The organism is Aquicoccus porphyridii, assembly GCF_008369105.1.
GTDB lineage: Bacteria > Pseudomonadota > Alphaproteobacteria > Rhodobacterales > Rhodobacteraceae > Aquicoccus > Aquicoccus porphyridii.
Genome location: NZ_VINQ01000001.1, coordinates 280,600 through 337,191, shown reverse-complemented (window position 1 = coordinate 337,191; position 56,592 = coordinate 280,600). Strand labels below are relative to the sequence as shown.

Below are 56,592 nucleotides of genomic sequence, written 5' to 3'. Positions count from 1 at the left end.
CCGCGGGATATGGATCGGGTCGATGCCCTGGCCCTTGTCGCGCACCGAAAGCACCACCGCCGGGGCGCGCAGCGCCGCATCGCGCGGCGACGCGGCCAGCGACAGCGTCACCACGCCCCCTGCCCCGCCATACTTGATCGCGTTCTCGACGAGGTTCGAGATCAGCTGCCTGAGCTGGTCCTCGTCTCCGGGGACGATATTGGCCTCTGGCGGGATCTCGGCCGTCAGCGTCACGTCGGTTTCGCGGGCCACGGGATCGAGGCCATGCAACACCGAGCGCGCCAGCGCGGCGAGATCGACCTCTTCGGCCGGGCGCACCCGTTCCTGCGCTTCGACGCGGCTGAGCGAGAGCAGGTCCTTGACCAGGCGCTCCATCCGCTCGGCCTCGGCCTGCATGATCCCGAGGAACCGGTCCTGTGCGGCGGGGTCGTTCTTGGCGGGGCCGCGCAGGGTTTCGATGAAGCCCATGAGCGCGGTAAGCGGCGTGCGCAGCTCGTGGCTGACATTGGCGACGAAATCGCGGCGCATCTGGCCGGCGGCCTCGAGATCGGAAACGTCGTGAAAGCTGACCAGGACGCCCCGGATATCGCCGCTGTCGATCCAGCCGCATTTGACCACGTAGGTGGTATCGCGCCCGCCGTCGCGCGACAGGAACCGGGTTTCGCGCCGGGTCTCGTTCTGCGCGCAGGTTTCGATCGCGTCGAGCAGGTCGGGCTGACGCAGGGCGGTGACGTAATGCCGCCCGATCGCGTGTTCGCCAAGGATTGAGAGTGCGCCCGCGTTCGCCCCCGCGATCCGATCCTGCGCATCGACCAGAAGCGCGGCCAGCGGCAGCGCATCGAGCAGGTTCCGGGTGGGCGTGTTTGTCATGATCTCACCACGGGCGGGCGGGGGCTCGGGTCAGCCAACCGGCGTCAGGCCCGCGCGAAACCGGCGCATGTTGTCCTGGTAATGCTGGGCGCTGGCCTTGAGCATGGCCTTGGCCGGGCCGTCGAGTTGCCGGATCACCCGGCCCGGCGCGCCCATGACAAGGCTGCCGTCGGGGATCTCCTTGTTCTCGGCGATGAGCGCCCCGGCCCCGATCAGGCAGCCGGAGCCGATCTTCGCCCCGTTGAGGATGGTTGCACCCATGCCGATCAGGCTGCCATCGCCGATGGTGCAGCCATGCAGCATGACCTTGTGCCCGATGGTGCAATCGGTCCCGATGGTCAGCGGATAGCCCATGTCGGTATGAAAGACGCAGTTTTCCTGCACGTTCGAGCCCGCGCCGACCACGATGGGTTCGTTGTCGCCCCTGAGCGTCGCGCCGAACCAGACCGATGCGCCCTCTTCGAGCGTGATCCGGCCGATGAGGTTGGCATCGGGGGCCACCCATGTATCTTGGTGGCATTGCGGCGCATGGCCATCGAGCGCGTAAAGGGTCATTCTTGCATCTCCTCGAATTCGGTCTGAAGCCGGCGCACATGATCGACCAGCATGGGCTGCTGGGTCCGGCGCAGGCGGGTGGCGGTGACGATGCCCTTGAGATCGGCGGCGGTGCGGTCGAGATCGTCGTTGATCAGCACGTAATCATAGCTGCCCCAGTGCGAAATCTCGTCCCAGCTTTTCTGCATCCGGCGGGCGATCACTTCGGGCGCGTCCTGGCCGCGGCCGACCAGGCGGCGGTGCAGTTCGCGGATCGACGGTGGAAGCAGAAAGATCGAGAGCGTGTTGGGCGCGAGGCTTGAATTGCGGATCTGCTGTGCGCCCTGCCAGTCGATGTCAAAGAGCACATCGCACCCCGCCTCGATCGCCGTTTCGACGGGTTTGCGCGGCGAGCCGTAGAAATTACCGAAGACATGGGCGTGTTCAAGCATGTTGTCCGCCGCCACGTCGCGTTTGAACGCCTCTTCGGACATGAAGTGGTAATCGGTGCCGTCCACCTCGCCCGCGCGGGGCTGTCGCGTGGTGGCCGAGACCGAGAAACGGATCGTCGTATCCCAGGCGCGCAGGCGTTTGGAGAGGGTGGATTTGCCCGCGCCCGAGGGCGAGGACAGGATGATGAGAAGGCCGCGTCGGTTGGTCATCGGGTCACTCCACGTTCTGAACCTGTTCGCGCAACTGGTCGATCACCGCCTTGAGTTCGAGCCCGACCGCGGTGAGCGCCTTGTGCTGGGACTTGGAACAGAGCGTGTTGGCCTCGCGGTTGAATTCCTGGGTCAGGAAATCGAGCTTGCGCCCGACCGCGCCCTCGGCGCTCAGAAGATCGCGCGCGGCGCCGACATGGGCCCGCAGGCGGTCAAGCTCTTCGGTGATGTCGGCCTTGACCGAGATCAGCGCCAGTTCCTGTGCGACGCGGTCGGCGTCGGCCCCGGCAGCATTGTCGAGCACGCGGGAGAGGTTGTGGCGCAGCGCCTCGGTCATGTCGGCGCGGCGGCTGTCGGCCAGCGCGGCGGCCTCGGCGGTCAGGGCCTCGATTCGGTCGATCTGGGCCATCAGCACCTCGTGCAGCGCGCGGCCTTCGGCGGCGCGCATGGCAAGGAAATCGGCCAGGAGCGGCTCGAACGCCTTGAGCAGGGTGTCGCGCAGGGCGGTGGTGTCTTCGTCGCCGCCCGATTGTTCGAGCACGCCGCGCTGGGCCAGCAGATCGGCGGCGCGCGACGGCGCGAGGTCGATCCCGCGGGCAAGCGCGCGGGCCTCGATCATGGCCAGCGCATCGAGCACCGCGTCGAGCTGGGCGGTATTGACCGAAAGCGTGGCGTGTTCGTCCTCGCGCATGAGGCGGAGCGAGAGCGAGACCGAGCCGCGCGTGATCGCCGCGCCCATCCGGGCGCGCAACCCCGCTTCGAGACCGGCGATCCAGTCGGGCACACGCAGGCGCAGGTCAAGTCCCTTGGCGTTGACGCTGCGCAGCTCCCATGCCCAGCCATGGGCGCCGGATTGGCCCTTGGCCGAGGCGAAGCCGGTCATCGAGTATATCACATGCGCTCCTTCGCGTTGTTTTTTGCCCCTGATGCCACCGCACCCGCCCGGGGGCAAGCCGTTGCGTGCCTTCGCGGCGGGATGCCGGGGCGGTTTCGGGGTTAACCAAATCCTTACATTGCGCACGCAATTTGCATCAATCCATGGCACATTAAGACATCGGTAATCATTCTGACCACAAGGTTGACACGGCTGGCGTGCCCCGGGTCAGGGCCATTTTGACGATTGGGGATGTGACATGCGAGTTCGTGAAAAGACAGGCGGGAACGTGATCGACATGACGGGGTTGGTGACAGATAACCGGTTCCGGTCGCTGACCGAGGTGGAAGCCTATTGGGAAGGGTTGCGCATGGGTGACGCGGTGCCACGGCGCGCGGATATCGACCCGCGGGGGATCGAGAACGCGCTGGAATATGCCTTTGTCCTCGAACGGATCGCACCCGGGCTGGCCCGTTTGCGGATCGCGGGGATGCATCTCAATGACCTGATGGGGATGGAGATGCGCGGCATGCCGATCAGCGCGATGGTGCAGCCGACGGGGCGGACCGGGTTCGCGCGAACGCTCGAAGCGGTGATGTCGCGGCCCGCGGTGGCGCGGATCACGCTGAGCGCGCAGACCGGTATCGGAAAACCGTCGCTCGACGGGCGGATGCTGCTCTTGCCGCTGCTCAGCGACATGGGCGAGATCACCCGGGTTCTGGGTTGTTTCGAGACCCATGGCCAGATCGGGCGCGCGCCGCGCCGGTTCAGCGTGACGCAAACCGATCTGCGCAACCTGCCGGGTCAGGGATCGCGAAAGGCTTTGCCGCCACAGCGCGCAGAGGCCGGTTTCGCCGAGGGGCAACGCCGGTTCGACCGACCCCGGCCCGGCTTGCGTCCGGGTTACCTGCGACTGGTGAAGAGCGACGGTTGAACGCGCGTTCAAGCCGTCCGGACCGGGAAAGCCGGGTCGTTTCGGGTTTCAACGGACTCGAAAATGCGGCGGGCGACCCGGGGCAGCGCGCCCCGGGCCGTGCATCCTGTCATCCGACCCGGGCCGTGGTTTGCCCGGCTTCGCGCAATGCGGTGAGTTCCTCGGCGACGAGAAAGGCCAGTTCGAGCGATTGCGACGCGTTGAGCCGCGGATCGCAGGCGGTGTGGTAGCGGTCGGCGAGCGTGTCGTCGGTCACCGCGCGCACCCCGCCGGTGCATTCGGTCACGTCCTGCCCGGTCATCTCGAAATGCACGCCGCCCGGCACCGTGCCTTCGGCCTTGTGAGCGGCGAAGAATTCGCGCACTTCGCGCAGCACCAGATCGAAGGGCCGGGTTTTCAGGCCGCTGGCCGATTTGATCGTGTTGCCATGCATCGGATCGCAAACCCAGGTGACATTGGCGCCCTCTTCCTCGACCGCCTTGATCAGGCGCGGCAGGTGTTCGCCCACCTTGCCCGCGCCAAAGCGCGTGATCAGGGTGAGGCGCCCGGCCTCGTTCGCGGGGTTGAGCTTGGCCATCAGGTGCTTGAGGTCGTCCACCTCCATCGTGGGGCCGCATTTGAGGCCGATGGGGTTGAGCACACCGCTCAGAAACTCGACATGCGCGCCATCGGGCTGGCGGGTGCGATCACCGATCCAGAGCATGTGACCCGACCCGGCCAGCCAGTTGCCGGAGGTCGAATCCACCCGGGTCAGCGCCTCTTCGTATTCCAGCAGAAGCGACTCGTGACTGGTGTAGAAGTTGACCGTGTGCAGCGCCGCGGAGCGGTTCGAGTCGACGCCCGCCGCCTTCATGAAATCGAGCGTGTCGGAGATGCGGTTGGCCATCTCGCGATAGCGCGCGGCATTCTCGGCCTCGGTGAAGCCCAGCGTCCAGCTATGAACCTGGTGGACATCGGCATAGCCGCCGGTCGAGAAGGCGCGCAGGAGGTTGAGCGTCGCGGCCGATTGGGTATAGGCCTGCAACATCTTCGCGGGATCGGGAATGCGCGCCTCGGGCGTGAAATCAAGCTCGTTGATGATATCGCCGCGATAGCTCGGGAGTTCGACGCCCTCGATCACCTCGGTGGGGGCGCTGCGCGGTTTGGCGAATTGCCCGGCCATGCGCCCGACCTTGATCACCGGCACCTTGGCGCCATAGGTCAGCACCATGGCCATTTGCAGCATGACCTTGAACGTGTCGCGGATCGCATCGGCCGAAAACTGTTCGAAGCTTTCGGCGCAATCGCCGCCCTGAAGCATGAACGCCTCGCCGCGCGAGGCGGCACCGAGCTGTTCCGTGAGGCGCCGCGCCTCGCCGGCGAAGACGAGTGGCGGATACTGGCCGAGCTGGGCTTCGACGGCCTGCAACTCGGCTTGATCCGTGTAATCCGGCATCTGGATGCGCGGCTTGCTGCGCCAGCCGGATTTTGTCCAGTCACTCATTGTCTCTCTCCGGGTGTCTTGCATTCTGGACCCCCCATATACAGAACCCGACAGGCGCTGACCATATCCGAATCGCCCCCTCTTGACGCGGCGTCCCCTGTCTGCCCATGTGAACATGAGCGACAGGATTTGCCGTTTCCCGAATGTGGCCCCGCGCGCAGGGTGGAGACAATGAAAGAGACACGTTGATGGACGACCCACGCCAGACGATAAAGGTCGAGAACGCACCTTCAAAACCGCGGCGCTTTATTTTCGTGCTGCTGGACCAGTTCACGCTTTTGTCCTTCGCCTCGGCGATCGAGGCGATCCGGATCGCCAACCGGATGTCGGGGCGGCAGCTTTACGAATGGAGGCTGGCCGGTGAAGGCGGTGAGATGGTGTCATGCTCGGCCGGGACCAGCTTTGCGCTCGACATGGATCTCACCGAAGTCACCCGCGACGACACGATCCTGATCTGTGGCGGGATGCGCATCCAGTCGGCGACGACCAAGAAGCTCCTGTCATGGCTCCGACGCGAGGCCCGCAAGGGGCCGGTGATCGGCGGGCTTTGCACCGCGGGCTATTCGCTGGCCAAGGCCGGGCTTCTGGACGGCAAGCGCGCGACGATCCACTGGGAGAACCAGGACAGCTTTACCGAGGAATTCGACGAGGTGAATCTGACCAAGTCGGTTTTCGTGGTCGATGGCAACCGGATGACCACCGCCGGGGGCACCTCGTCCATCGACCTCATGCTCAAGATCATTGCCGACGATCATGGCGAGGAACTGGCCAATGCGGTGGCTGACCAGTTGATCTATTCCTCGATCCGCACCGATCAGGACACGCAACGGCTTTCGGTGCCGACGCGGATCGGGGTCAGGCACCCGAAACTGAGCCAGGTCATCCAGAAGATGGAACAGAATATCGAAGAGCCGATCAGCCCGTCGATCCTCGCCCGGGAGGTGGGCATGAGCACGCGGCAATTGGAACGCCTGTTCCGCCGTTACCTCAACCGCTCGCCCAAGCGTTATTACATGGAACTGCGGCTGCAAAAGGCGCGCAACCTGTTGATGCAGACCGATATGAGCGTGATCAACGTGGCGCTGGCCTGTGGCTTTGCCTCGCCCAGCCATTTCTCGAAATGCTATCGCGCGCATTACGATACCACGCCCTATCGCGAGCGGGGCAGCCACGCGACGCGGCTGTCGATCTGACGGGTGCGGGTGTTTCCTATCAGACGCGACACGAAACTAGCGTGGTCGCAGCCGGTAGATCGTGCCATTACCTTCGGAGACGATCCAGAGCGCGCCGTCAGGCCCCTCGCGCAGGTCGCGCACGCGCCCGGTTTCGCGGCCCTTGATCTGCCCGGTCTGGCGCTTGGCCCCGGGGGTCAAAACCGCGATGTGATCGAATTTGAGTGACCCGATGAAGTGATGCCCGCGCGCGGGGGGCCAGCCCTTGCCGGAATGGACCACCATGCCCGAGGGGGGCGATCGACGGGTCCCAGTAGAAGGCGGGTTGTTCCATGCCCGGCTTGGCCGTGCCCTCGCCGATCTTGGCACCGGAATAGTGGCGGCCATAGGAAATGACCGGCCAGCCGTAATTGGCGCCACGTCGAATCAGGTTCACCTCGTCGCCGCCGCGCGCGCCATGTTCGTTGACCCAGAGCCGCCCGTCGGGAGCGAGCGCCGCGCCCTGCGGGTTGCGGTGGCCATAGGACCAGATTTCGGGCCGCGCGCCCGCCTGCCCCACGAAGGGGTTGTTGGATGGAATGCGCCCATCGCGCGTGACGCGGATCACGCTGCCATTATGGCGCGCGAGATCCTGTGCCGACGGCCGATCGCCCCGGTCGCCGATGGTGAGAAACACCGTGCCATCCGGCGCCTCGACGATCCGGCCGCCGAAATGCCGCCCGCCGGATGATCCGGGCGTCATTTCAAAGATCACCCGCAGATCGCGCAGCCGGGTTCCGTCAAGCCGCGCCACGGCGAGCGCCGTGCCCTGCCCGCCGCGCTGGCGTTTGGCGAAACTCAGGAACACCGTGCCGCTTCGGGCAAAATCGCGGGCGACGGCGATGTCGAGCAGACCGCCCTGCCCGCGCGCGGCAACGTCTGGCAGGCCGGTGACCTGGCGACGGCTGCCATCGGGGGCGAGCCGCCACAACCGCCCGGCCCGTTCGGTGACGAGCATGTGCCCGTCGGGCAGAAACCCGAGAGACCAGGGCACGCGGAATCCTTCGGCCACGGATTCGATCAGCGCAGGCCCGAGCGGCGTGTCGATGCGGCGTGGTTCGGCCCCCGCGGGAATCGCGCCTGCCAGCAGGGACATGACGCCAAGAACGGCAAACAGAAAACGCATGAGAACCTCCTTTGCCGGGGCGATCCTAGCACGCTCGTCGCTGGCGTCTGCCAACGTTCACGTGAGCGAAACAATCGACCGGGAATTGCCCTGCCTCAAGTCGGGTTAAAGCTTTTCTTTTGAGTTCACCCGGAATAGGGTTCGCATCGGACTTATCGTTCCAACATGGGAGAAAATCATGAAGAAACTGATTGCTACAACCGCAGCGACGGCGCTGCTTGCTGGTGTGGCGAATGCCGAAGAGATCAAGATCGGCGTGCTTCTGGGCTTTACCGGTCCGATTGAATCGACCGTCGCGCATATGGGCCCTGCGGCCCATCTGGCGATCAAGGAAGTCAGCGACAGCGGGCTTCTGCTGGACGGCTCGACCGTGGTCGGCGTGAACGGCGACACCACCTGTATCGATTCCGCGGCCGCGACGGCCGCTGCCGAACGCCTGATCACCTCGGACGGGGTCAAGGGCATCGTCGGTGGCGACTGCTCGGGCGTAACCGGCGCGGTGCTCAACAACGTGGCGCTGCCCAACGGGGTCGTGATGATCTCGCCTTCGGCCACCTCGCCGGCGCTGAGCCACCGCAACAACGAGGATAACGGGCTGTTCTTCCGCACCGCGCCTTCGGATGCGCGCCAGGGTGTCGTGATGGCCGAAATCCTGATGGAGGAAGGCATCGACGAAGTCGCCGTGACCTATACCAACAACGACTACGGCAAGGGTCTCGCCGACAGTTTCCAGGCCGCGTTCGAAGAGATCGGCGGCGCGGTGACGATGACCGCGGCGCATGAAGACGGCAAGGCCGACTATTCGGCCGAAGTCGGTGCGCTTGCCTCGGCTGGCGGTCAGCGCCTGGTGGTTGCGGGTTATGTCGACCAGGGCGGTGCCGGGATCGTGCGCGCGGCGCTCGACACGGGTGCGTTCGACACGTTCCACTTCCCCGACGGCATGATGTCGGATGCGCTGGTCGAGAATTTCGGTTCCGAGATCAACGGATCGACCGGGCAACACCCCAGCCCCACAGCCGAACTGGTCGAGCGGTTCAAGGAAGTCGCGGCTGCATCCGGCGGCGACTGGGAGCCGACCACGCCGTTCACGCCGGAAAGCTATGACGCAGCGGCGCTGATCCTGCTGGCCATGCAGGCGGCAGGAACCTCCGATCCGAACGTCTACAAGGATCACATCATGGACGTGGCCAACGCCCCGGGCGAGCCGATCCAGGCCGGTGAGCTTGCCAAGGCGCTGGAGATTCTCGCCGATGGCGGCGATGTCGACTATGTCGGCGGCACCGGTGTCGAGCTGATCGAACCCGGCGAGGCCGCGGGTCTCTACCGCCAGGTCCTGATCAAGGACGGTGAGAACACGACGGTTCAGTTCCGCTGAACGCGCCGCGATAACCAACAGCATGCGGCCCTGCCTTGGCGGGGCCGTATGCCACGATAAACCGGCGGCAAACGCCGGACACCTCCGGGGAGAGGTCATACATGATAACCGTTGACGACGTGCACAAGCATTTCGGCGGGTTCCATGCCGTGGATGGGGCGACGCTCGAAATTGTCGAAGGGTCAATTACCGGGCTGATCGGTCCGAACGGCGCAGGAAAAACCACTCTTTTCAACGTGATCGCGGGCGTTCTTGAACCAACGTCCGGGCGCGTGACCATGTCAGGCGAAGACATTACCGGCCTGCCGCCGCATACGCTTTTCCACAAGGGGCTGCTCAGAACCTTCCAGATTGCGCATGAGTTCAGGTCAATGACCTGTCGCGAGAACCTCATGATGGTGCCGGGCGACCAGTCGGGGGAGCGGCTCTGGAATACGTGGTTCGGGCGCAGGCGCATCGCCGAGGAAGAACGCGCGCTGCGCGCCAAGGCCGACGAGGTGCTGGAATTTCTCACCATCGAGCACCTGGCCGACCAACGCGCGGACGAGGTGTCGGGTGGGCAGAAGAAACTGCTCGAACTTGGCCGGACGATGATGGTCGGTGCGAAGATCGTCTTTCTCGACGAGGTTGGCGCCGGGGTGAACCGGACACTGCTCAACACCATCGGCGATGCGATCATCCGGTTGAACAAGGAACGCAATTATACGTTCGTGGTGATCGAGCATGACATGGATTTCATCGACAAGCTCTGTGATCCGGTGATCTGCATGGCCGAGGGCAAGGTTCTGGCCCAGGGGTCGCTGGCCGAGATCAAGGCCAATGAACAGGTGATCGAGGCCTATCTCGGCACCGGATTGAAGAACAAGGCAAAGGCGGGGGTCGAAGCATGAGCAATGGCAGCAACCCCTATCGCAGCGACCGCGGCAACAAGGATCGCAGCATCACCAATCCGCATGGCGTGGGTGAAATCCCGTTGCGCGACAGCGGCAAGACGTCCCGGGTCGAAGGCGAGAACCCGTTTCTGATCGGCGAAAAGATGACCGGCGGTTACGCCAAGAACGCGCCCGATATCCTGCATGAATGCACCATCGCGGTGAACCCCGGCGAGATCGCGGTGATCGTGGGGCCCAACGGGGCCGGGAAGTCCACCGCGATGAAGGCGGTTTTCGGGATGCTCGACCTGCGCGAGGGGCGGGTTCTGCTCGATGGCGAGGATATCTCGGCGCTTTCACCACAGGACCGGGTGGCAAAGGGCATGGGGTTCGTGCCCCAGACCAACAATATCTTCACCTCGCTCACGGTCGAGGAAAACCTTGAAATGGGGGCGTTCATCCGGCGCGACGATATTTCCGACACCATGGCGCAGGTCTATGACCTGTTTCCCATCCTCAAGGAAAAGCGCAACCAGGCGGCGGGCGAATTATCGGGGGGACAGCGTCAACAGGTTGCCGTGGGCCGGTCGCTGATGACCCGGCCCAAGGTCCTGATGCTGGACGAGCCGACCGCCGGGGTCAGCCCGATCGTGATGGACGAGCTGTTTGACCGGATCATCGAGGTCGCCCGCACCGGGTTGCCGGTGCTGATGGTCGAGCAGAACGCGCGCCAGGCGCTCGGGATCGCGGATCGCGGTTTCGTTCTGGTGCAGGGGCGCAACGGGCATACCGGAACCGGCAAGGAATTACTGGCCGATCCCGAAGTCCGGGCGAGTTTCCTCGGCGGATGAGATACATGACGGTCATATCTGTCGCATTCATCGCCACGCAGGCGCAGGGCTATCCTTGCGTCTTCGAGACCGAATGCTTCGAGGATGAGAGCTGCATTTCAGCCGATTTCCGTGTCGAGGTGGATATTGCCGACCAGGCGATCATGACCGAGTTCGGCGATCTGGTGATCGTCGCGGTCAAGGAAACCGGGCGCCTGACCACGATGTTCGCCACCGGCGAGGGGTCGGAATACATGCTGTCGCTCACGCCACGGGGCGCACGCATGACCAGCCATGCCAATGACGGGCCGCAGGTCATCTCGTATCTCGGGCGCTGCGAGGGGGCATTCTGATGCACATCCCGATGCCCGTTCGACAACGAGAAGGCGCGCGGCGCGCGCGCAACAACAAACCCAAGACCCGCACGGCCATGCCGCAAAGCGGGCAGACAAGGGAAGGAAGCCGATGGACATCCTGAACGCATTGATCGTGCTGGCCAATTTCGTTCTGGTTCCGGCCATAACCTATGGCAGCCAGCTGGCGCTTGGGGCGCTGGGGGTGACGATGATCTATGGAATCCTGCGGTTCTCGAATTTCGCCCATGGCGATTCGATGGCCATGGGCACCATGGTCGCGATCCTGCTGACCTGGTTGTTCCAGTCGATGGGGATCAGCGCCGGGCCACTGCCCACCGCCCTGCTCGCCCTGCCTTTTGCCATTGCCGCGACCATCGTGTTCCTGCTCGTCACGGACAGGTTGGTCTATCGGTTCTACCGGCGGCAAAAGGCCAAGCCGATCATATTCGTCATGGCATCCCTGGGGGTCATGTTCGTTTACAATGGCCTTGTGCGTTTTGTCCTCGGGCCGGATGACCACCGCTTTACCGATGGCGAACGCTTCATCATCTCGGTGCGAGATTTCAAGGCGCTGACCGGTATGAGCGAAGGGCTTGCCATCCGCACCACGCAGGGACTCACCGTGATCACCGCGGTGATCGTCGTCGCGGCGCTGTTCTGGTTCCTCGGGCGCACCCGCACGGGCAAGTCGATGCGGGCCTATTCCGACAACGAGGACCTTGCGCTTCTCTCGGGCATCAATCCCGAGCGGGTGGTGATGTATACTTGGATGATCGTGGCCGGGCTCATCACCATTGCCGGGGTGCTTTACGGGCTGGACAAGAGTTTCAAGCCGTTCACCTATTTCCAGCTTCTGCTGCCGATCTTTGCCAGCGCCATCGTCGGTGGCCTGGGCAGTCCGCTCGGCGCCATCGCGGGCGGGTTCATCATCGCGTTTTCCGAGGTGACGATCACCTATGCGTGGAAGCGCGTGCTGACCTATGCGTTACCGGATGACCTTGCGCCATCCGGGCTCGTCCAGTTGCTTTCGACGGATTACAAATTCGCGGTCAGCTTCATGATCCTGGTGATCGTGCTGCTGTTCCGGCCCACCGGTATCTTCAGGGGGAAATCGGTATGAGCGAGACAATGAAAAACACGCTTCTGTTCGCGGCCGTTGCGGGGCTCATCATTCTCACCGGCTTCATGCAAAGCTGGAACTCGGCCCTGTTCATCATCAACATGGGGCTGATCAGCGCGATCATGGCGCTCGGGGTCAACCTGCAATGGGGCTTTGCGGGGCTGTTCAATGTCGGGGTCATGGGGTTTGTCGCGCTGGGCGGTCTGGCCGTGGTCCTGGTGTCGATGCCACCGGTGGGCGACGCATGGGCCGCGGGGGGCGCGCAGGTGCTCATCGGTCTGGTCCTTGGCGGCGCGACCATCGCGGGTGGGGTCGTGATCTATCAGAAGATGGCGCCGGGACGGGCGCGCACGCTGGCCATGATTGCCACGCTCGGGGTGGGCTTTTTCGTCTATCGCTTTGTTTTCGACGCGGGTGTCGAAGCCATCGAGGCGGTCAACCCGGCGGGCACCGGCTATCTCGGGGGGCTGGGCCTTCCGGTGCTGCTGGCCTGGCCGGTGGGCGGGTTGCTGGCGGCCGGGGCGGCGTGGTTCATCGGCAAGACCGCGCTGGGCCTGCGCTCGGACTACCTTGCCATTGCCACGCTGGGGATCGCCGAGATCGTCATCGCGGTTCTCAAGAACGAGGACTGGCTGTCGCGCGGGGTCAAGAACGTGGCCGGCCTGCCCCGCCCGGTGCCCAATGAGATCGACCTGCAACAAGATCCCGGTTTCGTTGCGCGGGCCGAGGGGCTGGGCATTGATCCGGTGATCGCATCGTCGCTTTATGTCAAGCTCGGCTATGCATTCCTTTTCCTGGTCGTTCTGGTGATTGTCCTCTGGCTGGCACAGCGCGCGCTGCATTCCCCATGGGGCCGGATGATGCGCGCGATTCGCGATAACGAGATCGCGGCCGAAGCGATGGGCAAGGACGTCACCGCGCGGCATTTGCAGGTCTTCATCCTGGGCAGCGCGATCTGCGGCATGGCGGGGGCGATGATGACCACGCTGGACGGGCAGTTGACGCCGAGTTCCTACCAACCGCTGCGCTTTACCTTCCTGGTCTGGGTGATGGTGATCGTCGGCGGATCGGGCAACAACCTTGGCTCGGTCCTGGGCGGGTTCCTGATCTGGTTCCTATGGGTGCAGGTCGAGCCGATCGGCCATTGGTTGATGAGCGTGATGACCTATAGCCTGGCCGAGGACAACGCGCTGCGCCTTCACCTGCTTGAATCGGCGGCGCATATGCGGCTTTTGACCATGGGCCTCATCCTGCTTCTGGTGCTGAGGTTCAGCCCGCGCGGCCTGATACCCGAGAAATGACCGAGTGGGGCGCACCGCGCCCCCTTCGCCCGGCCCCGGCGTGTCACCGCCCCTTGAACAGCCCGCCGAGGATGCCGCGCACGATGCGGCGCCCGGTTGTGCCGGTCAGTTCCTTCATCACCGTCCGGGTGAGCTGTTCGCCGATGCTGTCATCCGCGCGTGATCGCCGCGATGACGAGCGAGCGACACGGGCACCGGAATAGCGCCGGGCCTGCCGGAATTCGCGGTCGCTTTCCTCGGCTTCCGCTTCTTTCGCCTCTGCCTCTTCGGCCGCGCGGGCCGCGGCGGCGGCGCGTTCGGCCAGGATTTCATGTGCGGACTGGCGGTCCTGTTCGGTCTCGTATTTCCCGGCCAGTGGCGAGGCGGCGATCAGGGCTGCCCGCTCGCCCGGTTCGATCGGTCCGAGCTGCGACGAGGGCGGGCGGATGAGCGTGCGCTGCGCCATGCCGGGCACGCCCTTTTTTTCGAGCATCGAGGTCACAGCCTCGCCGACGCCGACCTCGCGGATCGCCTGTTCGATGTCGAGCGCCGGGTTATCGCGATAGGTCTGCGCGGCAAGGCGCAGGGCCTTGCGGTCGCGCGCGGTAAAGGCGCGCAGCGCATGCTGGACCCGGTTGCCAAGCTGACCCAGCACCGTGTCGGGCACATCCGCCGGGTTCTGGGTGACGAAGTAGACGCCCACCCCCTTTGACCGGATCAGGCGGGCCACCTGTTCGACCTTGTCGATCAGAACCTTGGGCGCGTCGTCAAACAGCAGATGCGCCTCGTCGAAAAAGAAGACGAGCCTGGGTTTCTCGGGGTTGCCCACCTCGGGGAGTTCCTCGAACAGCTCGGAGAGGAGCCACAGCAGGAAGGTCGCATAGAGCCGGGGCGAGCGCATCAGTTCGTCGGCGGCAAGGATGTTGATGCGCCCGCGCCCCTGCGGATCGGTTTGCAGCATGTCGGACAGATCGAGCGCGGGTTCGCCAAAGAACCGCGCCCCGCCCTGGTTTTCGAGCACCAGAAGACGGCGCTGGATCGCGCCGATCGACTGGGTGGCGATGGTTCCGTAACGGGTCGAAAGCGTTGCGCGGTTTTCGGCGACCCAGACCAGAAGCGCCTGCAGATCCTTGAAATCGAGGATCGGCAGGCCCTCGTCGTCGGCCAGCCGGAAGGCGATGTTGAGCACCCCTTCCTGTGCCTCGCTCAGGCCGAGCAGCCGCGACAGCAGAAGCGGCCCCATCTCGGCGACGGTGGTGCGGATCGGATGCCCCTGCCGTGCGAAGAGATCCCAGAAGGTGACGGGGAAGCCTTCGTAGGTGTAGTCGTCAAATCCGATCGTGCGCGCGCGGTCTGTAAAGGCGCCGTGGTGTTTGAACGTCGCGCTGCCGGGTTTGGCGATCCCGGCCAGATCGCCTTTGACATCGGCCACGAAGACCGGCACACCCTGCGCCGAGAACCCCTCGGCCATGATCTGAAGCGTGACGGTCTTGCCGGTGCCGGTCGCGCCCGCAACCAGCCCGTGACGGTTGGCATAGCCCAGAAGAAGGCCCTGCTTTTCGGCATAGCCTGCGCCGCCTCCACCGATGAAAATTGCGTCCTCCACGTCACTTTTCCTTCTTCCGCACCCGATGCACCGGTTGAACATACAATCTTAATCATTCGGTGCCAGACTGAATTGGTCCCGGGGTCTCGTGTCCTCTTGTGACCCTTGGGTTTACTTCCTCCCTGTCAGACTGGCCGCGCCTTCGGGCGCGGCTTTTTTCAAGGGAAATTTTCCCGGTTTTACCTGTTGACGCAACGGCTTGAACGTCATAGCGTTCCGGTAATGACTAAGTCGGCCAGTCCGACGGGGAGCAAAGACGAGAAAGAGGCCGCTTGGCCTCTTTTTCATTGTGCGGCAATGTTTCGGGCCAGATGATCCGCCCGGGACGAGTAGCCCCCGGCTGTCCCATCCACGGCAAGAACCCGCCACTCCGCGTTTCAAAGAACGCTGTTTTGCGCTGACATGCGGGCCACATCATGCTAGAGCCTGCGGCAACAAACACACAGCAAGACAAGACGGAAAACAGATATGCACAAGCTTCTCTCCAGCCTCTCCCTTGCAGCAGTTTTGGCGCTGGCGCCCGCGCTGCATGCGCAGGACACGACCACGGAACCGACAAATGACGAACCGGCCGCCGAGGCCGAAGGCACCACGCCCCTGGCCGAGGGGCTTTCGATGGGTGAAGAGGATGGCCCGCTTCCGGCCGAGCCTTATGTGAAGGCCGAGCATGGCGATTGGAAACTGCAATGTTTCCCGGTCGATGAAGGCGAAGAGCCGTGCCAGCTTTATCAACTCCTCAAGGATGAGGTGGGCACCGATGTGGCCGAGGTGGCGATTTTCCGTCTGCCATCGGGGGGTCAGGCAGTCGCGGGTGCGACCGTGACGGTTCCGCTTGAAACCCTTCTGACGGCGCAGCTCACCATTGCGGTCGACGGGGGCAAGGGCAAACGCTATCCGTTTTCCTTCTGCTCGCCGGTGGGCTGTTATGCGCGGATCGGCTTTACCGCCGACGACATCGCGGCGTTCAAACGCGGCGCCAAGGCGACCGTGACATTGGTGCCCGCGCCCGCACCGGATCAGACGGTGGATCTGGAAATGTCGCTTCTGGGGTTTTCGGCGGCTTTCGACGCCTCCACGGTCATCGAGAACTGATACCCCGGTCAACCCGACCGATGCGAAGGCCGCCCGTCAAGGGGCGGCCTTTTTCATGATGTGACATCAGACCTTTTTCAGTGCCAGAACCGCGTTGAGCCCGCCAAAGGCAAAGGCATTCGAGAGCGCCGCATCGACCCGCGCCTCGCGCGCCACGTTGGGCACCACGTCAAGCGCGCATTCCGGGTCGGGTTCCTCGTAGCCGATGGTGGGGGCGATCACCCCGTCGCGCAGCGCCATGATACAGGCCAGAAGCTCGACCGCGCCGGTGCCGCCGATCAGGTGGCCATGCATCGACTTGGTGGACGAGATCATCAGGTGATCGGCATGGGCGCCGAACACATCGGCCACGGCGGCGCATTCGGTCTTGTCATTGGCGGCGGTGCCCGTGCCATGCGCATTGATATAGCACACGTCCGACGCGTTCAGCCCCGCATCCTGAAGCGCCCCGGCGATGGCCCGCGCCGCGCCCTGTTTCGACGGCATCACGATATCAGCCGCATCCGATGACATGGCGAATCCCGCGACCTCGGCCATGACCTCGGCCCCGCGTTTCTTGGCATGCTCGTAGTCCTCGAACACGAACACGCCCGCGCCCTCGCCCTGAACCATGCCGTTGCGATTGGCCGAGAACGGGCGGCAGGCGTCCCGGGACATCACGCGCAGCCCCTCCCACGCCTTGACCCCGCCAAAGCAGAGCATCGATTCCGAGCCACCCGTCACCATCACCGGCGCCATGCCATGGCGCACCATCTGGAACGCCTGTGCCATGGCGTGGTTGGACGAGGCGCAGGCCGAGGCCACGGTAAAGCTCGGCCCCTTGAGGTTGAATTCCATGCTGACATGGCTGGCGGCGGCGTTGTTCATCAACTTGGGCACGACAAAGGGATGCACCCGGTTCTTGCCCTCTTCGTAGACGGTGCGGTAATTGTCGTCGAGCGTGGTCATGCCGCCACCGGAATTGCCCAGCACCACGCCGGAGCGGGCCGCCAACTCGCCGTGAAACTCAAGCCCCGCCTGGGCGATCGCTTCGCGCGCGGCGACGAGGGTGAATTGCGTGAACCGATCATAAAGCGACATCTGCTGGCGGTTGAAGATGCCTTCGGCCTCGAAGCCCTTGACCTGCCCGCCGATCTTGATGGCCAGCCGGTCAACATCGCGAATGTCGATCGGGCCGATGCCGCAACGCCCCTCGCGCATCGACTCCAGGGTCTCGGCAACGTCATGGCCAAGGGCGTTGATCGTCCCGGCCCCGGTGATGACGACGCGTTTCATGTCCCGATCAGGTCTTCTGTTCGGCGATCAGCCGCTCGATTCCCGCCACGATCGACGCGACCGAGGAAATGTCGAAATCGCTCTCCTTCGGGGCGTTGGCGTTGAACGGCACGGAGATGTCGAATGACTCTTCGATGGCGAAAATCGATTCCACAAGACCCAGGCTGTCGATGCCCAGATCCTCAAGCGTGCTCTCCATCGTCACATCCGAGGGCTCAAGCACCGCCTGTTCGGCAATGATCGCGATCACCTTGTCCTTCACGCTCATCACTCACGACCTCTTCTGTCATTCCTGAGGTTCATTTAATGCCTTTGGGCCTGAACCGGAACAGGGGATTTGCGACAATTGCGTAACACTCCCCTGCCCCGTGATCACTCGCCCGGGTCCAGCTCTGCAAGGCGCGCCTTCATCGCGGCGAATTCATCCATCATGCGCGGCAGGCGGCGCAGAGCCTTGTAGATATCGACATGCTGGTCCATCCGAACCGCGGGATAACCCAGCACAACGCGCCCGGCGGGCACCTTGCTGAGGATCACCGAGGCGCCCCCCGCGACCACCCGATCGCCCACGATGGTGTTGTCGGTCACGCCAACCTGCCCGCCGAGAACGACATTATTTCCGATCACGCTCGACCCGGCGACACCCACCATGCCGGCAAAAAGGCAATCGTGACCGATCACCACATTGTGCCCGATATGACCGAGGTTGTCGATCTTGGTGCCGTTGCCGATCCGGGTGGCGCGGATCGTGCCCGCATCAATGCAGGTGTTGCAGCCAAGCTCGACATCATCGCCGATTTCCACCGCGCCAAGACTGTGAATTCGCGCCCATGATTGCCCCTCGTCTTCGACCTTGGAGCCAAGACTTTCACGGGCCTGTTCCACGCTGTTGACCTCGGGGGTGACAAAGGAGAACCCGTCCATCCCGATGGTCGCGCCCGGATGGGCGATCAGGCGCGCCCCGATCCGCACACGCGGCCCGATCTTGACCCCGACATGCAAGAGGGCGTTCTCGCCGATCTCGCTCTCTGGACCGACATAGACCTGCGGGCCAAGCGTCGAGCCCGCCCCGATCCGCGCCCCTGCCCCGATCACGCTGAACGGGCCGATGGCGACATCCGCGCCGATATCGGCCCCGTCGCCGATGATTGCGCTGGGATGAATACCCGGCGTATAGCCCGGCCCCTTGTCCAGCGCGGCGGTCAGGCCAGCCATGGCAAAGCGGGGTCTGGCGGGAATGATCGCCGCCTCGAGCCCGAGGGCCTGCCAGTCGGCCCCCTCCCACAGCATCGCGGCGCGGGCCCGCCCGGCGGACAGGCTTTCGGCATATTTGCGGCGCGTCGCCAAAGCCAGATCCGCAGGCCCCGCATCGGCGGGCTCGGCCACGCCAGTGATCTCGATCGAAACATCGCCGAACGCCTTGGCTCCGAGCGCCTCGGCAATCTCGCTGATCGTCTGTCCCATTTGCCGTTCCCCGTTTGCTGCGGGGCCAGACTTACCCCTGAACCGGGCGCAGTGTCACCCCCGCCTTGGCCAGCGCCGACCATATCGCGGCATCACGTCCATAGATGTCGCGACGATACTGGGTGTTGCCCTTGGCCTTGGTAAAGGCGGTGCGATAGATCAGGTGCACCGGCACCGGCGTTTCAAGAGAAACACGGGTCTGCCGACCCGATTTCAGGATCTTCTGGAAAAACGGCTCCGGGTCGGCCTCTTGCCGGGACAACAGTTCATAGGCGAAATCGTAAGGATCGTTGAGCCGGATGCACCCGCTTGAATAGGCCCGGGTCTCGCGCGCGAAAAGGTGCTTTTCCGGCGTGTCATGCAGATAGATCGCATAAGGATTGGGGAACATGAACTTGACCGTCCCCAGGGCGTTGTTGCGGCTGGGCGGCTGACGCAGGTTGAACGGAAAGTTGCCCGCCGTGTAGCGGGCGAAATTCACCTGCCCGCGCGGCACGACGCGCCCGCGCGAATCCACCACTTGCAGATGTCGCAAGGCATTCGGATTGTTCTTGAGCCGTGGCAGGTAATCACGCCGCAGGATACCGCGGGGCACGGTCCAGTCGGGGTTGATTTCGAGATATGTCATCTCGTCGGAAAACTCTGGTGTCTGCTTGCCGCTCTTGCTCGAGCCGATTACCGCGCGGGTTTCGAAAGTCACGCTGCCATTGTCAAAGATTCTCGCCGTGAAATCGGTGATGTTGACGAGGATATGCCGATTCCGATGGTCGATGTTGACCCAGCGTTCGCGCTCCATCGCCACGAGGATCGATTTCAGCCGGTCCTCGACCCCGCGATTGATCTCGGTGATGGTGCCGGGCCCGGCCACGCCGTCGGGGGTCAGCCCATGATCGTTCTGGAAGCGCTGCACTGCCTGCTGCATCTCCGCGTCATAGCTTTGCGACATCGACCGGCGCAGATATCCCATTGCCGTCAGACGATCGCGCAAATCCACGACCTCGGCGCCCGACTGGCCCGGCTCAAGCGACTTGACCGCCACCGTCCTGCCCCAGCCACCGCGCGCGGCGATACTTTCAAGCCGCAGCTTTTCCTTCATGAGGCGGGCATATTCATGGCTCGAGGGCGGCAGGTCGCGAAAGAATTCGGCAGGGTTCGCCTGCATGATGCCGGAGAGATACGCGGCCCGCTCACGCAGGGGAACCTCGCGCTTGATCCCCTCGTCGATACGCGCGGGCACGAGCATCCCGGTCTCCAGATCGCGCGCGAGGCGCAGGAACCGGCGCGACATCTCGACCTCGACAAGACCCCGGTCGCGCGGGCTTCGGACATTCGCAAGCTGCGTCATCAGGCCTTGCGGGTCATAGCGTCCGCGTGGCAGGCCATGAAGTTCGGCCGCGTCGATGGCGGCAAACAGGGCCTTGCGCCGCTCGGTATCGCGCGCCGACGCGCCGGTCCAGATCGGTCGATAGTCATTGCCGCGGTAAAACCCGGCCAGAGCGTCGTCGCGCGCCGCGGCCTCGGCCACGGCCTGTTTGAAGGCCGTCACCTCGGCGCGCGCTGCGCCCGTCGTCACCAAGGATGCGAAAAGAATTGCCAGACCGATCGCCAGATGAACACCGATCCGCCATTGCCACCGAAGCATCGCCATGAATGTCCCCGAATCTGTTGTTATCCCATGATATATTCCTTTTCTGCCCGGCCCGCTGCGCTCTGTCCATTCACAAACATGCCAGCCTGTGCGTCCGGCGCGGACTGATGCAATCCCACATCTCCCGCTTTCCGGGTTACGGCATCTTCACCACAATCGCCGATATTTCAGCAAAATTCTGCCGAAATTACTTGATGGAAAGGTTTGAGGTGCACAACGGGCTTGGTCGGCGATTCGATTTATGCCATAAAAAATCTGCATCTGGGGATGAAATGGCAGGATACGCGTAACATCGCGTTAAGTCACAGGTAAGCGACGGGACGGCGCTTTTTACATGAATGATCAAAGCTCGCTGGGCATTTCAAGACGAGGACTTCTTGGATTGTTTGCAGCATCCGCAATCGCGGCAGCACCAACCTATCCGAAGGCCGCGGGATTTCTTCGTGGTGGCGGAGACATAAGACGGCTCAAGATGTATTCACCGCGAACCGGTGAAAAGATCGACATGATCTACTGGATCGAGGGCGACTATATCAAGGATGCGGTGAAGGAACTGACCTGGTTCATGCGCGACTGGCGCACCAACGATGTCAAGCACATCGACCTGCGCACAATCGACATCATGGCCGCGTCGCACAACCTTCTCGAGGTGCACGAGCCTTATATGCTTCTGTCGGGCTATCGCAGCCCGAAAACCAATGCCATGCTGCGCTCACGCTCGGGCGGTGTGGCCAAGAACTCGCTTCATCTCAAGGGACAGGCCGCCGATCTGCGCCTTGCCTCACGCTCGGTCAGCCAGATGGCACGGGCCGCCGCGTCCTGTCGGGCGGGTGGTGTCGGGCGGTATTCGGGTTCGAATTTCGTGCATATGGATTGCGGCCCGGTCCGCAGCTGGGGTCGATAACCCCTCCCCACCAAACGGTTTTCCAGAAAAACGCCTGCGCCACCCGCGCGGGCGTTTTCATGTCTCGCATGGGCTTTCACCGGGCTGTGAAAGCGGTCATGATACGGCATCACCGTTCCGCCCTGACCTTGCGCAAAGGATGCCCCGATGACACGACAGAACGACCATGGCCAACCGATCGGCGATCCGGTGCCCGGCCCGTTCCCGCGCCCACGACCGCCGCGCAGCGAAATGCCGGGCCGCTACGGCAGGCTCGTTCCGCTTGACCCGGCACATGCGCCCGCGCTCCATGCCGCCTATGCCTCGGCGCCGGACGGGCGGGGCTGGACCTATCTTCCCAATGGCCCCTATGAGCGCGAAGAAGACTATACCGATTGGGTGGTCGGGGCCGCGCAGAGCGACGATCCGCTGCATTTCACCGTGCTCGACGCCGATAACCGCCCGCTCGGCACTGCCAGTTTCCTGCGCATAGACCCGGGCGCGGGCGTGATCGAGGTGGGCTTCATCAATTTCTCGCACCTGATGCAGCGCAGCCGTCTTTCGACCGAGGCTATGTTCCTGATGATGGCGCGCGCCTTCGACGAGCTCGGCTATCGCCGCTATGAATGGAAATGCGACGCGCTCAACGCGCCGTCAATCGCGGCGGCGAAACGGCTGGGCTTTACCTATGAGGGCACGTTCCGGCAGGCCACTCATTACAAGGGGCGCAACCGCGATACCGCGTGGTTTTCCATCATCGACAGCGAATGGCCCGCCATCCGGGCCGAGTTCACCCGCTGGCTCGACCCTGCCAATTTCAACGCCGAAGATCGGCAGGTTACCCCGCTCAGGACAAGGTAAACGCCCCGCCCCTGGATCATCCGTTGATCGAGTATCGGCATGGTGCTGCGTGCGTTCTGTGCGAACTGCCGCCGCGTCGCGCTTTACCATGGCCGCGCCATGCCTAACCTTCCCCGGGGGAAAGCCGAGGGAGGAAACCCGATGTCCATCTATACCGAGAACGACGCCACCGGCCTTGCCGCGCTCGTGGCCGGGGGCGAGGTCACGCCGGATGAGTTGCTCGATGCCGCGCTGGAGCAGGCGGCGGCGTGGAACCCGCATCTCAACGCCGTCGTGCACATGCAAGAGGACGTGGCGCGCGCGAAGATCCGCGAGGGCCTGCCCGAGGGTCCGTTTCGCGGGGTGCCTTTCCTGATCAAGGATCTGGGCTGCGAGGCGGTGGATTTCCCGACCAATAACGGCTCGAAACTCTGCGAAGGCATGCGCTGGGGGTATGATTCGACGCTCTTCACCCGGTTCCGTGCCACCGGGCTCAATACGTTCGGTCGCACCACCTCGCCCGAGTTCGGTGTCGGCCCGGTGACCGAATCGCAGGTCTATGGTGCGCCGACCCGCAACCCGTGGAACCTCGGCCATACCTCGGGCGGAAGTTCGGGCGGATCGGGGGCCGCCGTGGCCGCGGGGATCGTGCCCGCCGCGCATGGCTCGGACGGGGGCGGATCGGTGCGCATTCCTGCCGCGTCGAGCGGGCTCGTGGGCTTCAAGCCCACCCGCGCGCGCCTGCCGATGGGCCCGGGCACGGGCGAGGGCTGGGGTGGTATGGCGATCGACGGGGTTCTCACGCGCTCGCTGCGCGATACCGCCGCGCTGCTCGACGCTGTCGCCGGCCCCGAATCCGGCGCACCCTATGCCGCCCCACCGATGGAGGAGGGCTTTGCCGCCGCCATGGGGCATGATCCGGGCCGGTTGCGCGTCCGCATGGTCACCACCACCTTTACCGGTGACGCGGTGCATCCCGACTGCGTGGCGGGTGTCGAGAACGCAGCGCGACTCCTTGAAGATCTCGGTCATGTGGTCGAGCCTTGGGCGCCTGAAGATGCGCTCGACGTGCCCGCCATGATGTGGGCCTGGACCAGGATCGTGGCCTGCGGCACGGCGGGGCGGGCATTGAAAATCCTCGGCGACCGGCCGCTCGATCCGGCGATGGTCGAGGGCGTGACCCGTGGCGCCATCGCCTATGCAAAGACCGTGAGCGGCACGGATTACCTTGACGCCGTGGGCCAGATCCACGCCTTTGGCCGCCGCATGGCGCATGCGTTCGACGATTGCGACATCATCCTTTCGCCCACCCTGCGCGAACCGCCCTGCAATGTCGGATATCTCAAGCCCGACAATGACGACTGGGCCGATTACCGCAACGGCGCGCACAGCGTTTTTGCCTATTCGCCCTTCACCGCGATCTTCAATGCCTCGGGCCAGCCTGCTGTTTCTCTGCCCCTGCACTGGGCGGGTGATCTGCCCGTGGGGGTGCATTTCGCGGCACCCTTCGGGGCGGATGCAAGGCTCATGTCGCTCTGCGGCCAGATCGAGCGCGCCGCGCCCTGGGCCGAGAAGCAGATGGAGGTGATCCGCCGCGGCCCGCCCGCGTGAAATTTTCGCGACAGACGCAACATCTTGTTGCGGCGCGGCATCGGCTCCGCTAGAGAGCGGGCACAGATGCGAATAGACGCGGTTTGCATGACTGATGCGCGGGGCCGGTTGCCGAAAGGCGGCTGGCCCCGTTTCATTTCGCACCCACCCCGGACCCCGATCCGGGGCCTCCCGGGCTACGCGCAGAGATCCCGGGGCAAACCCGGGACGGGGATGCAGGGTCACGTTGCGGGCGAAAAAGAAGAAGGCGCCAGATGCTCAGACGCGGTCCTTGCATGATCTGACGCCTTCCCCTGAACAATCGCCCCTTGCGGAGCCCTGTTCGGATGCTTCGGCTCTTGCGAACTTCTGCAAGCGGGATCAGGGTTTGCACCCCGTCCCCCCAACCGATCCGGACCACGGGGTTTCCCCCTGCCCCAACCGGCCAACGCGATGGCTTTGTTCGCCGCCTTCGGACTGACCCCGAAGGGCCTTTCTTTCGGCCAGCGTCCCTTGGCTCTCAACACGGGCTACGGTTCGGTGTAACCTATCCCTCGCCCGCTCCAGCCCCGGAAGACCTCCGCGTCCCGCTCCGGGTCTTGCGACCCCTTGCGTTAAATACAGGCTGCGCCCGAGAGGGTGAGTCGGGCAACAGAAAAATGATGGCTGAATGAAATTTCTTGGGGATAAACCACTGGAATTGCTTGGGGATTTCCTGTGGATGGGCGGAAATTTCGATGTGATTTGGCTGGTTTGCGGGAAAAGCCCACAGCCACATTGGTCAACGCATTTCGCGCCGGTCAAACCGTCATGAAAGCCCTTCCGGCGCCTTGACGTAACGGCCGTCTTTCCAGTTCGGGTCCTCGCGCCGCAGCTTGCGGGCGTTCCAAATCCCCGCCGGGATGCCGAGCACAAGCCCGAGCGCGCCGGCGGTGGCAAAAGCCCATGGCGAATACCACCCCGAAACGAAAAAGACGATCAGGGCGGCGCCGGTCAGGCAAAACACCCAGATAATACCAAGAACTGCTTTCCAACCATATTTCATGGTGACCTCCTTTCGGCTCACGCCAGGGAGGCAACGCGCGCTTGCTATACGTGTTCCGGCTCACCCGTCCATCTTCAGGGCCGAAATGAATGCCTCCTGCGGGATCTCCACTTTCCCGAACTGGCGCATCTTCTTTTTACCAGCTTTTTGTTTTTCAAGCAATTTCTTCTTCCGCGTCGCGTCTCCGCCATAGCATTTGGCGGTCACGTCCTTGCGCATGGCCGAGAGCGTCTCGCGCGCGATGACCTTGGCACCGATGGCGGCCTGGATCGGGATCTTGAACATGTGGCGCGGGATCAGCTCCTTGAGCTTTTCGCACATCGCCCGGCCACGCATCTCGGCCCGGTCGCGGTGGACCATCATGGCCAGCGCGTCCACCGGTTCGTCGTTGACCAGGATCGACATTTTCACGAGGTTGTCCTCGCGGTAGCCGATCATCTCGTAGTCAAAGCTGGCATAGCCCTTGGTCACCGATTTCAGCCGGTCGTAGAAATCGAAGACGACCTCGTTGAGCGGCAGGTCATAGACCGTCATGGCGCGCCCGCCGACATAGGTCAGGTCGAGTTGGATGCCGCGGCGTTCCTGGCAGAGCTTGAGCACGTCACCGAGATACTCATCGGGCACCAGGATGGTCGCCTTGATGCGCGGCTCCTCGATGCGCTCGACGAGGCTCATGTCGGGCATGTCGGCGGGGTTGTGCAGATCCTGCCGCGTGCCGTCCCGGCGGTAGACGTGATAGATGACCGAGGGCGCGGTGGTGATCAGTTCGATGTTGTATTCGCGTTCCAGCCGGTCGCGCACGACCTCGAGGTGCAGAAGCCCGAGAAAACCGCAGCGGAAACCGAACCCGAGGGCGGCAGAGGTCTCCATCTCGTAGGTGAAGGAGGCGTCGTTGAGCGCCAGTTTCTCGATCGCGTCGCGCAGATCCTCGAAATCGTTGGCATCGACCGGGAAAAGGCCGCAGAAAACCACCGGCACCGAGGGTTTGAAGCCTGGCAGCGGTTGGGCGCAGGGGCGTTTCTCATGTGTGATCGTGTCCCCGACGCGGGTGTCGCGGACCTGCTTGATCGAGGCGTTGAGGTAACCGATCTCGCCCGGTCCGAGCGCCCTGACATGGGTCATTGCGGGGCGGTAGACGCCCACGTCGTCCACGTCGTAGGTGCCCCCCGTTTTCATCATGCGAATGCGGTCGCCCTTTTTCAGGGTGCCATCGATGATGCGCACGATGCAGATCACCCCGAGATACTGGTCATACTTGGAATCGACCAGCATGGCCTTCAGGGGCGCGTCCGGGTCACCGCCGTGGGGCGGGGGCAGGCGCGTGACGATGGCCTCGAGCACGTCGGGGATGCCGACGCCGGTCTTGGCCGAGATCAGGCAGGCGTCGGAGGCGTCGATGCCGATCACGTCCTCGATTTGTTCGGCCACGCGCGCGGGGTCGGCCGCGGGCAGGTCGACCTTGTTCAGCACGGGGACAATCTCGTGATCCGCCTCGATGGCGGTATAGACATTGGCCAGCGTCTGCGCCTCGACGCCCTGCGTGGCGTCGACCACCAGCAGCGATCCCTCGACCGCGCGCATCGAGCGGCTCACCTCGTAGGCGAAATCCACGTGGCCGGGCGTGTCGATGAGGTTCAGGACGTAGGTGTGGCCATCTTTCGCGGGGTATTCGATGCGAACGGTGTTGGCCTTGATGGTGATGCCACGCTCGCGCTCGATATCCATCGCGTCAAGAAGCTGCTCCTTCATGTCGCGTTCGGCGACCGTGCCGGTGAGCTGGATCAACCGGTCGGCCAGCGTCGATTTGCCGTGGTCAATATGCGCCACGATCGAGAAATTGCGGATATGGGAAAGCTCTGTCATGGCTTGCATATGAAAGGGTTTTGACCCGCGGTCAATAGCGCGCGCACGTGTGGCTGCACCGCCCGTCCAGCCCCTTCATCTGACTGAAAATACCTCGGGGAGCGCGAGGGGCTGGCCCCTCGCACCAATCCTGAGCAGTCACGCAACGCCGCGTTCCTCTTTCCCTCGCCCCGGTTCCGCGTCACCATCGCCGCGAAAAGGAGGCCCCGCATGATCCCTTACAACGTTCTCGACCTCTCGCCGATCCCCGAAGGCGGCACCGCGGCGGATGCGCTGCGCAATACCGGCGATCTCGCGGTTCACGCCGAGAGCCTCGGTTACAGCCGCTTCTGGCTGGCCGAACATCACAACATGCCCGGCATTGCCTCGTCCTCGACTGCCGTGCTGATCGGCCATGTCGCGGGACGCACGACACGCATCCGCGTGGGTTCGGGCGGAATCATGTTGCCCAACCACGCGCCACTTGTCGTGGCCGAACAGTTCGGCACGCTGGCCACGCTTTACAGCGACCGGATCGACCTTGGCCTCGGGCGCGCGCCGGGCACCGACGGGCGCACCGCCCATGCGCTGCGCCGTGGCCGGATGGAGGATAATTTCCCCGACGAGGTGATCGAGCTGATGGGCTTTCTGAACCCCTCGCAACCGGGCCAGCCGGTGCGCGCGATCCCGGGTGAAGGCACGCAGGTGCCGATCTGGATCCTGGGCTCGTCGCTTTATGGCGCGCAACTGGCCGCGCATCTTGGCCTGCCCTATGCCTTCGCCTCGCATTTCGCCCCTGATGCGCTCGAAGCGGCGTCGGAAACCTATCGCCGGACGTTCCGGCCCGGTATCACCGATGAACCCCGCTTCATGATGGCGATCAACGTCTTTGCCGCCGAAACCGAGGCCGAGGCCCGGCTTTTGCGCTCTTCCCAGCTTCAGGCTTTCCTCAACCTGCGCAGCGGGCGCCCCGGCCCCCTGCCCGCCCCCCGGAGCGAAATCATCGGCAGCCCCCAGGCCGTCGATAATGCGGAGGCCGCGTTGCGCATTGCCGCTATCGGCACGCCCGAACAGGTGCATGAGAAACTGCAAGCGCTGATCGACCACCACAAGCCCGACGAGGTGATCCTCTCGGGCCAGATCCACGACCCCGCCGCCCGCCTCCGTTCGTTCGAGATCGCGGCCGAGGCGATGCGCGGGATCTGATCATGCATCTTGCTAATCCGCCGCCTGCATGATCGCGCTGACCGGGGTCAAGGCGACGTCCCGCGCGCGGTCCTCCAGCCCCCAGAGGAGAAGCGCCGTCACCGTGTCGGGCCGAAGCCGCCCGACCATCACGACACCATCCCCTTCGCCCCCGGCCTTGAGTGCGGCATAGTTCAGGAATCGCCTGATAACGCTTGGTTTTTCATCCTTGGCGTCGAAATCCCGAAAGATTGACGCCGCCGGAACGCCCGCCTTGCTGGCCAGTTTTCGCCCGGTGTCGAGCCCCTTGGGATAAAGCAACAGGCCGTGACCGGAATTCCCGACGATTTCGGTGACCTGCGTGACGATTTCCCGGCTCGACTGGATGCCGTCCCCGGGGGCTTCCATGACGCCCACCGCCTCCGGCACCCGGTCAAGCAGGACCTGCATCGCCACTTCCACGTCCCCTGCCCCGGCCCCCTCGGGCAGGTCGACCAGAGCCAGAACCTCGAACCCGGCCGCCCGGTAGATCGCCATCCGGTCCGCCGCCCCCGGACGGCTCGTATCGACCGCGAAACTCAGCGTGTAGGGAAAGGTCGACAGGGCTTCTATGCCGACGCTGGCGCTCGGATCGTCAATGAGAACGATTGCCATTTTCGGCTTGTTCTCAGGGGCTTCAAAGGGTTCGCTATATCTGACAAACGGCGGCTCGGATGTCGGCGCGGCGATTTCCGGCTGGCGCGTCTCGGGCGATGTTGGCGGTAGTGCCGCCGTGCCGATCATCGGGCGGTTTCCGGTGGTGACACGGTCGCCCTGTTCGGTCAGCCGCGTGGCCGGTTTCCCGATCGTGACGGCAGGGGCGGCACCCTGTTCGCCGGGTTCCGATGTATCGGGGCGCGCGACGCTGTCTTGCGTCTCCGCCTCCTCGCGTTCGGACCCGGGCGCCCCGGGCGTGGTCTCGACCCTGTCATCGCGATCTTCTTCGGCCTCCGGCTCGGCGGTGGATGGAGGCTCTTCATCGGGTCTCGGCTCTGGCTCCGCGGTGGTGATACTCTCACGCGGGCGCGCAGGTGCAGGATCAACCCTGATCACCAACTCTTCGGATTCTTCCGATTGGGGCATGTTCCCGGCTGCGGGTGCCGCCATCGCGCTCGGCTTTTCCGGCTTCGTTTCAACGCCTTGAAGGTCTGTTGTGATCTCGCCCGTGGAATCGGGCAGCGCGGGTTCGACCGGTGCCTCGCTCAGAACCGAAGGGGCTGGCGCCTCGGGGTCTTCGGTCGATGCAAAGGCTGTCTCCTCGGTCGCGGCTTCGGGCGGTCTGGGCTGGGCCGGATCGGTCGAGATCGACATCGCGGGCTCCTGCGCAGGTGCCGCTGGCGCGTCACCCGCCCCGGCCTGGGCAACCGGCGTATCGCTTTCGATCGAAAGCCCCGATGCGCCAGACTCTCCCGGGGTCGTCAGCCCGGCCCTCGGCTGCCCGGTTTGCGGAGCCACAGTCGGTCGCGTGTCGCTTGACTCCAGCGAGGCAAGGTCATCCCGCGCGGGGGCCTCGACCTGTGGAACCCCGGACATCTGCGGCCCGGGCTCTCCGGCGGGAAGCTCGGCCTGCTCATCCTTGCGCGACTGGTTGAACTCGGACCCGACCGGCACCCCCAAAGGCACCGCATCCGGTTTGGGCGGCTCCGGTGGAGCAACAACAAACGACAGGCCCACCGCGACCACTGCCGCGACGACGGCCCCCGCCGCGATACCGCTCAAAAACCCCCTTGCCACTGCATCCACCCCTTTTTTCCTGCTCGACGGGACAGTGCGCCCCTTGACGGTGCGCCGCAAGCCTGAGCAAGTATATCGCGACCCGGGGCCGGGCCTCCAGCCCCAATGACAAGAAGTTGGGCAAGATGCTGCTGTTGATCGACAATTATGACAGTTTCACCTATAATCTGGTGCATTTCCTTGGGGAATTGGGCGCCGAAGTCCTTGTGAAACGCAACGATGCGCTGGATGTGCAAGCCGCCATGGCACTCGATCCGGCCGGAATCCTGCTCTCGCCCGGCCCATGCGATCCGGACCAGGCCGGGATCTGCCTCGACCTCGTGCTGGCTGCCGCCGAGACACAGACGCCGCTGCTTGGCGTGTGCCTGGGTCATCAGACCATAGGACAGGCATTTGGTGGCAAGGTGGTGCGCTGCCACGAGATTGTGCATGGCAAGATGGGCCAGATTCGGCACGGCGGCAAAGGGGTCTTCAAAGGATTGCCGAGCCCGTTCGAGGCGACACGCTATCATTCGCTGATCGTCGACCGCGAGAGCCTGCCCGACACGCTCGAAATCACCGCCGAGCTTGAGGACGGGACCATCATGGGCCTGCAACACAAGACATTGCCCATTCACGGCGTGCAGTTTCACCCCGAGTCCATCGCCTCGCAACATGGCCATGCACTTCTCGGGAATTTCCTCGACGCGTTGAAGGTGCCGGCATGAGCGACCGTCTGAAACCCCTGATCGGCGCCGCCGCTGAGCGCGCGCTGACGCGCGACGAGGCCGAAACCGCTTTTGGCATCCTGTTCGACGGCGACGCCACGCCCAGCCAGATCGGCGGTTTGTTGATGGCCCTGCGCACACGCGGTGAAACGGTCGAGGAATATACCGCCGCCGCATCGGTGATGCGCGCCAAGTGCCACCACGTCAACGCCCCGGCAGGTGCGATGGACATCGTCGGCACCGGGGGGGACGGCAAGGGCACGCTCAACATCTCGACCGCGACCGCCTTCGTGGTGGCCGGCGCGGGGGTGCCGGTGGCCAAGCATGGCAACCGCAACCTGAGCTCGAAATCCGGCGCCGCCGATGCCCTTTCGGCGATGGGAATCAACGTCATGATCGGCCCGAAACTCGTTGAAAAGGCACTTGAAGCCTGCGGTATTGCCTTCATGATGGCACCGATGCACCACCCCGCCATGGCGCATGTCGGCCCATCCCGGGCCGAGCTTGGAACACGCACCATCTTCAACATTCTCGGACCGTTGACCAACCCCGCAGGGGTCAAGCGGCAGCTCACCGGCGCGTTCTCTCGCGATCTGATCCGCCCGATGGCCGAAACCCTCGGCCAACTCGGGAGCGAACGCGCATGGCTCGTTCACGGTTCCGACGGCACCGATGAGATGACGATCACCGGGGTGACATGGGTTTCGGCGCTGGAAGAAGACGGTTCTGTCCGCGAAGTCGAACTTCACCCCGAGGATTTCGGCTTGCCGGTGCATCCGTTCGAGGCCATCATCGGCGGTAGCCCGGAGGCAAACGCGCATGCGCTGCGCGCCTTGCTTTCTGGCGAAGCGTCGGCCTATCGCGACGCGGTTCTGCTCAATTCCGCGGCGGCACTGAACGTGGCCGGTCGGGTCGGCAATCTGCGCGACGGTGTCGAGATGGCGCGCGAAAGCATCGACTCGGGCGCTGCCAAGGCAAAGATCGACGCGCTGGTAACGATCACGACGGAGGCAAGATGACCGCCACAATCCTCGACAAGATCAAGGCCTACAAGCTGGAAGAGATCGCTGCGGACAAGGCGGCAAAGCCACTTGATGTGCTCGAGATTGAAGCCCGCGAGGCCCCGACGGTGCGACCCTTCGCAAGCGCGCTCTTTGACGCATCGCGCGAAGGTTATGGTCTGATCGCCGAGATCAAGAAGGCGAGCCCGTCCAAAGGCCTCATTCGCGCCGATTTCGACCCGCCCGCCCTCGCCCAGGCGTATCAATCGGGTGGTGCGACCTGTCTCTCCATTCTGACCGATACCCCCAGTTTCCAGGGCGACAAGACATATCTGAGCGCGGCACGTGCCGCGGTCGATCTTCCGGTTTTGCGCAAGGATTTCATGTATGATCCCTACCAGGTGATCGAGGCGCGCGCGCTTGGCGCCGACTGTATCCTCATCATCATGGCCAGCGTGTCGGACGAACAGGCGCTCGAACTTGAATCCGCTGCCGCGGAATGGGGTATGGACGCCTTGATCGAGGTTCATGAGCAAAGCGAGCTTGAACGCGCCGAAAAGCTGTCATCGCGTATGATCGGCATCAACAATCGCGATCTCAATACGTTCGAAACGTCGCTCGAGACGACGCGCCGCCTGTCGCGCATGGTTCCGCCCGATCGTCTGATCGTGTCCGAAAGCGGTCTCGACACGCCCGAGGATCTGGCCGATATCGCGCGGTTCGGTGCGCGCTGTTTCCTCGTCGGCGAGAGCCTGATGCGGCAGGATAATGTCGAACTCGCAACGCGCAATCTTCTTGCCCGCCCGCTCACCCCGGGGGGCGTGTAAATCATGGCGGAACTCACCCATTTCGACGCCAAGGGTGACGCCCACATGGTCGATGTCTCTGACAAGGACGACACCCACCGTGTCGCCACCGCCCGGGGATCGGTGCGCATGGCGGGCGCGACGCTCGATCTCATTTCCGAAGGTCGGGCCAGCAAGGGCGATGTTCTGTCGGTGGCGCGCCTCGCCGGCATCATGGGCGCGAAAAAGACCGCCGATCTCATACCCCTCTGCCACCCTCTCCCGGTGACCAAGGTCGCGGTCGATCTGTCGCTCGATCCCGATCTGCCCGGCGTCCGGATCGAGGCGACGGTCAAGACCACGGGCAAGACCGGCGTCGAAATGGAGGCGCTGACGGCCGTTTCGACCGCGGCCCTCACCGTCTATGACATGGTGAAGGCGGTGGACAAGGCGATGGTGATCTCCGATATCCGCGTCGTGTTGAAAGACGGCGGGAAATCGGGCCGCTTCGTCGCACCATGATCAGCGTCGATAAAGCCCTCGCAGAGCTTTTTGCGCTGGTGCAGCCGACCGCACATGAAACCATTCCGCTGCTTGCAGCGTCGGGCCGTGTTCTGGCCTCGGATGTCACCGCTCGCCGGGATCAGCCGCCGTTCCCGGCCTCGGCGATGGACGGGTATGCCCTGATCGCAGAAGAGGCCGATCTGCACGCACAATTCAAGGTCATCGGCGAGAGTGCGGCAGGTCATGGTTTCGCGGGCAAGGTCAAACCCGGACAGGCCGTGCGCATCTTTACCGGGGCACCGCTTCCCCAGGGGGCGAGCCGCGTCGTCATTCAAGAGGATGTCGAGCGGCGCGGCGACCTGATCACGATCACCGACGCGCAAACGGGCGGCACGAACATCCGCCCGCAAGGCGATGATTTCAAGGCTGGCGATGGCATCCGCGCACCGCGCGTCATCGGCCCGGCCGACCTTGCGTTGATGGCTGCAATGAATATCGCGCATGTCCCGGTTCACCGGAAACCGGTCGTGGCGTTGATTTCAACCGGCGACGAGTTGGTCATGCCCGGTGAAATGCCCGGGCGCGATCAGATCATCGCCTCGAACAGCTTTGGCATTCACGCGATGCTCGCGGCGTGGGGGGCAGAACCCCGCCTACTCCCGATCGCGCGGGACAATCGGGCAAGCCTCGAAACCGCGTTCCGGCTTGCGAAAGGCGCGGACCTTGTCGTCACGATCGGCGGGGCATCGGTCGGCGACCACGACATCGTTGGCGATGTGGCCGAAACCATGGGTCTGGACCGGGCCTTCTACAAGATCGCGATACGTCCGGGCAAACCGCTCATGGCGGGCCGGATGGGCGACGCGGCGATGGTGGGGCTGCCGGGCAATCCGGTATCCGCAATGGTCTGCGCGCGCGTGTTTCTGGCGCCGATGATCAGGGCCATGTTGGGGATGGGCGCGGACAGGGCCGCCGAACGGATGGCCGTTCTGACTCATGATCTCGCGGCAAATGGCCCGCGAGAGCATTACCAGCGCGCCCGGGTCGAGAATGGCCGCATCACCGTGGCCGGTCGACAGGACAGCGCGCTTCTCTCGGTCCTGGCTGACGCCAATGCACTGGCTGTCTCCGCGCCGAATGCCGATGCGCAGCCGGCCGGCACCGAAATCCGCTACATATCGTTCTAGCCCGAATGCCAATAATCGCGCGAAGTCGGGCGGGATGGTTGACACAAAACGGGAACATGTCTAGAACAAAGTGAAATAGTCGCCCGGAACGGAGGCAGACCATGCTGACCCGCAAACAACTCGACCTGCTGGAATTCATTCACAAACGCGTTCAACGCGACGGGGTTCCGCCTTCATTCGACGAGATGAAAGAAGCGTTGGACCTACGCTCGAAATCCGGCATCCACCGCCTTATCACCGCCCTGGAAGAGCGCGGGTTCATTCGCCGCCTCGCCCACCGGGCACGGGCCATTGAAATCGTCAAGCTGCCGGACAGTCTTGGCGGTGACGGCTCCGGCTTTCATCCCCGCGTGATCGACGGCGATCGGCAGGATACGAGGAAACCCGCCAACGCGATCGGCATCGAAGCGGTCGAGGCGTGCGAACTGCCGGTCATGGGCCGGATTGCCGCCGGTGTGCCGATAGAAGCGCTTCAGCATGCAACGCGCAACGTGGCCGTGCCGCAAGCGATGATACGCGGTGGTCAGGATCACTATGCGCTCGAGGTCAAGGGCGACTCGATGATCGACGCCGGGATCAATGACGGGGACGTGGTGATCATCCAACAGACGTCAACCGCCGAGAACGGGGATATCGTCGTTGCCCTGGTCGAGGATCACGAGGCGACATTGAAACGGTTTTTCCGGCGCGGCAACGCCATCGCGCTGGAAGCGGCCAACCCGGCCTACGAAACCCGCGTGTTCCCCGATGACAAGGTCAAGGTTCAGGGGCGCCTCGTCGGTCTGATTCGCACCTACTGACGCGATCGGCGCGCATTCCAAGGCCGATCGCCGGTGAATGCCCGGGCGGTAGTCATGATCGGCCCCCCGCCCGCCCTGTCGAAATGCAATGCCACGGCCCCCGTGCCCCGCATTCGTTGCGGATCGAACGCGTCACACGTCAGATCATCCGGCAATTTCGCATTGCTTACAACGATCTCGCCGTCGGTACAGTGCACCTCGGCAGCCGCACGTTTGCCGGTGACATGGATGATGTGAACCGGGCTTGAAGCGGTGACGACATCCCACCTTTCCGCCGACGCGCTCTGACTTTCCGGGTTGCCATCGTTCTCGAGCCAGTTCGACGCGACAAAACCCGCCCCCCGTGCCTTGCTGAGGGCGCGACCATCCGCCCCCATGACGCCGACCAGCGCCCCGCCTTCGGCGATCAGGACATCCGGCCGCTCGACCATGGCCCATGCCACCACCGACAGCGCGACCGGACCAAGGCCGACAAACCGCAAACGGCCCTGCCACAGGAACAGGATCAGGAATCCGAAGGCCATCAATGGCAGGACAAACCAATCCGGGCTTGGCACCGCGCCACGCGACCCTTCGATACCGGTAACCGTATGGGCCACCCCGAGAATCCAGTCGAGCCCCGCACCGGCAAGCTTGAACGGCACGTCATCCAGCCCCAGCGGCAGCAGGAGCGCGGCACAAACCAGCGCCGGAATGACCAATGTCCCCATCAGAGGCACCGACATCAGGTTGGCAATCAGCCCGAAATGCGCCGTCTGGTTGAAATGCGCCGCTCCGATCGGCCCCGTCGCCGCCCCGGCTACAGACGAAGAAATGACGACGGCCACGACCGCCCGCATCCAGGCGGCCCGCCCAATGTTGATCTTCGCATCACGAAGCCAACCGAACACGACAACAAGCGCCGTGGTCGCGGCGAATGACATCTGGAACCCCGGGCCAAGCAACGCCTCGGGCCGCAGGACCAGGATGATCGTTGCCGCAAGGCCAACCGCGCGCAGGGAAATCGCGCGCCGGTCGGCCATGATAGCCAGCAACGCAACCGCCACCATGACAAAGGCACGCTCGGTCGCCACGTTTCCACCCGAAAGGGCCAGATAGACCGCCGCGAACACGAGCGCGATCACGGCCGCGATCTTTTTCCCGGGCAGGCGCAATCCGAGGGGCGGAATGGCTGCCAGTCCGACACGCACAACGGCAAAGACGAATCCTGCCAAAAGCCCCATGTGAAGGCCGGAAATCGCCAGAAGATGCGCGAGATTGGACGCCCTGAGCGCCTCGAGCGCCTCGGGCCCCATACCGGCGCGGTCGCCCGTCATGATCGCCGCGGCAAAGGCCCCGGGTTGCCCCGGAAGGCGGGACTGAACATGGCGCGATAACGCAAGCCGCGCGCGCAACAGCATTTGCCCGGACCCGCCTGGTTCCAGTAGCAAAAGCGGCGTGCGCGCATAGCCCACCGCGCCCAGCTTCTGAAACCATGCATGACGCTGAAAATCGAACCCGCCCGGTTCAACCGGCCCGCCGGGCGGGGAAAGATGCGCCGTCACGATGACCGTCGCACCCGCACGCGGCACCGATCCATCGCCCCCGTGAAGCGATATGCGCACACGTTCCGGGCGCCGCTCCGGCGAAACCCGGGTGAGAACGACCTGATCGAGCGTGATGCGCGTTGCACCGCTTCCCGAGCGGTCAATACCGATCACCCGGCCTTCGACAGGCCCATAATAGCGCCATCCCAGAACGGGCCGTTCCAGCATTTGCGCCCGCGTCATGGCCAACCCGAATCCGAGCGAAACAAGAACCACCGCCCAGATGAAAGGCGCCCAGAGCGCCCCCGCATGCCGCGTCAGAAACGCACCAATGAGCCCGCCCAGGGCGATGACCGGCAGGATGAAACCGGATGGTTCGGCCCGAAGGCTGAAATACAAGCCGATCCCGCAAGCCAGGCACACGGGAACCCATGGAAAGAAGTGCCCCCTTTGTGCGAGAACAGCAGCTTCCATACGCCCCCAAAGCTGCATAGCTTGTCCTTGTCTTGGCGGATCATTAGACAGACCCCAAGCCTATCCAGCCATGGTTACCGAAAGATTAACGCTTATGACCGAACATGTCGTCACTCGCTTTGCCCCCTCGCCGACCGGGTTCCTCCATATCGGCGGTGCGCGCACTGCCTTGTTCAACTGGCTTTTCGCGCGCGGGCGCAACGGCAAATTCCTGCTTCGGATCGAAGACACCGACCGGGCGCGCTCAACCGCCGAAGCGACCGAGGCGATCCTCAAGGGGATGTCGTGGCTCGGGCTCAAGCATGACGGCGATGTGGTGAGCCAGTTCTCTTGCGCAAAACGCCATGCCGAGGTCGCCAAGACGATGCTGGATACCGGGCAAGCCTACAAGTGCTTCGCAACCCAGCAAGAGATCGAACAGTTTCGCGAACAGGCCCGCGCCGAAAAGCGCTCGACCTTTTTCAAAAGCCCGTGGCGCGACGCAGACCCGGCCAGCCATCCCGATCTGCCCTATGTCATCCGGCTGCGGGCGCCGCGTGAAGGCGAGACCGTCATTCGCGACAAGGTCCAGGGCGATGTCACGATCCGGAACGATCAGCTCGACGACATGGTCCTCCTGCGATCCGATGGAACACCCGTTTACATGCTCGCCGTCGTCGTCGACGATCACGACATGGGCGTGACCCATGTCATCCGGGGTGACGATCACCTCAACAACGCCGCGCGCCAGCAACTGATTTATGAAGCCATGGGATGGCAGGTGCCGGTCTGGGCTCACATTCCGCTCATCCACGGCCCGGATGGCAAGAAACTGTCAAAACGGCATGGTGCATTGGGTGTCGAGGAATACCAGGCCATGGGGTATCCGGCAGCCGGTCTTCGCAACTATCTCGCCCGGCTGGGCTGGAGCCATGGCGATGACGAATTCTTTACGGATGCCCAAGCCATCGAATGGTTCGACCTCGACGGGATCGGGCGCGCGCCCGCACGGTTCGATTTCAAGAAGCTCGAGAATATCTGTGGCCTCCACATGGCCGCCTCCGATGATGCTGCGCTGCTGCATGAACTGAATGGCTTTCGCGCCGCCACCGGACAGCCGGCCTTCACCGAGCAGAAAAATGAATTGCTGCTCGCGGCCATGCCGTTTCTGAAGGAACGCGCCAAGACCTTTCCGGAACTTATTGAAAAGGCGGCATTTATTCTTGAGGATCGCCCAATTCGACCGGATGAGAAGGCGGCCAAGGCCCTGGATTCTGCATCCCGTGGTATACTGAGAGAATTGACGCCGCATTTGCAAAATGCTAGCTGGTCCCGTGCTGATCTGGAACACCTCATGAACCGGTTCGCAGAGGAAAAGGGCACGAAATTCGGCAAGCTCGCTGGCCCGCTCAGGGCCGCATTGGCGGGACGGGCGGCAACGCCCAGCGTTTTCGACATGATGCTGGTGCTGGGACGCGACGAGACATTGGCCCGCCTGTCAGACGCCGCCAAGACATGAATGGCTTTGACCGCGATGAAAGTCGGAAGCCATAGGACACCCCCAAGCGATCCGCGCCGGGGTTACTTGAGGAAGGAAAAAGCATGACTGACAGCAGCAAGACCGCGACACTTACCATCGACGGCACATCTTACGACCTGCCACTGCTTTCGCCAACGGCCGGGCCGAATGTTATCGACATCAGGAAGCTCTATGCTCAGGCCGGTGTTTTCACCTACGATCCGGGCTATACTTCCACGGCATCCTGCGACAGCACCATCACCTATATCGACGGTGCCAAGGGCGAGCTTTTGCATCGCGGCTATCCGATTGATCAGCTTGCCGAGAAATCGCATTACCTCGAAGTCTGCTATCTGCTGCTCTACGACAACCTTCCCACTGCGGCGGAACTCGAAGCGTTCGAGGCCACGATCACGCGCCACACCATGATCCACGAGCAGATGCACAATTTCTTCCGTGGGTTCCGGCGCGATGCGCACCCGATGGCGACCATGGTCGGCGTCGTGGGCGCGATGTCGGCCTTCTATCATGACTCGACCGATATCTCCGATCCGCGCCAGCGCGAAATCGCATCGCATCGCATGATTGCCAAGATGCCGACCATTGCGGCGATGGCCTACAAGTATTCGATCGGGCAACCCTTCGTCTATCCGCGCAACGATCTCGATTACGCATCGAACTTCCTGCACATGTGCTTCGCCGTTCCGGCCGAACAATACGAGGTCGATCCGATCCTGTCGCGCGCGATGGACCGCATCTTCATCCTTCACGCCGATCACGAACAGAACGCGTCAACCTCCACTGTTCGCCTCGCCTCCTCCTCCGGGGCAAATCCTTTCGCGTGCATCGCCGCGGGCATTGCATGTCTCTGGGGCCCGGCCCATGGTGGTGCAAACCAGGCCTGCCTTGAAATGCTCAAGGAAATCGGATCGGTCGATCGCATTCCCGAATTCATCGCCCGGGCCAAGGACAAGGACGATCCGTTCCGCCTGATGGGCTTTGGCCATCGGGTCTACAAGAATTTCGATCCGCGCGCGAAGGTGATGAAGCAATCCGCGGACGAGGTTCTCGACCTGCTCGGCATCGAGAACAACCCGGTGCTCCAGGTCGCCAAGGAACTCGAGAAGCAGGCGCTGGACGATCCCTATTTCGCCGAGAAGAAGCTGTTTCCGAATGTCGATTTCTATTCCGGCATCATTCTCGAAGCGATGGGCTTCCCGACATCCATGTTCACGCCCATCTTCGCCCTGTCGCGCACCGTCGGCTGGATATCGCAGTGGAAAGAGCAATTGTCCGACCCGGCGCACAAGATCGGCCGCCCGCGTCAGCTCTATCTCGGGGAAACGGCGCGCGAATATGTCGACGTCGAGGACCGTTAAAACCTCCCGCCCACACCAATGAAAAAAGCCTCGGAGATGTCTCCGAGGCTTTTTTCTTGACCGGCACAAGGTTTTCAACGGCCTTCGAAATGCGCCTTTCGCTTTTCGAGAAACGCAACGACGCCTTCCATGAAATCCCGGCTCTTGCCGGCCTCGCCCTGAAGCTTGGCCTCGTTGTTCAACTGGGCCTCGAAATCATTGGCCCAGGTGCCGCGAATGGCCTGCTTGGTCAACTCATAGGCGCGCGTCGGCCCATCGGCCAGGTGCGCGGCCCGCGCGCGCCAATGCTCTTCGAACTGCGCATCCGGCACGGCCTCCCAGATCATGCCCCAGTCATCCGCCTGCCGGGCGCTGATCTTCTCGGCGAAAAGCGCCGCGCCCATCGCCTTGGCCATGCCCATGGTCCGCGGCAATACATACGTCCCTCCCGCATCGGGCATGAGGCCGATCCGCGTAAACGCCTGAAGGAAATAGGCACTCTCGGTCGCAATCACCACGTCCGCCGCCAGGGCGAGATTTGCACCGGCGCCAGCGGCCGCCCCGTTCACCGCCGAGATGACCGGCAGCGGCGAGTCGACAATGGCCTTGAGCATGGGATTGTATTCATCGCGCAAGCCCCTCTCGAGATCGAGCGCCCCGGCATTGGCGTCCCCCAGATCCTGACCTGAACAGAACGCTCCGCCCGCCCCCGTGATGACGATCACGCGCGCCCCGTCGTTCTCGGCGTGATGAATGGCGTCCGGTATCTCCGCACGCATCTGCGATGTCAGAGCATTCATTTTCTCCGGGCGGTTGAGCGTGATAACGGCAATCCGCTCAACCGTCTCGTAAGTGATCGCCTTGTAAACAACCATGCCTGTTCCTCGCTTGTGCAGTCGGGGTTCAATCAACCCTATCCGTACAGCCCGGAAAAGCGAAACCTCGCGTCAGCGGTTCATGATTTCCTCAAGCCGCTTGGCCTCGTCATCGCTCAGCGACGCCTCACCCGGGGCCTTGGCCCTCGACCGGCTGCGCAGGTAGAGCATGCCGCCGATCCCCGCGAAAAGCAGCATTCCGGGCCCTGCCCCCCAAAGAATCCAGTTGCTCCCGCCAAAGCGCGGTTTCAGCAGGACATACTCGCCATAGCGGCTGACAAGGAACTCCTTGACCTCCTCGTTGCTGTCGCCTTCGACGATCCGTTCGCGCACCAGAAGGCGCATGTCCCGGGCAAGCTCCGCGTTGCTGTCGTCGATGCTCTCGTTGCGACAGACAAGACAGCGCAGATCCTTGGAGACCTCCCGCGCCCGCGCTTCGAGCGCCGGATCGTCCAGCATTTCGTCCGGCTGAACCGCGTATACGGGTTGGGCCAGTAGCACCAAGATCAGGAGAATGTTCCTCATTCGGCAGGAACCCCTTGCAAGCGTGATGATTTCCTGGACCCGGCGGCAACCCGGTAGCGCCGGTCCGAAAGGCTCAGAAACCCGCCAAGCGCCATCAGGATCGAGCCACCCCAGATCCAGTTGGCCAGCGGCTTGATGTAGACACGCATCGCCCAGCCCCCGGCCTGTTGCGGATCGCCGATCACGACATAGATATCGCGCAGGAACCCGTTGTCGATCGCGGCCTCGGTCGTGGGCTGCCCGGCAACCGGATAGACCCGTTTTTCGGGTCGCAGGGTGGTTATGAGGTTCCCACCGCGCGCCACGTCGACAAGGGCCATCGTCGACACGTAGTTCGGCCCCTGCACCTGTTCCACGTTCCGCAAGGTGATCTCGTACCGACCGACGTCAAAACTCTCGTCGGTCTGGACGACACGGATATCTTCCATTTCCCACGCCAGAAGCCCGGCAACGCCCGCCATCGTGACGCCAAGGCCGGAATGCGCGACGGCCTTGCCCCAATCCGATCTTGGAAGCCGCGCCAAACGCGCCAGCCGATTGCGGCCATTTCCGCCACGCCCGGCGCGCGACAGGACATCAATAACGGCCCCGACCACCAGCCATGTGCCCAGCATCATGCCCACCGGCCCGAGCGCACTACGCCCGGATTGAATCGCCCAGACCAGGGCGAGCACCGCCAGGGCCAGCGCCAGGGCTGGCCAAAGCGCCCGCACCGTTCGCCCGATGCGTGCCCGTTTCCACGGCAACATCGACCCGATCGGCAATATGAGGCCCAGGATGACCATGAACGGCGTGAAGGCCTGGTTGAAGAACGGCTCACCAACCGACAGCTTGCGGTCAAAGAGCATCTCGCTGATCAGCGGCCAAATGGTCCCGATGAACACCACGAACGTGGCAACGACCAGCAGGACATTATTGGCCACCAGCGCCGATTCCCGGCTGACCAACCCGAAAACCCCCTTGGCTTCCATGACGCTCGCGCGCGCCGCAAAGAGTGTCAGCCCGCCACCGACGAACACCCCCATGATCAAGAGCAGGAACACCCCGCGCTCGGGGTCGGTTGCAAAGGCATGAACACTCGTGATGATCCCCGACCGGGTGATAAATGCCCCCAGCAGCGAGAACCCGAACGCGATGATGGCAAGCAGCACCGTCCAGCTTTTCAGGCTTTCACGCTTTTCCACGACGACGGATGAATGCAGCAGGGCGACCGCGATCAACCAGGGCATGAAGCTGGCATTCTCAACCGGGTCCCAGAACCAGAACCCGCCCCAGCCGAGTTCATAATAGGCCCACCAACTGCCAAGCCCGATTCCGATGGTCAGGAACATCCACGCCGCAAGCGTCCATGGCCGCACCCACCGCCCCCATGCTGCGTCGACCCGCCCTTCGATCAACGCGGCAATGGCAAAGGAAAACGCCATCGAAAGCCCGACATACCCGAGATAAAGGAACGGCGGATGAAAGGCCAAACCGGGGTCTTGCAACAGCGGGTTGAGATCGCGCCCGTCAAACGGCGCGACATCCATCCGCAGGAACGGGTTGGACGTGAACAGGATAAAGGCGAAAAAGGCCGCACCGATCGACCCCTGAACCGCGAGGATGCGGGCACGCAAGGTCGGCGGCAAATTGCCCCCGAACCATTGCGCCATGGCCCCGAACAACGTGACGATCAGCACCCAGAGCAGCATCGAGCCCTCGTGATTGCCCCAGACGCCAGTCACCTTGTAGAGCAACGGCTTGTCGGTATGGCTGTTGGAGACCACCAGTTGCAGCGAGAAATCCGACGTCACGAAGGCATAGGTCAGCGCGGCAAACGCAACGACCGTAAGGAAAAACTGCACATTCGCGGCCGGTTCGGCAAAGGCCATCCACCCGGGCCAACGCCGATCCGCCCCAACGAGCGGCACAACGGTTTGCAGACAGGCCGTCACGAAGGCCAGGATGAGGGCGAAATGTCCAAGCTCTGCTATCATAGGGCGTGTTATAGACGCCTCGCAGGCCACGTCCAATGACAAACACTCGAAATGCCTGTTCACTTTGTCGCGCCCCCGGACCGGTCGCGCTCAACGGCCGATATCTGCCCCCCTCCGCCACCCGCTCAACGCCGGATTCGCCTCCGGCTCGATGATCGCCAGGTCGAGCCTCGCATCCGTGCCCGCCCCCGCCATTCCGATTCCACCCGGGGCGGTTTTCGAATGCTCAAGCCGCTCCAGATTGCCGAGAACCTTCGGAACGGCCGCGAGGGACTGGCCGATCTGGCGTTGAAACTCCTGTCCCTTGGCCTGGTGCCGCGCCCCGAAATAAAAGCTCACGATTGCGCCCAGAAGCCACCACAACGGCTCGGGAACGAGGGCAATCCCCTGCATGCGCGAGGCAAACCAGATTGGATCGACCATCGCCGCGATGAAAAGACCAAGCGTTCCAAACGCAAGCGCCGGTCGCGGCAATCGGTTGAGCCCGTCAATCATCCTGTCGAACAGGCCCTTTCGGGGTTGCGCGAACTCGCTGCCGAACTGCGCCATCGCCTTGGCGCGCATTTCGCCTTCGCGTATCCCGGCGGCTTCGGCATTCTCGCGAAACACCTCCACCGTGTTTTTCACCCCGCGCCCGCCATCGCCAAAGACCAGCGACACGATCCGTTCGATCAACCCCATGATGCGACCCTCTCGCGAAACTGTTCGTGGCTGAGATGATAGCGCGGGTCGATGAACTCTTCCGCGCGGGTGATCCAGCCGCCCTTGCCCCCGGCGCGTGTGCGTGCGAACTTGCGCGATGCTGGGCGGTGATCGGCAAGCCGGAAATAGTAGTTGCGCCGGGCGATGCCATACGCATCGACGATATGCTCCGGGGCAGCCCCCGCCGCGTCATGCGCAGCCAACGCGGTCACCGGGCCGATCGCCCCGTCCACCCCGACCTCGTGACCCATCTGGCGCAACAGCCGTTGCAGGATCTTCACGGCATTCGCACCGGCATTGACATACATGTCGAACACGCTCGGCCAAAGCGCCTCGGGCAGCATGTCGATGCGGGGTCGCTCGAAATAGTGGGTGATGAAGATGTCGACCGCCTCGGAACGGCTCAGAAGGTGGACATCGGCAACACCCACCACGCCATCCCGGTCGAGATCCAGCCCCAACCGACGCATGGTATGGATGGTGACGCCATGGTTTGTCGCGCCCCCGGGATCGTCGGGATCATTGACGAACCCGCCTTCACGGGCGACGATCTCTTCGGCAATATCGCGGACAGTTCGCATCTCGGACCTTTCACCGGTATCGGTGAAAAGCCTGATCGCAACAGGTTAACGGCGCCTTCAGCTACCGTCCGGCTCCTGGTAGACGCCTTGTTCCTTCAAGGCATCGACCACCTCGCGCGGCATGTAGGTCTCGTCATGTTTGGCAAGGATTTCAGAGGCTTCAAAGACGCCGTTCACGTAACGCCCGGTGCCGATCATGCCCTGGTTCTCGGCAAAGAGATCGGGCAACACGCCGGCATAGGTCACCCTGACCGTTTCCCCGCCATCGGTGACGTTGAAGCTCACCACCTCGCCTTGTCCACGCACGATGCTGCCCTCTTCGACCAGACCGCCAAGGCGGAAGGTCTCGGTTTCCGCAGGGGGTTCCGCCACGATCTGCGTGGGCGAGCGAAAGAAATTGATGCCATCGCGCATCGCGTAACCGATCAACCCGGTGGATATGACCAGCGCGACAGCGGCCAACAGGATGACCTGCACGCGGCGTTTCTTCTTCAGCCCCTTCATGATGCAACCTCGCTCGTGATCCCCCTCAGGGGAAACAGGGCGCCAACATGAGCCCCTGTGTCTCTTCAAGACCTAGCATCAGATTGGCATTCTGCAAGGCCTGCCCGCTGCTACCTTTTGTCAGGTTATCCAAGGCGGCAACGACGATCGCCCGCCCCGCGATACGATCCCCAGTCACCCCGATATGGCAGAAATTGCTGCCCCGCACATGATGCGTGCTCGGCGTCTCGCCGAACGGCAAGACCTCGATAAACGGCTCGCTGGCATAGGCCTTGGCCAGCGTCTCATGCACCTGCCGCGCATCGCCACTCACATATCCCGTCGCCAGGATTCCGCGGTTGGCCGGAACCAGATGCGGCGTGAACTGGATTTTCACATCCCGCCCGGCCAGTTTCGACAGCTCCTGGTCGAACTCGCCCAGGTGACGATGCGTGCCCCCCACGGCATAGGCGTTGTAGCCCTCGGACATCTCCGCATGCAGCAGGTTTTCCTTGAGACTGCGCCCCGCACCCGACACCGCACATTTGAGGTCGAGAATGATATCGTCAAGCCCGATCACATCCGCCGCGATCAACGGGTGAAGCATATATTGCCCGGTGGCCGCGTTGCACCCCGTGCCCGCCACCAGCCGGGCCTCGCGGATTTCGTCGCGGTAGAACTCGGTCAGGCCGTAAACCGCTTCCTTCTGCATCTCGATTGCCGAATGCGGATTGCCATACCACTTTTCATAGGCGTCCGGATCGCGCAGCCGAAAATCCGCGCTCAGATCGACGATCCGAAGGTTTTTCGGCAGCCCGGAAATCACTTCCTGGCTGGTCTTGTGCGGCAAGGCGCAGAAACACAGATCAACGCCGTCAAAGTCGATCTCGTCAAAGCCGACCATATCGGGCAGCGCGAGATGGCGCAGATGCGGAAACACCTGCGCGAGGCTCTGCCCGGCCTTGGAATGCGCCCCAAGTGCTGCAATTTCAATGCCGCCATGCGTTGCAATAAGGCGGATCAGCTCGGCACCGGTATAGCCCGAGGCACCCAGAATGGCGATTCTATGGGTCATGACAAACCCCTTTTCATGTTGTTCGATGATGTTGTGACGAAAAACCGGATGAGGCTCAAGCGGCCTCGAACTCGATTCGTCGTCGCAGGAATTGCGTGGCGCGGCTGCTCACGGTTTTCGGATCACCCGTGGTCAGGAACCGCGCACCCTCGCCCCGGCCCAGCATCTTGGGGTGCCGTGCGAGGTAATCGGCAAGGCTCTCGGCCACCAGGTTGGCCTGGCTGAACACCTTGACCCCGGGGCCAAGCGCCGCCTCGAACTCTTTTTCCATCAGCGGATAATGCGTGCAGCCCAGAACCGCGGCCTGCGGTATCGGCATCTTGCGCCTCAACGCATCGACATGGGATCTGACCAGCGCCTCGGCCAGGATCATGTCACCCTCTTCGATCGCATCCACCACACCGCCACAGGCCTGCGCCTCGACATCCACCCCGATGGCGCGAAAGGCCAATTCGCGCTGAAAGGCACGGCTCGCCACGGTGGTCGGCGTGGCAAACAGCGCCACGTTCTTCACCTCGACCTCGCGCGGCGGGGAATTGTCGCCCCATTGCCGCTCGGTCAGCGCCTCGATCAACGGCACGAAAACCCCAAGCACCCGCTTGTCGGTCGGAACCCAGCTTTCCTGCATCCGCCGCAAGGCCGCAGCGCTGGCGGTGTTACAGGCCAGAATGACAAGATCGCACCCCTCGGCCCAAAGCCGCTCGACCGCCTGGCAGGTCAGTTGATAGATGTCATCGGCGTCGCGCACGCCATAGGGCGCATGGGCATTGTCGGCCATATACACGAAAGGCACATCCGGCAGACGCTTTGTCACCGCATCCCAGACCGTCAGGCCACCCAGCCCACTGTCGAAAATCCCTACTGCCATCTGCCCTGCCCGGGTTACGCGCGATACTTGTCTTCGAATTCGAAACCGCATTCGGACGAATCCATCGGCCTCGGAGACAGGTCATAGGTTGATTTGCGCAGGAAATCCATCATTGCTTTGGCGTCTTTCGCCCGCGCGTCCAGGGCGGTTCGGCAAATCGGTTTGCCGATCACCACATCGACATCCGTATCCACCCGCGCGCGAAACTCCTTGATCAGAAGCCCCATCCGAAGCGAGGAATGCAGGTGGCTGGCCAGTTGGAAAAGACGGCTGGTCGATCCATCAAAGAAAACCGGAACAACCGTGGCGTCGGATTTGGCAACCATGCGCGCGGTAAAGGCCCGCCAACCGGGGTCGAGCGGTTGCGAAAACGGCCGCGCGGCCGTGCTCACCGTGCCGCCCGGGAAAATCCCGATCGCCCCGCCCTGCCCCAGGTAACGCAGCGCTTCCTTGCGGGTTTCAAGATTGAGAGCAACCGCCTCCCTCGTCCCGTCAAACGAAATCGGCAGGATAACCCGGTTGAGATCCTCGGCCTTGCGAAAGACCTGGTGCGCCAGGATTCGGAAATTGCCCCGCGCCCGGTTCAGGATATGCCCCATCATGAGCCCGTCGAGAATGCCATAGGGATGATTGGCAATCAGGATCAGCGGCCCGTTCGCCGGGATATTCGCAAGGCTCCCGTCCAGCACGTTGAGCCGCAGATTGTAGCGCTCGACGATCACGTCCCAGAAATCCCGCCCCGACGCGATCTCGTGCTCATAGCCCTGCGCGCGCCGGATGAGACCGATCCGCCCGGTGACGTTCTCCATGAACCGGATCAGGGCGCGTCCCGCGCGGGTCTCGGCGGAATGCGCATAGGAAATATCACGGGCAATGTCGCGCTGTCGCATCACTCGGCTCTGCTGATCGGGCCTGACCTTGGCCGCTTCCCGCACGGAATCCGGCCAGGGTCATGTTATGACATCACCATGACAGTTTCATGTCATCGGCCCCGCGCGCATGACCCGCGGATGCCGGTCTTGCTATTCTGCCGCCTCAACAACCCGCTCGGGCGCGCCGGTCAGTTCTGCGAGGATCTCCGCGCGCCGCTGCGCCGCCTTGTCGGCATTGGCCGCCTTCACCGGCCCGAACCCGCGCACCTTCAGAGGCAATTCCGCCAGTTCCGCGATCAATTCACGGTTGGACGCATCCACCTTCGGCAGCCATTCGGCCATGTCGGCCTCGTATTGCGCGATCAGCGCGCGTTCCGCCTTGCGCTCCTCGCTGCGCCCGAACGGGTCGAGCGCGGTGCCGCGCAGGCGCTTCATCCCCGCCAGAAGCCTGAACCATTTCACCATGCCGGGTCCGAATTCGCGCTTGATCGGGCGCCCGTCCGATCCCTCTTTCGACAGGATCGGCGGCGCGAGGTGAAACAACATGCGGAAATCGCCGTCAAACTCGGCCTTGGCTTTCTCAAGCGTGCTCAGGTGCAACCGCGCCACCTCGTATTCGTCCTTGTAGGCGAGAACCTTGTGATAGCCCTTCGCCACGGCTTCCTTGAGGCGCGCATCCTCCACAGCATCAACCAGTTTGCGATAACGGTTGGCCAACCGCTTGCCCTGGTACGCCTTCAGATGCTCGGCACGAAACGCGATCCGATCCTCCAGCGTCTTGGGTTTTTCAACACCCCCCGGGCTCAGGATTCCCTGAACCTCCTCGGGGTGCAGCACGGCCCAACGCCCGATATCGAACGCCCGAAGATTGCCCTCGATCGCCGTCCCGTTGAGGCGGATCGCATCGGCGATCGCATCATGGCTCACCGGGATGAGGCCCATCTGCCATGCCCCGCCGAATACCATCATGTTCGAAAAGATGCTGTCGCCCAACGTGATCCGGGCAAGGTCCGAGGCATCGAACAGGCTCAGCCGCTCGCGCAACCGCGCCTGCAACTGCAATTCCAGCCGATCGACCGGGATACGGAACTCGGTGTCACGGGCAAAATCGCCGGTGATGATCTCGTGGCTGTTGATCACCGCACCGGTGCGCCCCGCACTGGTCAGGCCCAGCGTCTTGGCCCCGGCGCTCACCACCAGGTCACCACCGATCAGCGCATGCGCCTCGCCGGTGGCGACGCGCACCGCGTTGATGTCCCCGGGCGCGTTGGCGATGCGCACATGGATATGCACCGCGCCGCCTTTCTGCGCCAGCCCGGCCATTTCCATCATGCCCGCGCCCAACCCGTCGATCTGGGCCGCCTGTGCGAGAACCGCGCCGATGGTGACGACCCCGGTGCCACCGACCCCGGTGATCACCACGTTATGCGTGCCGTCGATCTTCGGCAGCTCGGGCTGGGGCAGGTCCGGCAGGTCAAGATCGGTCGTCGCCTCTTTCCTGACCTTCGCCCCCTCAAGTGTCACGAAACTCGGGCAGAACCCGTTGAGGCACGAGAAATCCTTGTTGCAGGATGACTGGTCGATCGCCCGCTTGCGGCCCAGCTCGGTCTCGACCGGCACGATCGAGACACAGTTCGACTGCACCCCGCAATCACCACAGCCCTCGCAGACATCCGTGTTGATGAACACCCGCTTGTCGATATCGGGAAACGTCCCGCGCTTGCGCCGGCGGCGCTTCTCGGCGGCACAGGTCTGGATGTAAAGAATCGCCGATACGCCCTTGTATTCACGGAATTTCTTCTGCACCGCTTCGAAATCCGCGCGTTCGTGCTTTTCGATCCCGGCCGGGAATTCCGAGAAATCCACATCCTCTTTCTGGTCATGGACCACCGCGACATGCTCGATCCCGAAGGCCTTCAATTCCTGCGCGATCTGGTGCGCCGAAAGCCCCCCTTCATGGGTCTGCCCGCCGGTCATGGCCACGGCATCGTTGTAGAGGATCTTGTAGGTGATGTTCACACCCGCGGCGATGGCCGCAACGATGGCGAGGCGCCCCGAGTGGTTATAGGTGCCGTCGCCGAGGTTCTGGAACACGTGATCGCGGTTCGAAAACGGCGCCTCGCCGATCCAGTTGGCCCCTTCCCCGCCCATATGGGTAAAGCCGAGGGTTTCACGATCCATCCATTGCACCATGTAGTGACAGCCGATCCCGGCATAGGCGCGGCTGCCCTCGGGCACCTTGGTCGACGTGTTGTGCGGACAGCCCGAGCAGTAATAGGCCAGCCGCGTGGCAATCTCTTCGGCATTGTCGCCGGCCCGCGCCTGTGACAGCTCGGCCAGCCCGGCCTTGATCCGTTCGGTGCCGCGCCCCTCTTCGATGAAGATCTGGCCGAGCTTCTCCGCGATCCCGATCGGGTCGAGCGCGCCGCGCGTCGGGAACAGTTCCTCGCGGTGCATGCCACCCGCACCGCCCTTGTACCAACCATAGACCCGCCTGCCACGGCGGTCGTCGAAAATCGCCTCCTTGATCTGCACCTCGATCAACTTGCGCTTTTCTTCCACCACCACGATCAGGTCGAGCCCCTCGGCCCAATCGTGAAACCCCTTCATGTCGAGCGGAAAGGTCTGGCCGACCTTGTAGGTGGTAATGCCAAGGCGCTCGGCCTCATCGGCGTCCACGCCCAAAAGCGCGAGCGCATGTTCCAGGTCGAGCCAGTTCTTGCCCGCCGCGACAAGCCCGATCTTGGCCCCTGCCTTGCCCAGGACACGCCGGTCCATGCGGTTGGCATGGCTGAACGCCTCGGCCGCAAAGCGCTTGTAGTCGATCATCCGCGCCTCCTGGTCAGGCGGTGTATCGACAAGACGTATGTTCAGCCCGCCCTCCGGCATCGGAAAGTCGGGGGTCAGCAGTTGCACACGGTCAGGGCGGCCATCCACCACCGCCGTCGCTTCGATCGTGTCCTTCATCGTCTTGAGACCGACCCACAGCCCCGAGAACCGGCTCAGAGCATAGCCGTAAATGCCGTAATCCAGAATTTCCTGCACACCCGCCGGGCTCACCACCGGCATATAGGCATCGACCAGCGCCCATTCGCTCTGATGCAACACGGTCGAGGATTCGCCGGTATGGTCATCGCCCATCGCCATCAGAACCCCGCCATTCGCGCTGGTTCCGGCCATGTTGGCATGGCGCATCACATCGCCGGTGCGATCCACGCCCGGGCCTTTCCCGTACCAAAGGCCGAAAACGCCGTCGAACTTGCCCTCGCCGCGCAACTCGGCCTGCTGGCTGCCCCACAACGCCGTCGCGGCCAGGTCCTCGTTCAGCCCCGGTTCGAACTTGATGTCCTGCTGCGTGAGGATGGATCGCGCCCGCGCCATCGTAAGATCCACCGCACCGAGCGGCGATCCGCGATAGCCCGTGACATATCCCGCCGTGTTCAGACCCGCCTGCATGTCGCGCTGTTTCTGGGTCAGCATCAGCCGGACAAGCGCCTGCGTCCCGTTCAAGAGCACCTGTGACTTTTCAAGGTCGTATCGGTCCTGCAATGTCACCTGTTGCTTGCTCATCGCGCGTCTCCCATCGCTTTCGTGCCGAATTTCACGTCAACACTGCCCCGTTCCGAAGCATAGACTAATATTAGGTCACAGTATATGACCTAACAAAAGGAAAATTTTCCCTCGGCCCCACGATTCTGTGAGGATTGAACTGCCATTGCGCGTCGTTTCGTGCGAATAGGGATCAGCGGACAGAAAGTTGCGATCATGGATTGGGATAAACTCAGAATCTTTCACGCGGTGGCCGATGCCGGCTCGCTCACCCATGCTGGTGACTCGCTCCATCTGAGCCAGTCTGCGGTTTCCCGGCAGATTCGGGCGCTCGAGGAATCCTTGAACACGACCCTGTTTCACCGCCATGCGCGCGGGCTGATTCTCACGGAACAGGGCGAGCTTCTGTTCGATGCGACCCGGGCGATGCTCAAACGTCTCGACGCCGCCACGGCGCGCATTCGCGACAGCGAGGACGAGGTTTTCGGCGAATTGCGCGTGACCACGACCACCGGGTTCGGTACGCTCTGGCTCGCGCCGCGGCTCACAGCACTTTACGAGAAGTATCCGGAACTCAAGATCGACCTGATGCTTGAAGAGCGCGTGCTCGACCTGCCCATGCGCGAGGCCGACGTCGCCATCCGGATGAAAGAACCCTCACAGGCCGACCTGATCCGCAAACGCCTCATGAGCGTGCGCATGCGGCTTTACGCATCGCCCGAATATCTCGCCCGCGCGGGCACGCCGCAAACCCTGACCGATCTCAACAAGCACCGGCTCATCTGTCAGAATGTCAGCGCCACGCAGGTCGGGGCCGGCGCCACCCTGGTTCAGGAACTGCTCAGTCACGAGATTTCCTCGCTGCTGACCGTGAACAACTATTACGGCGTGCTCCAGGGGGTTCTGCACAATCTCGGAATCGGTGTCTTGCCGGATTACGTGATCCAGGAATTTCCGAATCTTCAACAGGTTCTGCCCGAGGTCGACTCGGGCGAAATCCCCGTATTTCTCGCCTATCCAGAGGAGTTGCGCCAATCCAAGAGGATCGCCGCGTTCCGCGATTTCGTGCAGGAAGAGATCACGGCCTATCGTAAACGGGTTAAAAATCAGGCGGTTAAGTAACAGGTTAAGCAGACATGCACATACTGCATATCGGCCATGATGCAGTTGCGGCATTATTGTGCTTGATCGTGCAGGGCACGCCACTTATTTCAGCTTCTGACGGTGATGTTCGATGGTTATCGCATCACTTTCATACCTCCCTGTTGGACTTAGGCCGAGCTTAGTGCTCGGCCTTTTTTTTGGCGCAACGCACAGCGCCAGAAATCCCGCGCTTGCGCCATTCCCCGACCGCTATCTGCCAAAACACTGTGCAGAAAATGAAAAGGGCCACCCGAAGGCGGCCCTTTCCGAAACAATGTCGAAACACTCAGCGTTTCGAGAACTGGAAGCTCCGGCGCGCCTTGCGCTTGCCGTATTTCTTCCGTTCCACAACCCGGCTGTCGCGGGTCAGGAAACCGGCGGCCTTGAGCGCGCTGCGCAGGGCCGGGTCATAAAGCTGAAGCGCTTTCGAGATGCCGTGCTTGACCGCACCGGCCTGCCCCGAAAGACCACCGCCCTTGACCGTCGCCAGCACGTCGAACTGGTCTTCCACACCGGCAACCGAGAACGGCTGGCGCAGGATCATCTGCAACACCGGACGGGCGAAATACTTGCCCATTTCCTTGCCGTTCACGACGACCTTGCCCGACCCGGGCTTGATCCAGACGCGGGCAACCGCATCCTTGCGCTTGCCGGTGGCATAGGACCGGCCCAATGCGTCACGCACGGGCTCACGCGGGGTTTCTGCTTCCACAACGGGGGCTGCGGCGCCTTCGGCCACCTGACCCAGTTCTTCGAGCGAGTTCACTTGATCGGTCATCTCTCTCAGCTCCGCGTGTTTTTCTTGTTCATGGATTTCACATCCAGCACATCGGGATTTTGTGCTTCATGCGGATGCTCAGCCCCGGCATAGACGCGCAGGTTGGTCATCTGCTTGCGCGACAGGCGGTTACCCGGCAGCATGCGTTTGACCGCCTGCATCACCAACCGCTCGGGATGCGCACCTTCGAGGATCTGACCGGCGCTGCGGCTCTTGATCCCGCCGGGATACCCGGTGTGCCAGTAATGCAGCTTGTCGGTGCGTTTCTTTCCCGTCATCTGCACCTTGTCGGCGTTGATGACGATCACGTTGTCGCCCATGTCCATATGCGGCGTGAAGCTGGCTTTGTGCTTGCCGCGCAAACGCATGGCAACGATCGAGGCAAGGCGGCCCAGAACAACGCCTTCGGCGTCGATCAGGATCCATTTCTTGTCGATATCTGCCGGCGTCGCAGAAAAGGTTTTCATGTTTGAAACCCCATTATCGTGTTTCGGTTTGATCGTGTTTGGCTGTCCGCCCCTGTGTCGACCTCGGGGCCGACAGGCGTGATGGGCGGGTTATATAGATGCAGCGCGCACAGTCAAGCGGGTTTGGGCAGGATAAATCGCCTGAAAACAACAGCTTGTAAATATGGTATCAATATACCCCATCATCCACGCCGGTTTTCTCGCCACATGATCAGCGCCCCTGCCCCGACGATCAGCACCACCCCCGGGAACAGCGTGTCAATCGGCGCTTCGCCAAAGACCAGCCAGCCGAGGCAGAAGGCGCTCAATATCCCGAAATACCCGAACGGCGCCAGGATTGACGGCGCCGCGCTGCGATAGGCCAGCATCATGAACAACACCCCGACCCCGCCGAGGATACCCATCCCGAAGATCAGCCCGGCATCGGCCAGGCTGTGCAACGGGCTGAACTCGGTGGTGAACGCGGCGAGGATGATCGCCCCCACCGCCGCCGCCGCCGAGGAATAGAGATAAAGCAGCCCGTTCGACACTTCGGGGCCGAAGAACCGCACCGTCACCATCGAAATCGCATAGCAAAGTGCCGCCGCGACCGGCAGCAACCCGGCCAGCGAAAACGCCTCCGACCCCGGCTTGAGGATCAGAACCACCCCCACGAAACCCACCAGAAGCGCCGCAACCCGCCACGGCCCGACCCGTTCCCCCAGCAGGACAACGGACAAGAGCACGACAAAGAGCGCGTTGGTCTGCCCCAGCGTCGCCACCGTCGCCAGTTCCAGCCGCGCCAACGCCGAGTAGAAGAAGAGCTGCGCCAGCGCCACGGCAAACCCGCGCCCGATCGCCAGCGGCCAGTTCGCGATCCTGAGCGACGAGCCGCGCAACCGCAACTCCCCGGTCCAGATCAACAGCGCCAGCGACGGCACGATCCCCAGCACGTTGCGATAGGCCGAAAGCTCCGGCGCCGCATAGCGCGCCGACAGGATGCGCACCAGGAGGCTCATGATGTCAAAGCAAAGGATCGCCAGCAACAACAACCCGATCGCCTTGAGCGCCCGGCGAAATTCGGTCTGACCTGCGGATTCGATGGATTCTGCGGACACGGTCTCGCCTCCCCGCCCCATCAAAACCCATTGTCCCGCCGCGACAAGGCAGGCCCGGGTATTTCCGCCTTTTGCGACGCAACGGAACCTCAGCGCGCGAAAAAATCGCGCATCACCCCATTTCTCCCTTGATCGACTCGAACACACCGCCTAGATGCGCCTCACTTTCGGGACCGATCCCAACTTCGATGGCATCGGGGGGGCGCTAAGGGACCGACTGGATTCAATCTGCTGGAAAGAAGGGGAGCGCCATGAAAGACGCCAACCTCTTCCAACTGGGGATCGGTCTGGAAACAGGCGCCCATGAGGAAGACACCGCCCGCGGTCTCAAAGCCGCGAACGATCACGGGCCATTCGCCCGCGACATTTTCGACAACAGCCGCGATGACCATTTCATCCGCCGCGACGGGGCCGTGTTCGCCGGCACCCATCTCATCATCGAGGTGGTGAACGGCACCGGTCTCGACGACGAGGCGCGCATCGCGCAGGCGTTCCGCGATTGCGTGGACACCTGCGGCGCGACGCTGCTGCACATCCACACGCACAAATTCTCGCCCCAGGGCGTTTCGGGCGTGGCCGTGCTCGCCGAAAGCCACATCTCGGTGCATACATGGCCGGAAATCGGCTATGGCGCCTTCGATGTCTTCATGTGCGGCGACGCCCGGCCCTGGCTCGCGGTGGACGTTCTGAAACGGGCGTTCGACACCGGCGATGTGCGCGTGAAAGAGCTCAAGCGCGGCGAAGGCGTGGTCTCCGAGGCGGGGGTGGCGGCATGAGCGACTGGTCGACCGAAACGCTCCATGCCGATTACGCGCAATCGCTGCGCATCGACCGGCTGCTTTACGACAGCGAGACCGAACACCAGCGCCTGCGCGTGTTCGAGAACCCCACCTTCGGGCGCGTTCTGACCCTCGACGGCGTGGTGCAGACCACCGAGGGCGACAACGCGATCTATCACGAGATGCTGACCCATGTGCCGATCCTCGCGCATGGCGCGGCGCGGCGCGTGCTGATCGTGGGCGGCGGCGATGGCGGCATGGCGCGCGAGGTTCTCAGACATGCCAACGTCGAACACGTCACCATGGTCGAGATCGACGCCGGCGTGGTGGAGTTCTCGAAAGAATACCTCCCCGCCCTCAGCCAGGGCGCGTTCGACGATCCCCGGCTCGATCTCGTCATCGCGGATGGGGCCGATTTCATGAAAACCACGTCCGGCGGGTTCGACGTGATCATCGTCGATTCCACCGACCCGATCGGCCCGGGCGAGGTGCTCTTTACCGACACCTTCTATGGCCATGCCAAGCGCGCGCTCGCCCCGAACGGCATTCTCGTCACCCAAAACGGCGTGCCCTTCATGCAACCCGAAGAGCTCACCAACACGATGCGCGCCTTCCGCGCGCTCTTCGCCGATGCCACCTGCTACCTCGCCACCGTGCCCACCTATGCCGGTGGCCCGATGGCGTTTGGCTGGGGCACCGACGGCGATGCGCGCGCCACCCCGCTCGACGTGCTCACGGGTCGCTTCGACGCAGCGGGGCTTACACCGTTCTACTACACCCCCGCCGTGCACAGGGCCGCCTTCGCCCTGCCCGGCTATGTGCAGCGGCTGATTCCCTGACCGGAAGGGCTTGGGCGGGGCTTCTCCGAACATGCACGAGGGCGAGCGCCGGGCCGGGGGATGGCGCTCGCCCGGGCGGCTGCGCCGCTGTTCCGGGCGGGGCGGGTCCATCAAGGGTCTCGATATGTCACCTTATTTGGTCTTTTGCGCCAAGCACATCCAACAAAAGGGCGGCGCCCGGCCCGGGGTGGGGGTGCGAAGCGCCCGCCGTCACGCCAAACGCGTGCCGCTGGCACGACGGGCGGGTCGGGCGCTGCCCGAACTGCAAGCAGCCCGGGCGGGGTGGGTTCGATAGAGTGCAACACTCTATAATGCCTCCGTGCCTATCGGGGTGACATCGCACGTCGCCGTTAGGGCGTCGAGCGGCAGGAAT

General features: G+C 63.3%; 53 protein-coding genes and 1 pseudogene (1 of these 54 only partly in view). 26 read left to right on the top strand and 28 right to left on the bottom strand.

Annotation, left to right across the window (positions count from 1 at the left end):
* The 4 genes in view from FLO80_RS01670 to FLO80_RS01655 are tightly spaced (at most 30 nt apart) and all read right to left on the bottom strand, a layout consistent with a single transcriptional unit that may run on beyond the window.
* A protein-coding gene (locus tag FLO80_RS01670) for a sensor histidine kinase (protein WP_111362068.1) crosses the window boundary here: on the bottom strand, positions 1 to 870 show its 5' portion. 174 nt of this gene lie to the left of the window's left edge; the window shows 870 of its 1,044 coding nt (coding positions 1-870); it begins with the start codon at positions 868 to 870; its stop codon lies beyond the left edge, outside the window.
* Between the two features lie 30 nt (positions 871 to 900).
* Positions 901 to 1,425, bottom strand: a complete 525-nt coding sequence (locus tag FLO80_RS01665) for a gamma carbonic anhydrase family protein (protein ID WP_111362069.1) — start codon at positions 1,423 to 1,425, stop codon at positions 901 to 903.
* The gene (gene gmk / locus FLO80_RS01660) at positions 1,422 to 2,066 is read right to left on the bottom strand and encodes a guanylate kinase (RefSeq protein ID WP_111362070.1); all 645 of its coding nucleotides are present in this window, start codon (positions 2,064 to 2,066) and stop codon (positions 1,422 to 1,424) included. Before gmk ends, FLO80_RS01665 begins: the two co-directional genes overlap by 4 nt.
* Positions 2,067 to 2,070: 4 nt before the next feature.
* The gene (locus FLO80_RS01655) at positions 2,071 to 2,961 is read right to left on the bottom strand and encodes a YicC/YloC family endoribonuclease (RefSeq protein ID WP_246156512.1); all 891 of its coding nucleotides are present in this window, start codon (positions 2,959 to 2,961) and stop codon (positions 2,071 to 2,073) included.
* Positions 2,962 to 3,199: 238 nt separating this feature from the next.
* Here FLO80_RS01655 and FLO80_RS01650 point away from each other — a divergent pair, with 238 nt between their 5' ends.
* Positions 3,200 to 3,874 (top strand): PAS domain-containing protein, encoded by a 675-nt coding sequence (locus FLO80_RS01650; protein WP_246156510.1) that lies wholly within the window; start codon positions 3,200 to 3,202, stop codon positions 3,872 to 3,874.
* 109 nt (positions 3,875 to 3,983) lie between these two features.
* On the opposite strand, the gene FLO80_RS01645 is transcribed toward FLO80_RS01650, so the two are convergent.
* Positions 3,984 to 5,357 (bottom strand): class II 3-deoxy-7-phosphoheptulonate synthase, encoded by a 1,374-nt coding sequence (locus FLO80_RS01645; protein WP_111362073.1) that lies wholly within the window; start codon positions 5,355 to 5,357, stop codon positions 3,984 to 3,986.
* A 188-nt stretch (positions 5,358 to 5,545) separates the two neighbouring features.
* Between FLO80_RS01645 and FLO80_RS01640 the strand changes: the two genes are divergently transcribed.
* Entirely contained in the window at positions 5,546 to 6,550 is a 1,005-nt protein-coding gene (locus FLO80_RS01640) for a GlxA family transcriptional regulator (RefSeq protein ID WP_188078187.1), read from the top strand.
* 36 nt (positions 6,551 to 6,586) lie between these two features.
* Here the strand turns inward: FLO80_RS01640 and FLO80_RS01635 are convergent.
* Positions 6,587 to 7,664 (bottom strand): annotated as a pseudogene (locus FLO80_RS01635) (PQQ-dependent sugar dehydrogenase).
* Between the two features lie 208 nt (positions 7,665 to 7,872).
* Between FLO80_RS01635 and FLO80_RS01630 the strand changes: the two are divergent.
* The 6 genes from FLO80_RS01630 (at position 7,873) to FLO80_RS01605 (ending at position 13,548) form a co-directional block, all read left to right on the top strand.
* On the top strand, positions 7,873 to 9,069 hold the full coding sequence (locus tag FLO80_RS01630; RefSeq protein WP_111362075.1) for an ABC transporter substrate-binding protein: 1,197 nt from the start codon (positions 7,873 to 7,875) through the stop codon (positions 9,067 to 9,069).
* A gap of 101 nt (positions 9,070 to 9,170) precedes the next feature.
* On the top strand, positions 9,171 to 9,959 hold the full coding sequence (locus FLO80_RS01625) for an ABC transporter ATP-binding protein (RefSeq protein ID WP_111362076.1): 789 nt from the start codon (positions 9,171 to 9,173) through the stop codon (positions 9,957 to 9,959).
* Positions 9,956 to 10,792 carry an ABC transporter ATP-binding protein gene (locus FLO80_RS01620; RefSeq protein WP_111362077.1) on the top strand — a complete coding sequence of 279 codons (837 nt, stop codon included), beginning with the start codon at positions 9,956 to 9,958 and terminating at the stop codon, positions 10,790 to 10,792. The genes FLO80_RS01625 and FLO80_RS01620 overlap by 4 nt, the downstream gene beginning before the upstream one ends.
* A 5-nt stretch (positions 10,793 to 10,797) precedes the next feature.
* The gene (locus FLO80_RS01615) at positions 10,798 to 11,124 is read left to right on the top strand and encodes a hypothetical protein (protein ID WP_111362078.1); all 327 of its coding nucleotides are present in this window, start codon (positions 10,798 to 10,800) and stop codon (positions 11,122 to 11,124) included.
* Positions 11,125 to 11,236: 112 nt separating this feature from the next.
* Complete coding sequence (locus FLO80_RS01610; RefSeq protein ID WP_111362079.1) at positions 11,237 to 12,247, top strand: branched-chain amino acid ABC transporter permease; 1,011 nt, start codon at positions 11,237 to 11,239, stop codon at positions 12,245 to 12,247.
* Complete coding sequence (locus FLO80_RS01605) at positions 12,244 to 13,548, top strand: branched-chain amino acid ABC transporter permease (protein ID WP_111362080.1); 1,305 nt, start codon at positions 12,244 to 12,246, stop codon at positions 13,546 to 13,548. The genes FLO80_RS01610 and FLO80_RS01605 overlap by 4 nt, the downstream gene beginning before the upstream one ends.
* Before the next feature lie 43 nt (positions 13,549 to 13,591).
* On the opposite strand, the gene FLO80_RS01600 is transcribed toward FLO80_RS01605, so the two are convergent.
* Positions 13,592 to 15,133 (bottom strand): helicase HerA-like domain-containing protein, encoded by a 1,542-nt coding sequence (locus tag FLO80_RS01600; RefSeq protein WP_111362081.1) that lies wholly within the window; start codon positions 15,131 to 15,133, stop codon positions 13,592 to 13,594.
* Between the two features lie 468 nt (positions 15,134 to 15,601).
* On the opposite strand from FLO80_RS01600, the gene FLO80_RS01595 reads away from it, so the two are divergent.
* Entirely contained in the window at positions 15,602 to 16,225 is a 624-nt protein-coding gene (locus FLO80_RS01595) for an invasion associated locus B family protein (RefSeq protein ID WP_111362082.1), read from the top strand.
* Positions 16,226 to 16,291: 66 nt separating this feature from the next.
* Here FLO80_RS01595 and FLO80_RS01590 read toward each other — a convergent pair whose 3' ends face one another.
* The 4 genes from FLO80_RS01590 to FLO80_RS01575 all read right to left on the bottom strand — a co-directional run bounded on the left by FLO80_RS01590 (position 16,292) and on the right by FLO80_RS01575 (position 20,612).
* Positions 16,292 to 17,500, bottom strand: a complete 1,209-nt coding sequence (locus FLO80_RS01590) for a beta-ketoacyl-[acyl-carrier-protein] synthase family protein (protein WP_111362083.1) — start codon at positions 17,498 to 17,500, stop codon at positions 16,292 to 16,294.
* 7 nt (positions 17,501 to 17,507) lie between these two features.
* Entirely contained in the window at positions 17,508 to 17,768 is a 261-nt protein-coding gene (locus FLO80_RS01585; RefSeq protein ID WP_111362084.1) for an acyl carrier protein, read from the bottom strand.
* 104 nt (positions 17,769 to 17,872) lie between these two features.
* Entirely contained in the window at positions 17,873 to 18,964 is a 1,092-nt protein-coding gene (gene lpxD / locus FLO80_RS01580) for a UDP-3-O-(3-hydroxymyristoyl)glucosamine N-acyltransferase (protein ID WP_111362085.1), read from the bottom strand.
* 31 nt (positions 18,965 to 18,995) lie between these two features.
* Complete coding sequence (locus FLO80_RS01575; RefSeq protein ID WP_342781692.1) at positions 18,996 to 20,612, bottom strand: L,D-transpeptidase family protein; 1,617 nt, start codon at positions 20,610 to 20,612, stop codon at positions 18,996 to 18,998.
* 2 nt (positions 20,613 to 20,614) lie between these two features.
* Between FLO80_RS01575 and FLO80_RS01570 the strand changes: the two genes are divergently transcribed.
* From FLO80_RS01570 to FLO80_RS22805, 5 genes are all read left to right on the top strand, one after another.
* On the top strand, positions 20,615 to 20,902 hold the full coding sequence (locus FLO80_RS01570) for a hypothetical protein (protein WP_146610991.1): 288 nt from the start codon (positions 20,615 to 20,617) through the stop codon (positions 20,900 to 20,902).
* A 44-nt stretch (positions 20,903 to 20,946) separates the two neighbouring features.
* On the top strand, positions 20,947 to 21,516 hold the full coding sequence (gene mepK, locus FLO80_RS01565; protein WP_111362086.1) for a peptidoglycan L,D-endopeptidase MepK: 570 nt from the start codon (positions 20,947 to 20,949) through the stop codon (positions 21,514 to 21,516).
* Positions 21,517 to 21,663: 147 nt separating this feature from the next.
* Complete coding sequence (locus FLO80_RS01560) at positions 21,664 to 22,356, top strand: GNAT family N-acetyltransferase (RefSeq protein WP_111362087.1); 693 nt, start codon at positions 21,664 to 21,666, stop codon at positions 22,354 to 22,356.
* Between the two features lie 141 nt (positions 22,357 to 22,497).
* Positions 22,498 to 23,946 carry an amidase gene (locus FLO80_RS01555; RefSeq protein WP_111362088.1) on the top strand — a complete coding sequence of 483 codons (1,449 nt, stop codon included), beginning with the start codon at positions 22,498 to 22,500 and terminating at the stop codon, positions 23,944 to 23,946.
* A 649-nt stretch (positions 23,947 to 24,595) separates the two neighbouring features.
* Complete coding sequence (locus tag FLO80_RS22805) at positions 24,596 to 24,739, top strand: hypothetical protein (protein ID WP_188078186.1); 144 nt, start codon at positions 24,596 to 24,598, stop codon at positions 24,737 to 24,739.
* On the opposite strand, the gene FLO80_RS01550 is transcribed toward FLO80_RS22805, so the two are convergent.
* Positions 24,734 to 24,970, bottom strand: coding sequence for a hypothetical protein (locus FLO80_RS01550; protein WP_111362089.1), 237 nt, complete (start codon positions 24,968 to 24,970; stop codon positions 24,734 to 24,736). The genes FLO80_RS22805 and FLO80_RS01550 overlap by 6 nt on opposite strands.
* A gap of 60 nt (positions 24,971 to 25,030) precedes the next feature.
* Positions 25,031 to 26,833, bottom strand: a complete 1,803-nt coding sequence (gene lepA, locus FLO80_RS01545; RefSeq protein ID WP_188078185.1) for a translation elongation factor 4 — start codon at positions 26,831 to 26,833, stop codon at positions 25,031 to 25,033.
* Between the two features lie 210 nt (positions 26,834 to 27,043).
* Here lepA and FLO80_RS01540 point away from each other — a divergent pair, with 210 nt between their 5' ends.
* Positions 27,044 to 28,018: an LLM class flavin-dependent oxidoreductase gene (locus FLO80_RS01540; RefSeq protein ID WP_111362091.1), complete on the top strand. Its 975-nt coding sequence runs from the start codon at positions 27,044 to 27,046 to the stop codon at positions 28,016 to 28,018.
* A gap of 12 nt (positions 28,019 to 28,030) precedes the next feature.
* Here FLO80_RS01540 and FLO80_RS01535 read toward each other — a convergent pair whose 3' ends face one another.
* The gene (locus FLO80_RS01535) at positions 28,031 to 29,770 is read right to left on the bottom strand and encodes a divergent polysaccharide deacetylase family protein (protein WP_146610992.1); all 1,740 of its coding nucleotides are present in this window, start codon (positions 29,768 to 29,770) and stop codon (positions 28,031 to 28,033) included.
* A 125-nt stretch (positions 29,771 to 29,895) separates the two neighbouring features.
* Between FLO80_RS01535 and FLO80_RS01530 the strand changes: the two genes are divergently transcribed.
* The 6 genes from FLO80_RS01530 to lexA all read left to right on the top strand — a co-directional run bounded on the left by FLO80_RS01530 (position 29,896) and on the right by lexA (position 34,754).
* A complete protein-coding gene (locus FLO80_RS01530; RefSeq protein WP_111362386.1) occupies positions 29,896 to 30,477 on the top strand; it encodes an anthranilate synthase component II in 582 nt (193 codons plus the stop codon).
* Positions 30,474 to 31,496 carry an anthranilate phosphoribosyltransferase gene (trpD, locus tag FLO80_RS01525; RefSeq protein WP_111362093.1) on the top strand — a complete coding sequence of 341 codons (1,023 nt, stop codon included), beginning with the start codon at positions 30,474 to 30,476 and terminating at the stop codon, positions 31,494 to 31,496. Before FLO80_RS01530 ends, trpD begins: the two co-directional genes overlap by 4 nt.
* Positions 31,493 to 32,305: an indole-3-glycerol phosphate synthase TrpC gene (gene trpC / locus FLO80_RS01520; protein ID WP_111362094.1), complete on the top strand. Its 813-nt coding sequence runs from the start codon at positions 31,493 to 31,495 to the stop codon at positions 32,303 to 32,305. Before trpD ends, trpC begins: the two co-directional genes overlap by 4 nt.
* A gap of 3 nt (positions 32,306 to 32,308) precedes the next feature.
* On the top strand, positions 32,309 to 32,785 hold the full coding sequence (gene moaC, locus FLO80_RS01515) for a cyclic pyranopterin monophosphate synthase MoaC (RefSeq protein ID WP_111362095.1): 477 nt from the start codon (positions 32,309 to 32,311) through the stop codon (positions 32,783 to 32,785).
* Positions 32,782 to 33,954, top strand: a complete 1,173-nt coding sequence (locus tag FLO80_RS01510; protein ID WP_111362096.1) for a molybdopterin molybdotransferase MoeA — start codon at positions 32,782 to 32,784, stop codon at positions 33,952 to 33,954. Before moaC ends, FLO80_RS01510 begins: the two co-directional genes overlap by 4 nt.
* Positions 33,955 to 34,055: 101 nt before the next feature.
* Positions 34,056 to 34,754: a transcriptional repressor LexA gene (gene lexA / locus FLO80_RS01505; RefSeq protein WP_111362097.1), complete on the top strand. Its 699-nt coding sequence runs from the start codon at positions 34,056 to 34,058 to the stop codon at positions 34,752 to 34,754.
* Here the strand turns inward: lexA and FLO80_RS01500 are convergent.
* Complete coding sequence (locus FLO80_RS01500) at positions 34,748 to 36,679, bottom strand: ComEC/Rec2 family competence protein (protein ID WP_342781691.1); 1,932 nt, start codon at positions 36,677 to 36,679, stop codon at positions 34,748 to 34,750. The genes lexA and FLO80_RS01500 overlap by 7 nt on opposite strands.
* Positions 36,680 to 36,848: 169 nt before the next feature.
* On the opposite strand from FLO80_RS01500, the gene gltX reads away from it, so the two are divergent.
* Both gltX and FLO80_RS01490 read left to right on the top strand, forming a co-directional pair.
* A complete protein-coding gene (gene gltX, locus FLO80_RS01495) occupies positions 36,849 to 38,252 on the top strand; it encodes a glutamate--tRNA ligase (RefSeq protein ID WP_111362099.1) in 1,404 nt (467 codons plus the stop codon).
* An 83-nt stretch (positions 38,253 to 38,335) separates the two neighbouring features.
* Positions 38,336 to 39,631, top strand: coding sequence for a citrate synthase (locus tag FLO80_RS01490; RefSeq protein ID WP_111362100.1), 1,296 nt, complete (start codon positions 38,336 to 38,338; stop codon positions 39,629 to 39,631).
* Between the two features lie 74 nt (positions 39,632 to 39,705).
* Here FLO80_RS01490 and FLO80_RS01485 read toward each other — a convergent pair whose 3' ends face one another.
* The 10 genes from FLO80_RS01485 to FLO80_RS01440 form a co-directional block, all read right to left on the bottom strand.
* Positions 39,706 to 40,485 carry an enoyl-CoA hydratase-related protein gene (locus FLO80_RS01485; protein WP_111362101.1) on the bottom strand — a complete coding sequence of 260 codons (780 nt, stop codon included), beginning with the start codon at positions 40,483 to 40,485 and terminating at the stop codon, positions 39,706 to 39,708.
* Positions 40,486 to 40,557: 72 nt separating this feature from the next.
* Positions 40,558 to 41,010, bottom strand: a complete 453-nt coding sequence (locus tag FLO80_RS01480; RefSeq protein ID WP_111362102.1) for a cytochrome c-type biogenesis protein — start codon at positions 41,008 to 41,010, stop codon at positions 40,558 to 40,560.
* Positions 41,007 to 42,986 (bottom strand): heme lyase CcmF/NrfE family subunit, encoded by a 1,980-nt coding sequence (locus FLO80_RS01475; protein WP_111362103.1) that lies wholly within the window; start codon positions 42,984 to 42,986, stop codon positions 41,007 to 41,009. The genes FLO80_RS01480 and FLO80_RS01475 overlap by 4 nt, the downstream gene beginning before the upstream one ends.
* 90 nt (positions 42,987 to 43,076) lie before the next feature.
* On the bottom strand, positions 43,077 to 43,667 hold the full coding sequence (locus tag FLO80_RS01470) for a holin family protein (RefSeq protein WP_111362104.1): 591 nt from the start codon (positions 43,665 to 43,667) through the stop codon (positions 43,077 to 43,079).
* Complete coding sequence (locus tag FLO80_RS01465; protein WP_111362105.1) at positions 43,658 to 44,269, bottom strand: holin-associated N-acetylmuramidase; 612 nt, start codon at positions 44,267 to 44,269, stop codon at positions 43,658 to 43,660. Before FLO80_RS01465 ends, FLO80_RS01470 begins: the two co-directional genes overlap by 10 nt.
* 57 nt (positions 44,270 to 44,326) lie before the next feature.
* Positions 44,327 to 44,773 (bottom strand): cytochrome c maturation protein CcmE, encoded by a 447-nt coding sequence (gene ccmE, locus FLO80_RS01460; protein ID WP_111362106.1) that lies wholly within the window; start codon positions 44,771 to 44,773, stop codon positions 44,327 to 44,329.
* 25 nt (positions 44,774 to 44,798) lie between these two features.
* The gene (argC, locus tag FLO80_RS01455; protein WP_111362107.1) at positions 44,799 to 45,827 is read right to left on the bottom strand and encodes an N-acetyl-gamma-glutamyl-phosphate reductase; all 1,029 of its coding nucleotides are present in this window, start codon (positions 45,825 to 45,827) and stop codon (positions 44,799 to 44,801) included.
* 55 nt (positions 45,828 to 45,882) lie between these two features.
* Entirely contained in the window at positions 45,883 to 46,695 is an 813-nt protein-coding gene (locus tag FLO80_RS01450; protein WP_111362108.1) for a glutamate racemase, read from the bottom strand.
* Positions 46,696 to 46,709: 14 nt separating this feature from the next.
* Entirely contained in the window at positions 46,710 to 47,585 is an 876-nt protein-coding gene (locus FLO80_RS01445) for a lysophospholipid acyltransferase family protein (RefSeq protein ID WP_439328699.1), read from the bottom strand.
* Positions 47,586 to 47,717: 132 nt separating this feature from the next.
* Positions 47,718 to 51,137 carry an indolepyruvate ferredoxin oxidoreductase family protein gene (locus tag FLO80_RS01440; RefSeq protein ID WP_111362110.1) on the bottom strand — a complete coding sequence of 1,140 codons (3,420 nt, stop codon included), beginning with the start codon at positions 51,135 to 51,137 and terminating at the stop codon, positions 47,718 to 47,720.
* Positions 51,138 to 51,332: 195 nt separating this feature from the next.
* On the opposite strand from FLO80_RS01440, the gene FLO80_RS01435 reads away from it, so the two are divergent.
* The gene (locus FLO80_RS01435) at positions 51,333 to 52,238 is read left to right on the top strand and encodes a LysR family transcriptional regulator (protein WP_111362111.1); all 906 of its coding nucleotides are present in this window, start codon (positions 51,333 to 51,335) and stop codon (positions 52,236 to 52,238) included.
* A gap of 307 nt (positions 52,239 to 52,545) precedes the next feature.
* Here FLO80_RS01435 and rpsI read toward each other — a convergent pair whose 3' ends face one another.
* From rpsI to FLO80_RS01420, 3 genes are all read right to left on the bottom strand, one after another.
* On the bottom strand, positions 52,546 to 53,037 hold the full coding sequence (gene rpsI, locus FLO80_RS01430) for a 30S ribosomal protein S9 (protein WP_111362112.1): 492 nt from the start codon (positions 53,035 to 53,037) through the stop codon (positions 52,546 to 52,548).
* A 5-nt stretch (positions 53,038 to 53,042) separates the two neighbouring features.
* The gene (gene rplM / locus FLO80_RS01425) at positions 53,043 to 53,504 is read right to left on the bottom strand and encodes a 50S ribosomal protein L13 (protein ID WP_111362113.1); all 462 of its coding nucleotides are present in this window, start codon (positions 53,502 to 53,504) and stop codon (positions 53,043 to 53,045) included.
* Positions 53,505 to 53,686: 182 nt separating this feature from the next.
* Positions 53,687 to 54,601, bottom strand: a complete 915-nt coding sequence (locus tag FLO80_RS01420) for a DMT family transporter (protein ID WP_246156508.1) — start codon at positions 54,599 to 54,601, stop codon at positions 53,687 to 53,689.
* Positions 54,602 to 54,852: 251 nt separating this feature from the next.
* On the opposite strand from FLO80_RS01420, the gene speD reads away from it, so the two are divergent.
* Together speD and speE are read left to right on the top strand one after the other, a co-directional pair.
* Positions 54,853 to 55,377, top strand: coding sequence for an adenosylmethionine decarboxylase (gene speD, locus FLO80_RS01415; RefSeq protein ID WP_111362115.1), 525 nt, complete (start codon positions 54,853 to 54,855; stop codon positions 55,375 to 55,377).
* Entirely contained in the window at positions 55,374 to 56,219 is an 846-nt protein-coding gene (speE, locus tag FLO80_RS01410) for a polyamine aminopropyltransferase (protein ID WP_111362116.1), read from the top strand. The genes speD and speE overlap by 4 nt, the downstream gene beginning before the upstream one ends.
* The last annotated feature ends 373 nt before the right edge of the window (positions 56,220 to 56,592 follow it).

Excerpts from the sequence above, each read along its gene's own strand:
- FLO80_RS01665 (WP_111362069.1), bottom strand. The coding sequence starts at position 1,425 with ATGACCCTTTACGCGCTCGATGGCCATGCGCCGCAATGCCACCAAGAT.
- gmk (WP_111362070.1), bottom strand. The coding sequence starts at position 2,066 with ATGACCAACCGACGCGGCCTTCTCATCATCCTGTCCTCGCCCTCGGGC.
- FLO80_RS01650 (WP_246156510.1), top strand. The coding sequence starts at position 3,200 with ATGCGAGTTCGTGAAAAGACAGGCGGGAACGTGATCGACATGACGGGG.
- FLO80_RS01645 (WP_111362073.1), bottom strand. The coding sequence starts at position 5,357 with ATGAGTGACTGGACAAAATCCGGCTGGCGCAGCAAGCCGCGCATCCAG.
- FLO80_RS01640 (WP_188078187.1), top strand. The coding sequence starts at position 5,546 with ATGGACGACCCACGCCAGACGATAAAGGTCGAGAACGCACCTTCAAAA.
- FLO80_RS01630 (WP_111362075.1), top strand. The coding sequence starts at position 7,873 with ATGAAGAAACTGATTGCTACAACCGCAGCGACGGCGCTGCTTGCTGGT.
- FLO80_RS01625 (WP_111362076.1), top strand. The coding sequence starts at position 9,171 with ATGATAACCGTTGACGACGTGCACAAGCATTTCGGCGGGTTCCATGCC.
- FLO80_RS01620 (WP_111362077.1), top strand. The coding sequence starts at position 9,956 with ATGAGCAATGGCAGCAACCCCTATCGCAGCGACCGCGGCAACAAGGAT.
- FLO80_RS01615 (WP_111362078.1), top strand. The coding sequence starts at position 10,798 with ATGACGGTCATATCTGTCGCATTCATCGCCACGCAGGCGCAGGGCTAT.
- FLO80_RS01610 (WP_111362079.1), top strand. The coding sequence starts at position 11,237 with ATGGACATCCTGAACGCATTGATCGTGCTGGCCAATTTCGTTCTGGTT.
- FLO80_RS01605 (WP_111362080.1), top strand. The coding sequence starts at position 12,244 with ATGAGCGAGACAATGAAAAACACGCTTCTGTTCGCGGCCGTTGCGGGG.
- FLO80_RS01595 (WP_111362082.1), top strand. The coding sequence starts at position 15,602 with ATGCACAAGCTTCTCTCCAGCCTCTCCCTTGCAGCAGTTTTGGCGCTG.
- FLO80_RS01590 (WP_111362083.1), bottom strand. The coding sequence starts at position 17,500 with ATGAAACGCGTCGTCATCACCGGGGCCGGGACGATCAACGCCCTTGGC.
- FLO80_RS01585 (WP_111362084.1), bottom strand. The coding sequence starts at position 17,768 with ATGAGCGTGAAGGACAAGGTGATCGCGATCATTGCCGAACAGGCGGTG.
- lpxD (WP_111362085.1), bottom strand. The coding sequence starts at position 18,964 with ATGGGACAGACGATCAGCGAGATTGCCGAGGCGCTCGGAGCCAAGGCG.
- FLO80_RS01575 (WP_342781692.1), bottom strand. The coding sequence starts at position 20,612 with ATGGCGATGCTTCGGTGGCAATGGCGGATCGGTGTTCATCTGGCGATC.
- FLO80_RS01570 (WP_146610991.1), top strand. The coding sequence starts at position 20,615 with ATGTCCCCGAATCTGTTGTTATCCCATGATATATTCCTTTTCTGCCCG.
- mepK (WP_111362086.1), top strand. The coding sequence starts at position 20,947 with ATGAATGATCAAAGCTCGCTGGGCATTTCAAGACGAGGACTTCTTGGA.
- FLO80_RS01560 (WP_111362087.1), top strand. The coding sequence starts at position 21,664 with ATGACACGACAGAACGACCATGGCCAACCGATCGGCGATCCGGTGCCC.
- FLO80_RS01555 (WP_111362088.1), top strand. The coding sequence starts at position 22,498 with ATGTCCATCTATACCGAGAACGACGCCACCGGCCTTGCCGCGCTCGTG.
- FLO80_RS22805 (WP_188078186.1), top strand. The coding sequence starts at position 24,596 with ATGAAATTTCTTGGGGATAAACCACTGGAATTGCTTGGGGATTTCCTG.
- FLO80_RS01550 (WP_111362089.1), bottom strand. The coding sequence starts at position 24,970 with ATGAAATATGGTTGGAAAGCAGTTCTTGGTATTATCTGGGTGTTTTGC.
- lepA (WP_188078185.1), bottom strand. The coding sequence starts at position 26,833 with ATGACAGAGCTTTCCCATATCCGCAATTTCTCGATCGTGGCGCATATT.
- FLO80_RS01540 (WP_111362091.1), top strand. The coding sequence starts at position 27,044 with ATGATCCCTTACAACGTTCTCGACCTCTCGCCGATCCCCGAAGGCGGC.
- FLO80_RS01530 (WP_111362386.1), top strand. The coding sequence starts at position 29,896 with ATGCTGCTGTTGATCGACAATTATGACAGTTTCACCTATAATCTGGTG.
- trpD (WP_111362093.1), top strand. The coding sequence starts at position 30,474 with ATGAGCGACCGTCTGAAACCCCTGATCGGCGCCGCCGCTGAGCGCGCG.
- trpC (WP_111362094.1), top strand. The coding sequence starts at position 31,493 with ATGACCGCCACAATCCTCGACAAGATCAAGGCCTACAAGCTGGAAGAG.
- moaC (WP_111362095.1), top strand. The coding sequence starts at position 32,309 with ATGGCGGAACTCACCCATTTCGACGCCAAGGGTGACGCCCACATGGTC.
- FLO80_RS01510 (WP_111362096.1), top strand. The coding sequence starts at position 32,782 with ATGATCAGCGTCGATAAAGCCCTCGCAGAGCTTTTTGCGCTGGTGCAG.
- lexA (WP_111362097.1), top strand. The coding sequence starts at position 34,056 with ATGCTGACCCGCAAACAACTCGACCTGCTGGAATTCATTCACAAACGC.
- gltX (WP_111362099.1), top strand. The coding sequence starts at position 36,849 with ATGACCGAACATGTCGTCACTCGCTTTGCCCCCTCGCCGACCGGGTTC.
- FLO80_RS01490 (WP_111362100.1), top strand. The coding sequence starts at position 38,336 with ATGACTGACAGCAGCAAGACCGCGACACTTACCATCGACGGCACATCT.
- FLO80_RS01485 (WP_111362101.1), bottom strand. The coding sequence starts at position 40,485 with ATGGTTGTTTACAAGGCGATCACTTACGAGACGGTTGAGCGGATTGCC.
- FLO80_RS01480 (WP_111362102.1), bottom strand. The coding sequence starts at position 41,010 with ATGAGGAACATTCTCCTGATCTTGGTGCTACTGGCCCAACCCGTATAC.
- FLO80_RS01475 (WP_111362103.1), bottom strand. The coding sequence starts at position 42,986 with ATGATAGCAGAGCTTGGACATTTCGCCCTCATCCTGGCCTTCGTGACG.
- FLO80_RS01470 (WP_111362104.1), bottom strand. The coding sequence starts at position 43,667 with ATGGGGTTGATCGAACGGATCGTGTCGCTGGTCTTTGGCGATGGCGGG.
- FLO80_RS01465 (WP_111362105.1), bottom strand. The coding sequence starts at position 44,269 with ATGCGAACTGTCCGCGATATTGCCGAAGAGATCGTCGCCCGTGAAGGC.
- ccmE (WP_111362106.1), bottom strand. The coding sequence starts at position 44,773 with ATGAAGGGGCTGAAGAAGAAACGCCGCGTGCAGGTCATCCTGTTGGCC.
- argC (WP_111362107.1), bottom strand. The coding sequence starts at position 45,827 with ATGACCCATAGAATCGCCATTCTGGGTGCCTCGGGCTATACCGGTGCC.
- FLO80_RS01450 (WP_111362108.1), bottom strand. The coding sequence starts at position 46,695 with ATGGCAGTAGGGATTTTCGACAGTGGGCTGGGTGGCCTGACGGTCTGG.
- FLO80_RS01445 (WP_439328699.1), bottom strand. The coding sequence starts at position 47,585 with ATGCGACAGCGCGACATTGCCCGTGATATTTCCTATGCGCATTCCGCC.
- FLO80_RS01440 (WP_111362110.1), bottom strand. The coding sequence starts at position 51,137 with ATGAGCAAGCAACAGGTGACATTGCAGGACCGATACGACCTTGAAAAG.
- FLO80_RS01435 (WP_111362111.1), top strand. The coding sequence starts at position 51,333 with ATGGATTGGGATAAACTCAGAATCTTTCACGCGGTGGCCGATGCCGGC.
- rpsI (WP_111362112.1), bottom strand. The coding sequence starts at position 53,037 with ATGACCGATCAAGTGAACTCGCTCGAAGAACTGGGTCAGGTGGCCGAA.
- rplM (WP_111362113.1), bottom strand. The coding sequence starts at position 53,504 with ATGAAAACCTTTTCTGCGACGCCGGCAGATATCGACAAGAAATGGATC.
- speD (WP_111362115.1), top strand. The coding sequence starts at position 54,853 with ATGAAAGACGCCAACCTCTTCCAACTGGGGATCGGTCTGGAAACAGGC.
- speE (WP_111362116.1), top strand. The coding sequence starts at position 55,374 with ATGAGCGACTGGTCGACCGAAACGCTCCATGCCGATTACGCGCAATCG.